3 protein-coding genes (2 of these 3 running past the window's edge) are annotated in these 57671 nt (G+C 69.9%); 1 reads left to right on the top strand and 2 read right to left on the bottom strand.

The features are described from left to right. Positions 1–768, top strand: the 3' portion of a protein-coding gene (locus AAFP35_RS05770) for a DUF222 domain-containing protein (RefSeq protein ID WP_419220600.1). 489 nt of this gene lie to the left of the window's left edge; only the last 768 of its 1257 coding nucleotides appear in the window; its start codon lies off the left edge, out of view; the stop codon is at positions 766–768. Positions 769–1228: 460 nt separating this feature from the next. Here AAFP35_RS05770 and AAFP35_RS05765 read toward each other — a convergent pair whose 3' ends face one another. Together AAFP35_RS05765 and AAFP35_RS05760 are read right to left on the bottom strand one after the other, a co-directional pair. Continuing rightward, entirely contained in the window at positions 1229–54925 is a 53697-nt protein-coding gene (locus tag AAFP35_RS05765) for a non-ribosomal peptide synthase/polyketide synthase (RefSeq protein WP_419220599.1), read from the bottom strand. After that, positions 54922–57671, bottom strand: the 3' portion of a protein-coding gene (locus tag AAFP35_RS05760; protein WP_419220598.1) for an amino acid adenylation domain-containing protein. 5275 nt of this gene lie beyond the right edge of the window; only the last 2750 of its 8025 coding nucleotides appear in the window; its start codon lies beyond the right edge, outside the window; its stop codon occupies positions 54922–54924. Before AAFP35_RS05760 ends, AAFP35_RS05765 begins: the two co-directional genes overlap by 4 nt.

Here is a 57671-nt window from a genome sequence, read left to right as displayed (position 1 = left end):
GGCAATCAGATCGCCGAGGATGAGGGCGGGGTGCCGGCCGCCGAGGACCGCTCGATCAACGACCTGTCGACCGCCCCGACTGCGGATGGTCGGTTGGAGGTGTTCGCCAATCTCGACATCGTCACCGGGGAGAAACTCGTGTCCGCCGTTGAATCCCTTGCACACAAGCGGCCCGAGCCGGATGGCTCGCCTGACACTCGGTCGGCGGGGCAGCGTCGCGCTGACGCGTTGGAGATGATCCTCGATGCCGCGGCCAAGGCCACCAGAACAGGGGATGCCGACATGGTGGTGGCCCCGAAAACACAGGTCAGTGTGACCGTGCCCGCCGATCATCCCGATCGGGCGTCTCTGGAATGGTTGGGGCCGGTCTCCCAGAGCACAGCGCATTTGGTGGCCTGTGATTCCGCGGTCACGGTGTTCGACCTCGACGAGCACGGTGCACCCCTCGGCGTGAGCAACGCAACGAGGTTGTTCACCGCGCAACAACGTAAAGCGTTGATCGTGCGTGACCAATGCTGTGTGAAATGCGGAGCGGCCGCCGGATTCACGCAGTGTCATCACATCATCTATTGGTCACACGGTGGTGCCACCGTCATCGACAACGGTTGCTTGTTGTGCACCTCCTGCCACGCCCAAATCCACGCGTCCGGGTGGGAGATCATCATGGGTGCCGACCGACACCCCTGGTTGATCCCACCGGTCGAGGTCGACCCGACACGCACACCGTTACCGGCCTACAACCGACGCACCATGACCCTCGCCGCCTGACACCGGCTACCTGACACCGACCGTCGGTATTCAAAACCTGTTGCACCCGAACACTCTTCACCACACCTGATCGGCAACCCGGGAACCCCGGGTTGTGCACGACCCTTGACAACTCCACAGTGTGAAATGGGAAACCCCTCGGGTACCCGCAGAGCCAGCGATGGTTCGGCGGGTACCCGACGGTGCCCTTTTCGGGACGGTCGCCGGCCGGCTTCGCCGGAGCCGACGCAGACGCCAGGACGCTCGCACTCTCGTCCCGAGGAACACAAACTGCTTGCGCACCCACCACGACGACGTCGGCAGGCCGCCCCAGAGAACCCGGCCCAGAGAACAGAGCCCCCTCGGGTCTCGATACGGCTCCTCGGCTAGCCCTCGGCGCCTACTCGACCGGCAGTGTGGCATGCCAACGCGAGAGCGCAGAGCCTCGGATCACCTCGGCAGCGACAGCAGTGCGACCGGCTCAGCGACCACCGACATGACGTTCGATCCACGGCCCGATGACCGACAACGCTGCGGGATCGGTCAAACCGAGATGATGGGCGTCCACCTCGAGATTGGTGATCGTTCCGGTGACGAACCGACGCCACGACCGCCACACCACCTGCGGGTCGGATTTGTCGGCGGTCGCGGTCACCACGGCGAGCGGACCGTCGAACACCTCTGGCCGGTAGGTCGAGACCAGACGTTCGGCATCGTCGAAGCTGTCCATCACCCAGCCGACCTGTTCGGCCCCCAGCAAGCCCATCGACGAGATCTGCGCACGGACGATCTCGGCGACCTCGTCGGGGGTCTGAGCCGTCACCTCCTCACCGAGGTCGAACAGATCGCGCCAACCGCCGAGCAGATCGGCCACGACCGCACCGCCGGCAGCCACGTCGTCGACACCGTCCGCGGTGACATGTGCGTCCTCGTCCGCAGTGACATGGGTGTCTTCGTCCGCAGCGTCATCCGGCCCGCCTGTCTCGACGACCTCGACGCCGTCATCGAGCGACGGCACTGCGGCGTCCATGATCCCGAGGAACGCGACCTTCTCCCCTGCCGCCTGCAACTGCGTGGCCATCGCGTGGGCGATGTGGCCGCCGAGCGACCAGCCGAGCAGGTGATAAGGCCCGTTCGGACACACCCGGCGGATCTCGTCGACGTAGCGTCCGGCCAGGTCGGCCACACTGTCGGCCACCGCCTCACCCGACACCACATGCGGGTCCTGCAGCCCGAAGATCGGTCGGTCCTCGATGTGTGGAGCCAGACCACCGTAGAACCATGCCAGACCACCGGCCGGATGGATGCAGAACAACGGAGGCTGATCTCCGTTGCGACGCAACGGGATCAGGACGTCACCCAGCCCGGCGTCGGCGGTGCCGTCGATCCGCGCAGCAACCCCGCGAACCGTGGGATCGCTGAACAGCCAAGCCAATTCGACGTGGGCAGCGTGGGTCCGCAGTCGCGCGACGACCCGCGTCGCCGACAACGAGTTGCCACCGAGGTCGAAGAACCCGTCGGTGGCACCCACCTGGTCGACGTCGAGCACCTCGGCGTACACCTCGGCGACGACACGCTCGGTGTCGGTGGCCGGTGCCACGAAATCGACCGCAGCGATCTCCGGCGCCGGCAGTGCACGCTTGTCCAGCTTCCCGACCGGGGTGAGCGGCATGGCGTCGAGCATCGTGTACGACGACGGGATCATGTGCCGCGGAAGATGTCTCGTCAGATGGACCCTCAGTTCGTCGGCGTCGAGGGGGCGGTGACCCACCACGTACGCGGCCAAGGCGCTGGCCGGGTCACCGATTCCGAGCACCACGGACTGACGGACATCAGGATGACTGTTGAGAGCAGCCTCGATCTCGCCGAGTTCGATACGCAGACCACGAATCTTGACCTGGTCGTCGATCCGTCCCTCGTAGGCGATGGTCAGATCGCCACGGCCGTCGACCGCCCACCGGACGATGTCGCCGGTGCGGTACATCTGTTCGCCTGGCTCGCCGTACGGGAACGCGACGAAACTCGCAGCCGTCAGCCCCGGGCGGGCCAGGTAACCGCGTGCCAGGCCCGGACCGACGATGTAGAGCTCGCCGGGAGTACCCACCGGAACCGGGTGCAGCCGCTCGTCGAGGACGAGCAGTCGCACACCACGGACCGGAACGCCGATGTACACCGGATCGCCCGCCACCATGGGGGCCGTGTACGTCACCGCCACCGTGGCCTCGGTCGGACCGTATCCGTTGATCAGGTCCACTCGCGGCGCCCACACGTCGACCAGGGCCGGGGGCACGCTCTCGGCGCCCGTCACCACCGAGACCAGATCCGGCAGCCCGTCCACCGGAAGTGACGCGAGCACGCTGGTGGGCAGCAATGCGTGGGTGACCCGCTCCGATGCCATGAAACGGTGCAGATCCTCACCACCGACCGCGTCTGCCGAGCGGTAGACCAGCGTGCCGCCGGCGGAGCTGGTCACCAACATCTCGTTGACCGACACGTCGAAACTCGGCGACACGTAGCCGAGCATGCGGGCGTCCTCACGCCAGCGGAGCACCTCTGCCGTGTCGGCGGCGAGGTCGTGCAGGCCGCGATGGGTGACCGCGACGCCCTTGGGGCGACCCGTGGAACCCGACGTGAAGATCACGTACGCAAGGTTGTCGGCGCGCGGCGTACCCCGCCGTTCCACCTCGGTCAGCGGCGCCGTCGACATCGCCACCGAACCGAGATCACCATCGGCGATCTCACCGTCGGCGAGAGCGAACCATCGATGACCGGCATCGGCGCCGACGATGTCGTCCGACACCGTGATTCCCACGGTCGCACCGCAATCGTCGAGCATGGTGCGGACACGTTCGGCCGGATAATCCGGGTCGACCGGCACAAAGGCACCACCGGCACGGGTCACCGCCCAGATCGCGGTCAACAGGTCGGCGGACCGGCCGATGGCGAGAGCGACCGGCACATCCGGCCCGACTCCCGCGGCGGCGAGCACATGCGCCCAGCGGTTGGCGCGCCGGTCCAACTCGGCATAGGTCAGGCGCGCACCGGATGCATCCGTCACGGCCTCGGTCTCCGGCCAGGCCTCGACAGCGCGGTCGAACAGTTCACCCAGCAAGGTCGGCCCGACGCCGTCGCCACCCGCGACCGGGACCAACTGTGCGCGCTCGTCGTCGTCGAGCAGATCCACGTCACCGGCCACCGCATGCGGTGTGGCGGTCATCGTCTCGAGCACCCCGATCAGGCGACGTGTCATCGACGCAACCGTGCCCTCGTCGAACAGGTCGGTGGCGAAGATGACCGCACCGGCCCACGGACCCGCCTCGGTCGTCGTCACCGCGACGGTGAGATCCACCTTCGCCGACACCTCGGGAGCCGAGAGCGGGGTGATCTGCACACCGTCGACCACGCCACCGGACAGCGCTGTCGGCGCGACCTCGGCGATCACCGATTCGTCGAAGGTCAACGACACCTGCGTCAGTGGCGCGAACGCTTCCGACCGCACCGGGTTGAGACGATCCACGATCGCCTCGAACGGCACATCGGCGTTGCCGAACGCGTCGACATCCACGTCGCGCACCGCATCAAGGAGTTCGCGGAACGACGCCGATGCGTCCATCGGGGTCCGCAGCACCAGCGTGTTGACGAACATGCCGACCAACTCGTCGAGCACCCGATGTCCACGCCCAGAGATCGGTGTGCCGATCGCGATGTCGTCGGTCGCCGACAATCGGGCGAGCAGTACGGCCAACGCGGTCTGCACCACCATGAACGGTGTCGCAGACGCCGTCTGCGCCAGTGCGGTCACCCGCTGCGCCAGCCCGGCCGGGATCTCGAAGTGCGACACCGCACCGCGGTGAGACGCGACCGACGGTCGGGCCCGGTCGGCGGGCAGGGCCAGCACATCCGGCAGACCGGCCAGCGTGCGATCCCAGTAGTCGAGTTGACGTCCGATCACCGACTCGGGATCGTCGATCGAGCCGAGTTGCCTGCGCTGCCAGATCGCGTAGTCGGCGAACTGGACGGCGAGCTCCGGGTGCTCGGGCGCCCGGCCGTGACGCCGTGCGGCATACGCTGCGACGACGTCACCGACCAGCGGCGCGAGCGATCCCCCGTCGGCGGCGATGTGGTGCACCACCACGGCCAGCAGCCACTCGTCGTCGGCACTGCGCCACAACCGAACCCGCACGGGCGCCTGCCGGGCCACGTCGAAACCGGTGGTGACGGCGTCCTCGAGCTCACCCTGATCCGACACCACCGCCCAGTCGAGCTGTCCCGCACCGGAACCGATCGGGTGGATCTCCTGGTGTGCGACACCGTCGATCTCCGGGTACGTGGTGCGCAGCACCTCGTGACGCCCGACCACGTCGATGACCGCGGCATGGAGTGCGTCGGCGTCGAGATCGCCCTGCAGGCGCAGCAGGATCGGGATGTTGTAGGTGGCCGACGTCGGATCGAATCGGTTGATGAACCACATCCGCTGCTGCGCCAGCGACAACGGAATCCGGTCGGGGCGCGGGGACACCGGGGTGATCGCGGCGAACTGCTGCCCGGAGCCGGGGTCCAGCCGTGCCGCGAGATCACGCACCGACGGAGCGTCGAACAACTCGCGGACCGGCACCTCGGTGTCGAGCGCTTCGGCGACCCGCGCGGCCACCCGTGTCGCCGACAACGAGTTACCACCGAGATCGAAGAAGCTGTCGAGGACGCCGACCCGATCCACGCCGAGCACCTCGGCGAAGATCTGCGCGATCCGTTCCTCGGTGGCGCCGACCGGTGCGACCATCTCACCGGCCGCCGAGAAGTCGGGTGCCGGCAACGCCCGGCGATCGAGTTTGCCTGCCGTGTTCCGCGGGATGTCGTCGAGCACAGTCCACACCGACGGCCGCATGTACTCCGGCAATGACTGCGCCGCTTCGTGTTTCACGGTGTCCAGATCGATTCCGTCACCGGCCAGATAGGCGACCAGGTGGTCACCACCGTCGGGGGCGGAGGCCACGGTCGCCGCCGCGTGCACCACCCCGGGGGCGGCGGCCAGGACGGCCTCGATCTCCCCGAGTTCGATCCGCTGACCACGGAGCTTGACCTGGAAGTCGGTGCGGCCCAGGTATTCCAGAGCACCGTCGGCGCCGATCCGCACCAGATCGCCGGTGCGGTAGAGCCGGTCGCCGGGCGCCCCGAATGGGTCGGCGACGAACCGTTCGGCGGTCAGCTCCGGGCGTGCGGCGTATCCGCGTGCGAGCTGGACACCCCCGACATAGAGTTCGCCGGGGACCCCCTCGGGAACCGGACGCAGCCGACCGTCGAGGACATGGGCGGTCGAGTTCCACACCGGTATCCCGATCGGCGTGGTGGCGTCGTCCTCGCCGATCGTGTCGATCCGCTGATAGGTGATCTCCACCGCGGCCTCGGTGGGGCCGTACAGGTTGTAGAGGTCCACACCCGGGATCGCCGCCCTGGTGTGCGCTGCGACCGCGGGCGGCAACGCCTCACCCGTCGTGGACAGGATGCGCACACTGTCGAGGGCGGCCAGACGATCCGGACCCGCGAGTTCGAGGAAGACCGACAGCATCGACGGCACGAAATGCACCATGGTCGCGCGATGTTCGGCGATCTGCTCGGCGACGTACACCGGGTCGAGGTGACCGTCCGCCTCGAGCACCAGCATGGTGGCACCCACCATGAGCGGCGCGAACAGTTCCGGCACCGAGCAGTCGAAGGTGTAGGGCGTCTTGAGCACCACGGTGTCGGTGGAGTCGATCGGAAGCTGGTGCAGGCCCCACGCCAACCGGTTGGCGAGTGCCTCGTGGGTGAGCGTCACGCCCTTGGGACGGCCGGTCGAACCGGACGTGAAGATGGTGTAGACGGCGTGGTCGCGGCGCAGCGGGGCGAGACGATCGGCGTCGGTGATCGGTGCGGTGTCCCCGGTCACCGGTGTCGAGGTGTCGACGGTGAGTACGTCGACACCCACCTCGGTGATCGACGACGGTACGTCGGAGTCGACGAGGACCAGGACCGCGTCTGCGGTGTCGATCATGTAGCGCACCCGGTCGGCGGGCGCCGAGGTGTCGATGGGCACGTACTGGCCGCCCGCGGCGATGATCGCGTGGATGGCGACGACCATCTCGATCGACCGCGGCATGCAGACACCGACCGCGACATCGGGTCCGACACCGCGCTCGATGAGATGGCGTGCCGTCGCGGTGACCCGGTCGACGAACTCGACGTAGTCCACGATCCGTCCGCCGAGACGCAGCGCGGGGGCATGCGGCGTGCGTCGGGCCTGTTCGGCGACGACGTCGACGACGAACTCGTCGGCCACGAGAACATCGAGTCCACGTGTGCGTTGGGCGGTCTCGGCCTGTTCGCCGCGCCCCAGGATCTCCGCATCCCCCACCGGACGGTGCGGGTCGGCGGTGAGCGTGGTGAGCAGCCGCACGAAGCGCTCCGCGATCACCCGGACCGTGGAAGCGTCGAAAAGATCTGTGGCGTAACCGATGTCGCCGCGCCATCCGCCGTCGACACCGTCGGTGGATACGCCGATCGACAGGTCGACGCGCGCCGGCGGGGCCTGCGCCTCACCCAGCGGGGTGATCTGCAGCGCATCCGGGTCGTCCGCGGCCATGGCCGCCAACCCGTCTGCCGCACGCACCAGACTCTGGTCAAGACTCAACATCACCTGTGCGAGCGGGGCGAACGCCTCCGAGCGAACCGGATTGAGTTGCTGCACCAGGTATTCGAACGGTACGTCGGCGTTCGCGAGGGCGTCGAGATCGGTGCGACGCACCAGGTCCAGGAGTTCGGTGAAGCTCGCCGCGGCGTCGACATCGGTACGCAGGACCAGGGTGTTGACGAACATGCCGACGAGATCGTCGAGGGCGGCGCGTCCTCGACCCGCCGTAGGGGTGCCGATGGCGATGTCGGTGGTCGCCGACAGCCGCGACAGCAGGACAGCCAGCACCGCGTGCAGCACCATGAAGTCGGTGACACCGTTGTCGGCGGCCACCGCACGCACCCGGGCGACCACCTCGGCGGGGATCGCGTAATCGACGACGCCACCGCGCATGCTCGCCACCTGCGGACGCGGCCGATCGGTGGGTAGTTCAAGGACGTCGGGCAGCCCGGCCAGCTGTGTGGTCCAATGCGCCAGTTGCCGTCCGAGGGTGGACTCGGGATCGTCGGCGTCGCCGAGGACCTCCTTCTGCCACAACGCCACATCCGCGAACTGCACGGGCAGCGGCGCGAAGGCGGGCGCCTGCCCCGCAGTACGGGCGCGGTATGCCAGCACCAGGTCGGTCACCAGCGGCCGCATCGACTCTCCGTCGGCGGCGATGTGGTGGGCGACGATCAGCAGGAGGTGGTCGTCGTCGGCCGCGCCGAAGATGCGTGCCCGCAGTGGCAGATCGGTGGTCACGTCGAAGCCGGCACGAGCCGCCGAGAACAGCTCCTGCTCGGAATCGACGACCGCCCAATCGAATCGACGGTCCGCATCGCCGGGCGCGAGGACGTCCTGGAAGGGCTCGCCCGCGTGCTGCGGGTAGACGGTGCGCAACACCTCGTGCCGGGTGAGGACGTCGACCAGTGCGGCGCGCAGGGCCGAGGGGTCCAGGTCGCCGCGCAGACGCATGGCCAACGGAATGTTGTAGGACCCCGAGTTCTCCTCGAACCGGTTGATGAACCACATCCGTTGCTGCGCATTCGACAGCGGGATGTGCGCCGGGCGGGGTCCGGCACGGAGCGGGGCGACGGCGTGGTCGGCGCGGGTCGTCCGGGCGAGCAGTGATCGTACGGTGGGCGCCTCGAAGAGGTCGCGGACAGCGAGGTCGGCCGACAGCGCCTCGCCGACCTGTGCGACCACGCGCGTCGCCGACAACGAGTTGCCGCCGAGTTCGAAGAAGTCGGTGGTGACCCCGACGTCATCGACACCGAGGACGTCGGCGAACACCTGCGCGACGGTCCGCTCGTCGTCGGTCTCCGGCGCCACGTGACCGTCGGCGTCGATGACCGGTTCGGGCAGCGCCGCCTTGTCGAGCTTGCCCACCGGGGTCAACGGCAATGCGTCCATCACGGTGAACGACGACGGAACCATGAACGCCGGAAGTCGCTGTGCCAGCGCTTCCTTCAGTTCGGCCACATCGACCTCGGCGGTGTGGTGCGCGCCGTCGGGCACGACGTAGGCGGCCAGGGCGGTGGCGACCGAACCACCGACCCCGACGACGACAGCCGATGCGAGCGTCGGGTGTGCGGCCAGGGCCGTCTCGATCTCGCCGAGCTCGATACGCAGGCCGCGCAACTTGATCTGATCGTCGCTGCGTCCCGAATACTCGACGACCAGTTCGCCGGTGTCGTCGTGGCGCCACCGCACCACGTCGCCGGTTCGGTACATGCGCTCGCCGCTCGCGCCGTACGGGTTGGCGACGAAACGTTCGGAGGTCAGGCCCGGCCGGTCCAGGTAACCACGCGAGAGCGCGTGGCCGGCCACGTAGAGTTCGCCGGTCACACCGACCGGCACCGGGCGCAGCCTGCCGTCGAGGACGAGCAGGGACACGCCGGCCAGCGGCGGACCGAGCCGCACCGGGCGATCGGCCCGCATCGACGTGGAGAGTGTGACACCGATGGTGGTCTCGGTCGGGCCGTACAGATTGTGCACCGCGACGTGCGGCGACCAGCTGTCGACGAGCGCCTGCGGCACCGCTTCACCGCCGGCCATCACGGCCGACAGTGCCGGTAGCTCGTGCGGTTCCAGGGTTGCCAGCACCGTCGGGGTGAGGAACGTGTGGGTGACCTGATGGTCGGCCATGAAGGCCTGCAGGGCGTCACCACCGACCGCGTCCGCCGGTCGATAGACGACGGCGCCGCCGGCACGGGTGGCGAGCAGATACTCCAGCACGGATGCGTCGAAGCTCGGTGAGGCGAACCCGAGCACCACCGGCGGGTGTCGGTCGTCGACCCCGAGCCGGTCCATCTCCGCGGCGGCGAAGTTGGCCAGACCCGAATGGGTGACGGTCACCCCCTTGGGGCGTCCGGTGGATCCGGAGGTGTAGATCACGTAGGCGACGTTGTCGGTCCGCACGATGTCGCGCTCCGCCGCACCGAGTTCGGCTCCCGAGAGATCCGCGATCGCGGCCTCGATGGCGTTGTCGTCCAACCGCAACCAGCCGACGGTGTCGTCGGGCAGTGCATCGACACGGCCGACGGTGAGTCCGATACCTGCCCCGGAGTCGGCGACCATGTCCGCCACGCGGGCGGGCGGATAGTCGGGGTCGATGGGGACGTAGCCGGCGCCGGTCTTGGCGACCGCCCAGATCGCGGTGAGCAGTTGCGCCGATCTGCCGATGGCCAGCGCCACCAACGATTCGGCACCGATCCCCTGCGCGCGCAGCCAGCGGGCGAGGCGGTTGGACCGTTCGTCGAGCGCACGGTAGGTCAGGGCGTGTCCGTCGGCGTCGCGGACCGCGATCCGCTCGGGCACACGCCGCGCGACATCGTCGAACAGGTCACGCAGGATCACCGGGGCACAACCGGTGCCACCCGACACCGGCGTCAGCCCGACGGCCTCGGTGTCGTCGAGGAGTTCGACGTCGCCGAGCGCCATCGACGGCGTGAGCGTGACCGCCTCGAGCTGGCGCACGAAGCGTCGCATCATGGTCTCGATGGTGACCACGTCGAACAGGTCGGTCGCATAGGTCACCGTTCCCGACCAGTCCCCTGCCCCGGTCGCGATGGTGATCGTCAGATCCGTCTTCGCCGATGTGACACCGGGATCCAGCGCGCTGACGACGAGATCGCCGACGCGGGCGTGCCCGAGCGCACCCGCGTGGTCGGCGGGAGTCTGATCCACCGACAGCAGGGTCTGGGCGAGCGGGGCGAATGCCTGCGACCGCGTCGGGTCGAGTTCCTCGACAACCTGCTCGAATGGGAGGTCGGCGTGCGCGAAGGCGTCGAGGTCGGTGGTGCGGACCTCGTCGAGGAGATCGACGAAGCGCATCGACGGATCGACGGTGGAGCGCAACACCAGGGTGTTGACGAACATGCCGACGAGATCGTCGAGCACCGCGGCACCGCGGCCGGCTATCGGGGTGCCGATCGCGACGTCGTCGGTGGCGGCGAGCCGGGCGAGGATGGCGGCGAGCGCGGCGTGCAGCACCATGAACTCGGTGGCGCCGTGGTCATGCGCGAGACGGGTGATGGCCCTGGCGGTCTCGGACGGTATGCGGAAATCCGTTGCGGCACCGCGCTGCGACGCCACTCTCGGGCGGGGTCGATCGGTCGGCAGATCCAGGACGTCGGGCAGCCCGGCCAGTCGGGTACGCCAGTAGTCGGCCTGCTCGACCAGTGCAGATCCGGGGGCGTCGGCGGTACCGAGCGTGTGCTGCTGCCAGGTCGCGAAGTCCGCGAACTGCACCGGAAGTGACGACCAGGTGGGCTGGTGGCCGCCCGATCGGGCGGCGTAGGCGGTCATCAGGTCGCGCGCCAGCACCTGTACCGATGCGCCGTCGGCGGCGATGTGATGTACGACCACGACGAGCAGATGCGCGTCGCCCTCGGGTGCGATGCCGACCCGGATCGGCCAGTCGACCGTGACGTCGAAGCCCTCGGTCACCAACGCCGATGCGGTGTCGGCACCGCCGAGCTCGAACCACGGCACGGCGTCGAGCACGTCGTGCATCGGCGAGATCGACTGGTAGGGCGCTCCGGCGGCGACCGGGAACGTGGTGCGCAGGATCTCGTGTCGATCGACCACGTCGACGAGTGCCTGCCGGAGGGCGCCGACGTCGAGTGGTCCCTCGAGGCGCAGCGCGGCCGGGATGTTGTAGACCGACGAGGTCGGGTCGTAGCGGTTGATGAACCACATCCGCTGCTGCGCAAACGACAGCGGCGGATGCTCGGGCCGCGGCACCGACCCGATCGCGATCGTCTCGCCACGGCTGCCGGGCACGATGCGGCGCACCAGATCCCGCACCGACGGAGCGTCGAACAGATCCCGCACCGCAACCTCGGTGCCGAGTGCGTCGCCGACCCGGGCGACCACCCTGGTCGCCGACAACGAGTTACCGCCGAGATCGAAGAAGCTGTCGGCCACCGACACCCGCTCGACACCGAGGATGTCGGCGACGATCGAGGCCACCTGCTCTTCGGTCGCGTTCTGCGGGGCGACGTACTCGCCGCTGCCGAACTCGGGGTCGGGCAGCGCCCGCCGGTCGAGTTTGCCCGCCGAGTTCAACGGGATCTCGTCGAGCACCATCCAGACGGTGGGACGCATGTACTCGGGGAGCGCGGTGGCCACGACGCTGCGCACCACGTCGGCGTCGACCGGGGCGTCGGCACCGGCGAGGTAGGCGACCAGGTGCTCGCCACCGGTCGGCGCGCTCACCACGGTCGCGGCCGCGTGCACCACACCCGGCGCCGATGCCAACACCGCCTCGATCTCACCGAGCTCGATGCGCTGACCGCGCAACTTCACCTGGAAGTCGGTGCGGCCGAGGTACTCCAGCGTGCCGTGGGCATCGCGGCGCACCAGGTCACCGGTCCGGTAGAGCCGCGTCCCGGCCGCCCCGAACGGGTCTGCGACGAACCGTTCGGCGGTGAGGTCGGGTCGGTCGGCGTAGCCGCGTGCGAGTTGCACACCGCCGAGGTAGAGCTCGCCGGGCACGCCCGGCGGCACCGGCCGCAACCGGTCGTCGAGGACGTGGGCGGTGGAGTTCCACATCGGCGCGCCGATGGCGACCGACGCCGCGTCGTCGGACACCTCGTCGATGCGCTGATAGGTGATCTCGACGGCGGCTTCGGTCGGTCCGTACAGGTTGTAGAACTGCGCCTGCGGCAACGCTTCTCGCGTGGCCGCGGCCACCGCGGGCGGCAACGCCTCGCCGGTCGTGGACACGTACTTGACCTCCGACAGGCGGGCGAGGCGCTCCGGTCCGGCAACATCGAGGAACACCGACAGCACCGAGGGCACGAAGTGCACCATCGTCGCCCTGTGGTCGGCGATCAGGTCTGCCATGTAGACGGGGTCGGCGTGCCCGCCGGGGCGGGCGACGAGGAGTCGGGAGCCGACGACGAACGGCGCGAACAGTTCGGGTACCGAACAGTCGAAGGTGTACGGCGTCTTCTGCACCACCAGATCCGCGGCGTCGAGCGGGAATCGGTCCAGACCCCACCACAGCCGGTTCACCACGGCCGCGTGCGGCAACGTGACGCCCTTGGGCCGCCCGGTCGAGCCGGACGTGAAGATGGTGTAGACGGCGTTGTCGGGACGCAGCGGGGCGTTGCGCACGGCGTCGGTGATCGGCGCGACGTCGGTGTCGGCAGGTTGCGTCGTGTCCACGGTCACCACGGGCAGATCGCGATCGGCGGCGGCATCGCGCACCCCGGCACCGGCGGCACCGGCGGCGACGAGCACCGCAACCGCATCGGCGGTCGCGAGCATGTGGTCGGCGCGATCCCCGGGCACGTCGAGGTCGATCGGCACGTAGTGGCCGCCGGCGGCGACGACCGCGTGGATCGCCACCATCATCTCGGGTGACCTCGGGATACACACGGCGACAGCCACATCCGGACCCACGCCCATGGCGATCAGGTCGTGGCCGAGGGCTGCGACGCGCGCACCGAACTCGCGATAGGTGATCTCGCGTCCGTCGTCGAAGACGAGCGCCACCGAATCCGGGGTCGCGCTGACCGACCGGCTGACCAGGTCGGCGACCGTCTCGGATTCCAGGTCGATGCCAGGGCCGCGCGACGCGGCGGTGACCGCGGTCCGGTCGACATCGGAGAGCAGGTCGATGTCGGCCAGGCGCGTGTCCGGACCGGACGCGATGGCCGCGAGGATCGTGACGAGCGAGCGCGCCAGCGCGTGTACCTCGTCGTCGCCGAAGGCACTCGGCAGATATTTGAGGTTGAGGGCCAGATCGTCGTCGGACGGGGTGCTGAACAGATTCAGCGGGTAGTGCGTGGCGTCGGCGACGTCGATGCCGACGATGTCCAGGCCGGCGTCGCGGCTCCCGTCCGCCAGGGCATCCGAGTCGATCGGGTAGGACTCGAAGATCGTCAGGGTGTCGAACCCGAGACCGTCCACCGCTGCGGCGATGTCGGGCAGCCCGATGTGCTGGTGATCGAGAAGTCGGGTCTTGGCCGCTTGCAGCTCGGCCACCGTCTCCCCGACGCTGCGCTCGGGTTCGCAGGTGACGGCGACCGGCAGGGTGTTGATGAACAGGCCGACGGCGGCGTCGATGCCCTCGAGTTCCGGTGGTCGCCCGGAGACCGTTTCGCCGAAGGTGACGGTGCGCTGACCGGTGATGCGCGACAACAGGATCGCCCAGGCCAGCTGGACGAGCGTACTCAGTGTGGTGCCCTGCGCCTGCGCGATGGACCGCAGACCGGCGGTGATCTCGTCACCGGCCGCCACCGCATGCTGGCGTGGCATCTCGTCGCGGGTGGCAACGGCACCGGACCCGATCCGCGTCGGACCCTCGATCGCCGCGAGTTCGGCAGCCCACGCGCGCACCGCTGCATCGCGATCCTGGCGGTGCAGCCACCGCAGGAACTCGTCGAACTGCGGTGTGCCGTGGTGGTCGGCATCCTCGTCGTCGGCACCGAGGATGTACTGACCGATGAGGTCGGCCAGCACGATCGGACCCGACCATCCGTCGAAGATCAGGTGATGGTTGGTGACCACGAGGGCCGCAGTCGGTTCGCCGGATGCCCCCGGCAGGTGCACGAACACGAAGCGGATGAGTGGCGGTGCGGCCAGGTCGAACGGCGTGATCCGTTCGGCGGTGGCCAGTTCGGCGAGCGTCGCACGGGCCTGTTCGGGTGTGCGGTCGCGGAGGTCGACCACGCGCCACGGCAGGTCGATGTGCGGGGCGACCACCGTGACGACCGCACCCTGGGTGGTCTGCACGAACGCCGAGCGGAGCACCGCGTGACGGTGCAGGAGACGTTCGGCGGCTCCACGCAGGTGCGCCTCGTCGACGTCGTTGGCCAACTGCAGCGTCGCCTGGGCCACGTAGACGTCGACGGCGGCGTCGGCCGCTGTGGCAGCACCGCGATGCCGCGCGGCCTCCACGAACAATCCGTGCTGGAGCGGTGTCAACGGCCAGACGTCGGATGCCGGGTGGAGCGCGGCGAGTTCGTCGAGGTCGTCCTGGGTGACGTCCGCGCCGGGGACATCCGACGGTGTGCGCCCGACATCGGCGACCGCGTCCACATGGACGACGAGGTCGCCGAGTACCGCACGCCACTCCCGCACGATGTCGGCGACGTCGGTGTCGTCGAGCAGGTGGCGACCGTAACCGAATGCGGCGTTCACATGTCGGCCGTCGTCCGCTGTGCCGACATGGACCTGCACGGTCAACGCGGGCGCGGCCATCTCGCCGCTGACCGTGCTCGGCAGGACGGGGGCGTCCTGCGCGAAGGCGAAGCCCGACGGGGCGGCGTCGGCTCGGTCGCCGCGGTCGGCGACGTTGCCGAAGTAGTTGAACAGGATCGGGGGCAGTGCGTGATCACGCAACGGCGCGTCCGGACCGAAGCGCAACGGACCGAATCCGATGCCGTGGTCCGGGAGTTCGGCAAAGGACTCCTTGACCGCCTTCACGGTGGCGACCGCGTCCGCCGCGGACGCGGTGTGTTGCGCGCTGGCCGGCGGGGTGACCGCGACGGGCACCAGACCGGTGAACCAGCCGACCGTGCGCGACAGGTCCGCGCCCGGTGCGATCTCCTCATGTCGCCCATGGCTTTCGGTGAGGATGGTGACGCGATCGTCTATCGCGCCGTCCTCGTCGTCGCGGTGCCGCTGCCGCCAGCGGGACACGGCGACGGCCAAGGCCCCCACCAGCACGTCGTTCGCACCGGTGCGGAACGCCGCGGGCACGCGACCGAGGATCGCCTCGGAGGTGTCGGCACCCACGGAGGTCTCGACCGTGACGACCTCGTGCTGCCGATCCCGTTCGGCGTCGATGCGGCGCACCAGCGGGTCGGTCTCCGCGGGCAGTCGACGTCGCCAGAACTCGACGTCGTCCTCCGACGATGCACGGGCACCCTCGAGAACCGCCGCCCACCGGCGCACCGAGGTCGCCTCGGCCGCCAAACGGAGGGGTTCGGCATGGCTGAGCTGCGCCCACGCCGTGGTGAGTTCCAACAGCAGGATCGACCACGACACGGCGTCGACGGCGATGTGGTGAATGGCGACCAGCAGGCGTCCACCACCGGCGTCGGAGCGGATCGCGACGGCCTCGACCAGGTGACCGCGAGCGGGGTCGAGCCTGCCGAGCGCAACTGCGTGTTCGGCGACGACGAGGTCGGCGAACGCGGATGTGTCGACACCGGCGTCGGTACGGACCGTTCGCACTGCCGTGTCCGCGTCGAAATCGTTACCCGCCAGCATGGTCCACTCGGCACCGACACGGGTGAGGGACGCGGTCAGCATCGGGTGGTTGGCGACCACCGCGCCGAACACGGTCCGCAGATCATCCGGGGAGAGGTCGTCGGGCAGGTCGAGCAACGCAGCCTGGGAGAAATCGGCGAAATCTGCGGGTTGCGTTGATCGTTCGATCATCGACCAGACGGCAGGCGTCAGCGCGACCGCACCGACACCGCCACCCTCGAACTCGGCGAGATGTTCGGTGGCGCGGCCGGTGACCGCGCGGGCGATGCGGCGCACCGTGGTGTGTTCGAAGATGTCGCGCGGACTGACCTCGAGCCCACCGGCGCGCAGCAGTGACGACAGCTGGATGGACACGATGCTGTCGCCGCCGAGCGCGAAGAACGACTCGGTGACCGATACCCGCGGCAGCCCCAGGACGCCGGCGAAGACCGCTGCGATCCGGTGCTCGGTCTCGGTCTCCGGTTCGACGTGACCGGTTTCCGGGGTGCCGAATCTCGGCGCCGGCAGCGCGCGCCGGTCGATCTTGCCTGCTGCGGTGAGCGGCATCTCGTCGAGCACGACCCACAGAGTGGGCCGCATGTACTCGGGAAGTGCTGCGGCGGCGATGGATTCGGCCGCAGCGTCGTCGGCGGTTCCGGCGAGGTAGCCGACCAGGTGGCGTCCTCCGCCCGGCGCGGTCGCGACCGCCGCGGCGGCGTGGCGCACATCCGGCGCCGATCCGAGTACCGCCTCGATCTCACCGAGCTCGAGGCGCTGTCCGCGCAGCTTCACCTGGAAGTCGTTGCGGCCCAGGTACTCCAGTTCACCGCCGTGGCTCCACCGAACCCGGTCACCGGTCCGGTAGAGACGGGCACCGGACGGTCCCGCGACGAACCGCTCCGCGGTCAGGTCGGCTCGGGACTGATAGCCACGGGCCAGTTGTGCCCCACCGAGATAGAGCTCACCGGGCACACCGGTGGGCACGGGATGCAGTCGATCGTCGAGGACGAGGGCGATCGTGTTGGCGACCGGACGGCCGATGGGCACGCTCTGCTCACCCGGGAGCACCTCGTGACGGGTGACGATGACGGTCGTCTCGGTGGGTCCGTACTGGTTGTGCAGCCGGGCCGACGGCAACGCCTCGAGGGTGCGCTGCGCGAGGTCGGGCGCGAGTGCCTCGCCTCCGGTGAGCACGTGGCGGATGCTGCCGAGAGCGGCGGCGTCGTCGAGCGCGTCGAGGAATGCGGCGAGCATCGACGGCACGAAGTGGACGAGGCTGACACGGTGCCGGGCGACGAGGTCGGCGATGTGTCGGGGTTCGCGATGTCCGCCGTCGTCGGCCACCACCATGCGCGCGCCGGTGACCGGCGGCAGGAACAGTTCGCGGATGGATGCGTCGAAGGAGACCGGGGTCTTGTGCAACACACCGTCTCCCACGCCGACGCCGAAGGTGTCGGCGTCGACCATGATGCGGTTGCGCACCGCGCGGTGCGACACGGTGACACCCTTGGGACGGCCGGTCGATCCGGATGTGAACAGCGTGTACGCGCCGTGTTCGGGGTGAAGCGGCGCGGTGCGTTCGTCGTCGGTGATCGGTGCGAATCCGGTGTCCGGCGCCACTGCCTCCGACAGGTCGATGATGAGACGTTCCACGTACTCGGGTAGACCGGTGACCTGGTCGGCGCTGAGCGCGATCTGCGCGCCGGCGCTCGACACGAGGTAGGCGATGCGATCGGCAGGCAGGTCGGGTTCGATCGGCACGACGCGACCGCCTGCGCAGACGACGGCGTGGACGGCCACGATCATCTCCACCGACCTGGGTAGGCACACGGCGACCGCGATGTCCGGGCCGACCCCCAGCCCGATCAGGGTGCGCGCGGTCGACGTGACCCGCGCGGCCCATTCGCGGTAGGTCAGCGAGCGATCGGTGGTCTCGATGGCCACGAGGTCGGGATGGGCTGCCGCAGTGGCGAACATCTGGTCCGGCAGCGTCGCGATCGGCCACTCGGCGTGACCGCCGTCGCCGAGGCGCGTCACGGTGGTGACCTCGTCGGCGTCGAGCAACGCGATGTCGCCGACCGCGGTCGGGTCGCCTGCGGCGATCACGGTCAGGGCGCGCACCAGTGCGTCGGCGATCCGCGTCACGGTCGCCGCGTCGAACAGGTCGGTGGCGTAGGCGATACGGCCGACCATGTCGGTCCCCGAATCGCGCACACCCACACTGAGATCGAACTTCGCGGCTTCCGACGTGGACGATTGCGCCTCGACGACGAGACCGTCGATCTCCACCGGCGAGGCGGTGGGTTCGGCCTGTTCGAAGACGAGCATGGTCTGCGCGACGGGCTCGAACGACTGCGACCGCACCGGGTCGAGGGCCTCGACGACCTGTTCGAAGGGGGCGTCGGCATGACCGAACGCGTCGAGGTCGGCGTGACGGACCTCGGCGAGCAGCGCCTCGACGTCTGCTGCCGGATCGACACGGGTGCGCAGCGCGAGCGTGTTGACGAACATGCCGACGAGGTCGTCGAGAGACTGCGATCCGCGGCCGGCGACGGCGGTGGCGACGACGATGTCGGTGGTCCCCGACAAGCGGGCCAACAATGCCGCCAGCGCCGCATGCATCACCATGAACGGTGTCACGTCATGGGCTCGGGCGGTCGCGGCCACCGCGGCCCGCAGCTCGGCGGAGACGGTGAAGGTGACCTCGGCGCCGCGGCGACTGGGGACGTCCGGTCGTCGACGGTCGGTCGGCAGGTCGAGGACATCGGGGATGCCGTCGAGAACCGTGGTCCAGTGCCGGATCTGTTCGGCCACCGGGGATTCCGGGTCACCGGGATCGCCGAGCCGGGCACGTTGCCAGATCGCGTGGTCGGCGTACTGGAAGGGCAACGCCGTCTGCTCGAGCTGCTCTCCCCCGGTGCGCGCCTGATAGGCAAGCACGAGATCGCGGGCGACGACAGGTGCCGATTCGCCGTCGGATGCGATGTGATGGATGACCATCACCAGCAGGTGTTCGGCCGCGTCGGGTGTACCGGTCTCGGCCACCCGGATCCGGATGGGAAGCTCGTCGGCGACGTCGAAACCGCGGTGCAGGATCTCCTCGGCGGCCTCCACATCGGTCACCGCCCAATCGATCTCGACGTCGTCGCGGACCACCTGATGGGGAGTGCCGTGTTCGTCGGCCGGGTAGACGGTGCGCAACACCTCGTGCCGGGCGACGAGATCGGTCACCGCGGCGTGCAGTGCGGACAGGTCGACGTCACCGCGCAGGCGCAGCACCACCGGGATGTTGTAGGCGGGCGATGCCGGATCGAACTGGTTGATGAACCACATCCGCTGCTGCGCGAACGACAGCGGGATCCGGTCGGGCCGGGGCTGCGGGCCGGGCGGGGTCATCGCCATTCCGGTGCCGTCGGCGCCGGCGAGGACGGCGGCGAGCCCCCGCACGGTCGGCGCGTCGAACAGGGCGCGGACCGTGACGTCGACGCCGAGTGTCTCGGCGACCCGGGCGGTCACACGGGTTGCCGACAACGAGTTGCCGCCGAGTTCGAAGAAGCTGTCGGTGACCGAGATCCGGTCGAGCCCGAGAACGGCGGCGAACACCGTCGCCACGACGTGTTCGGTGTCGGTGTCCGGTGCCACGTAGTCACCGGCGGTGAACTCGGGCTGCGGGAGTGCGCGGCGGTCGATCTTGCCCGCGGAGCTCAACGGCATGTCGTCGAGGACCATCCACACCGACGGCCGCATGTACTCGGGAAGTGAGCGCGCCGCTGCGGCTTTCACGGTCTCGACATCGAGGTCGACGTCCGGTGCGGCGGCAACGTAGGCGACGAGATGATCGCCGCCGTCCGGACCGGCCACCACGGTGGCAGCCGCGTGCAACACTCCCTCGGCCGCGGCGACTGCGGCCTCGATCTCGCCGAGTTCGATCCGCTGCCCTCGCAGCTTCACCTGGAAGTCGGTGCGCCCCAGGTATTCCAGATCGCCGGAATCGGTGAAACGCACCAGGTCGCCGGTCCGGTACAGACGCTCGCCGGGTGCGCCCAGCGGGTCGGCGACGAAGCGGTCGGCGGTGAGGTCGGTGCGGGCCGCATACCCGCGGGCGAGCTGTACGCCACCCAGGTAGAGCTCGCCGGGCACCCCGGCCGGAACCGGATGCAGTCGGGCGTCGAGCACCCGGGTGACGGTGTTGCACACCGGCCGACCGATCGGCACCACCTCGTCGCCGAGGCGCACCTCGTGGGCGGTCACGTCGACGGCCGCCTCGGTCGGTCCGTACAGGTTGTGCAGGGCCACACCGGGCAGAGTTTCCAGTACGGTCCGGGCGACCGTCGGGGTCAGTGCCTCACCCGAGGTGAACAGCTGACGCATCGTGGTGAGTCCGGCCAGCTCGTCGGAACCGATGACCTCGGTGAACGTCGACAGCATCGACGGGACGAAGTGCGCGGTGGTCACCTGCGCATCACGCAACAGCGCCGCCAGGTACCGCGGATCCCGGTGCCCGTCCGGCTCGGCGATCACCAGACGCGCCCCGACGATCAACGGCCAGAACAACTCCCACACCGAGACGTCGAACGTGGCCGGGGTCTTCTGGACCACCGTGTCGTCGGCGTCGAGCCGATACTGCTCCTGCATCCAGGCCAGACGATTGCGGATGGCGGCATGGGTCACCACCACTCCCTTGGGGCGACCGGTGGAGCCCGAGGTGAACAACGTGTACGCCGGGTGGCCCTCGCGCAGCGGCGCGACCCGTTCGGCGTCGGTCACCGACGACACCGTCTCGTGGACCGTCGACGACGCATCGACGACCACCTGCGCCCGGTCGGCGACCGCGTCGGGGACCGGACCGGTGCCGACGAGCACCGTGGTCGCCGTGGCGGTGTCGAGGATGTACGCAACGCGATCGGCGGGCGCGTCCGGGTCGATCGGCACGTAATGACCACCGGCGGCGACCACCGCGTGGACGGCGACGAGCAGTTCGATCGATCTCGGCAGGCACACGCCGACGGCGACGTCCGGGCCGACCCCTGCGGCGATGAGTTCTCGGGCGAGGGTCGCGACGCGGGCGCCGAACTCCCGGTAGGTCACCGATCGCGCGCCGGATTCCAGCGCGACCGCGTCCGGCGTCGCGACGATCTGTGTGCCCACCCGATCCGGCAGCAATGCCGGGTCGACGGTCACCCGAGCACCGGTCGACCACTCCTGCACCGGCGCAACGTCGCCGGCGAACACGTCGACATCGCCGATCGGCGCCGACGGGTCGTCGAGCAGTGCGGCGAGGAGACCGACGAACGCGTCGGCGACACCGGCAACGCGGTCGTCGTCGAAGAGATCGGTGGCGTAGGTGATGGTGACCGGCCACGGCTGCGCTCCGGTGGACGGCGCCGCGAAGTCGAAGCTGAGGTCGACACGTGCGATCGGGTCACCGCGGTCGGCGACCGGCTCGACGGTGAGCCCGCCCAATTCCGTTGCGCCCGACACAGAGCTCGCCAGGTTCAACCACACCTGGGTCAAGGGGGCGAACGCTTCGGAGCGGACCGGGTCGAGTCGTTCCACGAGCTGCTCGAAGGGCACGTCGGCATTGCCGAACGCGTCGAGGTCGGTGGCCCGCACGTGACGCAGCAGGTCGTCGAATCCGTCCGCACCGTCCACTCGCGTCCGTAGCACCAGGGTGTTCACGAACATGCCGACGAGCGGATCCACCTCGGCCCGTCCGCGCCCGGCGACCGGGGCACCGATGGCGATGTCGTCGGTACCCGACAGCCGCGCCAGCAGTGCGGCGAGCGCGGCGTGCACCACCATGAACGGCGTGACCCCATGTGCTGCAGCATGTTCGGTGAGTGCGCCGGTCAGCTCGGCGGGGAGCTCGAACTCGTGCCGGGCACCGCGCATCGACGCGACCGCGGGCCGGGGCCGGTCGGTGGGCAGACGTAACACGTCCGGGAGGTTCGCCAGGGTGTCCATCCAGTGGCCCAGTTGCGAGCCGAGGATCGACTCGGCGTCGTCGGCCGAACCGAGGACGCGCTGTTGCCACAGGGCGACGTCGGCGAACTGCACCGGCAACGGCGTGAAGTCGGGCGTCGCACCGCGTCGCCGCGCCGCATAGGCCACCGCGAGGTCGCTGATCAGCGGCCCGAACGATTCGCCGTCCCCGGAGATGTGATGCACGACGACGACCAGGATGTGGGCGTCGGAGCCCTCGGCGACCAGACGCACCCGCAGCGGCGGCGCCGCGGTCACGTCGAAACCGGTGTCCACCGCATCGGTCAGCGTGGCGAGATCGTCGACGACGGCCCAATCGAGTCGGGCGCGGGCCGTGTCGGCGTCGAGGATCTCCTGGTGTGGCACCCCACCGCTCTCCGGGTAGCGGGTGCGCAGGATCTCCTGGCGCTCGACGACATCACCGAACGCCGCACGCAGGGCGTCGACGTCGAGCGCACCGGACAGCCGGACGGCCAACCGGATGTTGTAGGCCGCCGACGCCGGGTCGAACCGGTTGATGAACCACATGCGCTGCTGCGCATGGGACAACGGGATGATGGTGGGTCGCGGCACGGCGATCAACGGGGCTACCGCGTGGGTGCCGTCGGCCCCGACGCGCCGTGCGAGATCCCGGACGGTGGGCGCCTCGAAGAGTTCCCGCACTCCCACGTCGGCGCCGAGTGCCGTGCCGACCCGCGCCGTCACCCGGGTCGCCGACAACGAGTTACCGCCCAGATCGAAGAAGCTGTCGGTGACCGACACCGCCTCGACGCCGAGAACCTCGGCGAAGATGTCGGCGATGGTCACCTCGGTCGGGGTGGACGGCGCCACATGTTCACCGCCGGCGAAGTCCGGCGCGGGCAGTGCACGTCGATCCAGCTTGCCGGTGCTGCCGAGCGGGACCTCGTCGAGCACCGTCCACACGGTCGGGCGCATGTACTCGGGCAGTGCGCCGGCCACCGCGGACCGCACGTCGTCGAGGATCAGGCTGTCCCCCGGGCCGGCCGCCAGGTACGCGACCAGGTGCTCGGCGCCGGTCGGTGTGGTCGCGACGGTGGCGGCGGCGTGGACGACCCCGGGTGCCGCCGACAGCACCGACTCGATCTCCCCGAGCTCGATGCGCTGGCCGCGCAGTTTCACCTGGAAATCGGTGCGGCCCAGGTATTCCAGCTCACCGGAGGGTGCGTCGGGGCCGGTTCCGACGTTCTTCCACCGCACGAGGTCGCCGGTGCGGTACAGCCGACCGCCGGGGGTGCCGAACGGGTCGGCGACGAATCGCTCGGCGCTCAGATCCGGTCGGGCGGCGTAGCCGCGCGCGATCTGGACGCCACCGAGGTACAACTCACCGGCGATGCCGGGCGCAACCGGGCGCAGCCGCTCGTCGAGCACCCACAGCGTGGTGTTGGCGATCGGCGCACCGATGGGCACCACCGCAGCGCTGCCGTCCGCGTCGTCGACCGTGTGCGCGGAGACCTCGACGGCGGCCTCGGTGGGCCCGTACAGATTGTGCAGCGACGCCTGCGGTAGACGCCGCGCCGCGGCAGCGGCCAGTGCGGGCGGTAGCGCCTCACCGGCGATGTACACCCGCCGCAGGGCGGTCATCGCAGCGATCTGTTCGTCGTCGACCACGTCGAGGAACGCGGCGAGCATCGACGGGACGAAGTCGACGGCGCAGATCCCGGTCGTGGCGATCAGCTCGGCGAGGTATGCCGGGTCGGCGTGCCCGCCGGGGCGCGCGACCGCCACACGGGCTCCGACCATGAAGGGCGCGAACAGTTCCGGGACGGAGACGTCGAAGGTGTAGGGCGTCTTGAGGATGGTGGTGTCCCCGGCGTGCGGGCCGAAGGTGTCCAGTCCCCAGCGCAATCGGTTGGCGACCGAGCGGTGGCTGACGGTGACGCCCTTGGGGCGACCGGTCGAACCGGAGGTGAAGATCGTGTAGGCGGCGTGGTCGAGATGCAGCGGCGCGATCCGGTCGGCGTCGGTGATCGGGGCCGCGACGTGGGCACGTGTGCGTGCATCCACCACGATCGTCGCCACGTTCGCGTCGACGATCGACGTCGGGGGTCCGTCCACACCGACGAGAACGATTCCGGCGCCGGAAGTCTCGAGCATGTACCGCACCCGCTCGGCGGGGGCCGCGGTGTCGATCGGCACATACTGTCCACCGGCGACGACGACCGCGTGCACCGCGACGAGCATCTCGACCGAGCGGGGCACGCAGACGCCGACCGCGACGTCGGGGCCCACCCCGCGGCCGATCAGTGTGCGTGCCACTGCGTTCACGGCCCCGGAGAACTCCGCGTAGTCGAGGGACCGGTCGCCGTCGACGATCGCGACCGCGTGCGGTGTGCGTGCGGCCTGCGCGGACAGGGCGGTGCCGACGAGGTCGGTGGCCGGGGCGATCTGCGGGCCGGTACTCCACCGGTCGACGACCTCCCGAGACTCCGGCGCGAGCAGGTCGATGTCGCCGATGTGCACGGATTCGTCGGTGGTGAGCGCCGACAGGATCTGCCGGAACGCGGCGGCGAGATCGTCGATCTGGTTCTCCGAGAACGCATCCGGAAGGTACTTCAGGTGCAGGGAGATCTCGGCACCGGCCTCGCGCGCAGGTGCGGCGATCAGGTTGAGCGGATAGTGCGTGGCGTCCCCCGTGCGCACACCGGTGATCCGCAGATCGTCGGTCTCGCCCGCCTCGGCGATGGAGTCGGCGTCGACCGGGTAGGACTCGTACACCGTCAGGGTGTCGAACAAGGTGTGCTGCCCGGCGCTCGCGGCGATGTCGGCGAGGCCGGAGTGCTGATGATCGAGCAACCGGGTCTTGGTGTCCTGCAGTGCGCGCAACGCGTCGTCGACGCTCTGCTGCGGTTCGAGCGTCACCACCACCGGCAACGTGTTGATGAACAGGCCCACCATGGCATCGACCCCGGCGATCCCCGCCGGACGTCCCGACACCGTCTCGCCGAAGGTGACGGTGCGCTCACCGGTCAACCGCGACAGCAGTACCGCCCAACCGAATTGGAGCAGGGTTGCGGTGGTGACACCGACGCGCCGCGCCGCACGACCGATGGCAGCACCGAGTTCCGGGTCGATCGGGATGTCGCGGTCGGTGGGCCGCGCCTCGTCGGTCGCCACACGACCGGGTGCGACCAGTGTGGGTCCGTCGAGCGGCGCGAGTGTCTCGGCCCACACCGCGCGGGCCTCGTCCTCGTCGCGGTCGACCAGCCATTGCAGGAAGGTTCCGAAATCACCGTCGGCGACCGAGGTCATCGGCGCCCCGCCGACATAGGTGGCGAACAGGTCGCCGATCACCAGTGGACTCGACCAGCCGTCCACCAGCAGGTGATGGGTGGTGACCACCAGGCTCGCTTCCGGACCCTGGCCCACATCGGGCAGGAGCACCAGGGCGAAACGGATCAGGCCGGGTGTCGCCAGATCGAACGGTTGGCGCATCTGGTCGGCGACGATGGCGTCCAGTCGCTCGCGTGCGGCCCCGGTGGTGCCGAGGTCGGTGGCGCCGGCGGCGTCGAGATCACGGAGGTCGATCGTCGTCCAATCCGGTTGCACGCGTGGCGGGATGACGGCGACGGCGGCACCGGTGGACGTCCGTGCGTAGCCCGACCGCAACACGCGGTGGTGGTCGAGAAGCGTCGCAGCCGCGCGCTGCATCCGGTCCACGTCGAGTTCTCCGGCCAGGTCGATGACCGCCTGGGTGACGTACACGTCGACCTGACTCCGTGCGCCGGTGTCGTCGCGGCTGCTGCCGAGTTCGGCCTGGAACACGAGGCCCTGCTGGAGCGGCGTGAGCGGCCAGATGTCGGCGCCCGGATACCGGTCGCGCAGATCGTCGATCTCGCCTTGGTCGAGTGTGCCGCCGATCAGGTCCGACGGCGACGGCCCGGGATCGCCGACCGCCGCGGTCGCCGCGACGATCTCCCCCAGTTCGCGCTGCCATCGTCCGGCGATGTCGGTGACCTCGCCGGCGGTGAAAGCGGCGCCGTCGTAAGCGAAGTCGGCATGTAGTCGGCGTCGGCCGTCGACCACCGTGGTGCGCACGTCGACCGACAGCGCGTTGGGCGACCCCATCGCGCCCTCGAGGCTCGACGGGAGTGTGACATCGTCGCCACCGGGCCAGAAGCCGGAGTCCGCGGTGTCGGTGGCCTCCGTGCTGCGGTGCGCGTCGGCGGCGACCGCACCGAAGTAGTTGAATCCGACGGCGGGCAACGGACGTCGACGCAGTTCGGCCAGATCGGCCTGCTCGCGATCGGTCAGCCGACCGGCCGCGTCGGTGAGGTGGCGCAGCAGACCGAACCCGATGCCGTGGTCGGGTCGCCGGACGAGTTCTTCCTTGACCGCCTTGACGGTGCGCAACCCGTCGTGGTCGTCGCCCACCGAGATTCGTATCGGTGACAGGGTGGTGAACCAGCCCACGGTCCGGTTGAGGTCGGCGTGATGCGGATGGTCGCCACGCTCGACGATCTCGGCACGGCGCCCGTGACCTTCGAGGCCGATGACGACCGGGTCGTCGGCGTCGGCACCCTGTGCCACCGACCATCCGTGCAGGGCTCTCGCCAGCGCGGCCAGCAGAACGTCTTGGGTGCCTGCCCGGAACGCTTCCGGCACCGCGGTGAGGACCGCCTCGGTGACCGCCGGGTCGACGACCTCGCTCACCGAACCGTTGTCGCGCCCCGTGTTGTCGCGCCCTGTGTCGTCGCCTGCGTCGGCGCCGCGGGTGCCCAGCCAAGTGTGCGCGGGGACACGGTCGAGCCAGTACGGCAATTCGTCTGTGCGGTCGGCGGCCTCGTCGAGCAGTGCCTGCGCCCACCGGCGCATCGAGGTGCCCTCCGGCTGCGGCATCGGTTCCTGTTCGGCGGACAGCTGCGACCACATGGTGGCCAGGTCCACCACGATGGTGGACCACGAGACCGCATCCACCGCGATGTGGTGCACGACGATCAGCAGGCGGGCACCGGCAACCGCCACCGTCGGCGGTGGTGCATCGCCACCGCTGCCGGGGACGAGCACCACGGCGCGGACGAGATGGCCGGTGGCAGGGTCGAGTTCGGTCAGCGCCCGCGCGTGTGCGGCCTCGACGGCTCGCGCGAACTCCGGGGTACCCGCCTCGGCGGGCACCTGGTCGAAGCGCACCAGTTCGTCGGCGGCGACCGGATGTCCGGCCTCGAAGGTCCAGGTCCCGTCGACATCGCGCAGGCGGGCCGACATCATCGGATGGGCGGCGAGCAACGCGTCGAGCATCCGGGTCAGGTCGACGCGGGTGAGGCCGACCGGGAGGGTCAACAGGTTGGCCTGGGAGAAATCGGCGAAGTCCTCCGGGCGCGCGGATCGGTCGAGCATCCACGCCACGATGGGCGTGAGCGCCAGTTCCCCGGTGGCACCGCCGGGCAGCTCGGGCAACGGCTCCAGCGCGCCGCCGACCGCACCCGCGGCAGCGGCCATCGCGCGAATGGTCTTGTGTTCGAAGATGTCCCGCGGTGTGAGTCCCAGTCCGGCCGACTTCGCCGCCGAGGCGAGCTGGATCGACATGATGCTGTCGCCGCCGAGGGAGAAGAACGAGTCGTCGGCACCCACGCGCTCCACGCCGAGCAGGCCCGCGACGATCGCGGCCAGATGCCGTTCGGCGTCGGTGGACGGCGGGGTGAACTCGGTGTCGGTCACGAAGTCCGGCGCCGGCAGCGCGGTGCGGTCGAGCTTGCCCGCGGGGGTCAACGGCAGCGAGTCGAGCACCAGGAACTGTGCGGGTACCATGTGCGCGGCCAGTTGGTCGGCCGCGGCACGGCTCACCACGGCCAGGTCGGGCGCGATCTCGCCGACACCCACCAGATACGAGGCCAGCCGGGTCCGTCCGGTGCTGTCGGCAACGCCGAGCGTGACCGCCGCCGACACCTCCGGCAGTGCGCCGAGGACGGCGTCGATCTCACCGAGTTCCACGCGCTGACCGTTGATCTTCACCTGATGGTCGGCGCGCCCGGCGAACTCGATGTCACCGACGGCGTTGCGGCGGACCAGGTCACCGGTGGCGTAGAGCCGCGACCCCGCCGCACCGAGCGGGTCGGCGACGAACCGGGTGGCGGTCAGACCTGCGCGACCGAGGTAGCCGCGGGCGAGACCGTCGGCAGCGAGATACAGCTCACCGACCACACCGTGCGGCACCGGGTTGAGCCGGTCGTCGAGCACGTAGGCGGTGAATCCGCGGATCGGTCGACCGATGGTCACCGGTCGGTCGGGCAGCGACCGGGCGGCAGTGGCCCAGATGGTGGTCTCCGACGGACCGTAGAAGTTGAACAGCGTTCGCCCCGGCTCGACGGCCCACCGTGCCACCAACTCCGGCGGGCATGCCTCACCGCCGGTTGCGAGGTGTTTCAGTGCCGTCAGGCCGGTCGGGTCCACGGTGCCGAGCACCGTCGGGGTGATGATCGCGTCGGTCACCCGGTGGCGGGCGAGCAGATCGGCGAGCTCGGCGCCGCCATAGATCTCGGCAGGCGAGATCACCAGGGTGTGACCGGAACCGATCGCCCAGATCATCTCGAACAGTGACGCGTCGAAGCTCGGGGACGCCACGTGCAGCACCCGGGTCGCCGAACCCGAGGACACTTCTCGTTGGGCCTGCACGAGGTCGGAAAGGCCGCGGTGGGTCACGCCGACCGCCTTCGGCCGACCAGTGGATCCCGAGGTGTAGATCAGGTACGCGAGGTTGTCGAGCCCCAGCGGCCCTCGCCACTCGGTCTCGGCGATCGGTGCCGACGATACGCTTACGGTCAGCTCGGCCTGGGCCGGCTCGTCGAGAACCAGCCAGTCGACGCCGCTGCGGTCACCGAGCGCCGTGCGGTCGGCGGCGGTCGTGACCACCAGCTCGGCACCGGAGTCGTCGAGCATGTACTGGATACGCTCGGCCGGATACGTGGGATCGACCGGCAGGTACACGCCGGCCGCCTTGACGACCGCCCAGGTGGCGATGACCGACTCGAGGGACCGCGAGATGCCCACCGCGACAACGACGTCGGGACCGACACCGTGGGCGATCAGCACGCGTGCGAGACGGTTGGTGGCCGCCTCGAACTCGGCGTAGGTCAACGACTCGTCGCCGGTGCCCGCGATCAGCGCGGGGTGTCCGGGATCCAGGGTGCGCTCGGCGAGGATCTCCGGCAGGGTGCGTCCACCGCCGAATGCGTCGTCGAAGCGTGCTGCCGCGGCGACGAGTTCGGCTCGTACGGCATCGAGTTCGCGACGCTGGGCATCGCTGAGGAGGTCGATGTCGCCGACGACGGCGTCGCGATCATCGGTGAGCACCGACAGCACCCGCAGCCACGTGTCCGCGAACGAACGGACCGTCGATTCGTCGAACAACGCCGTGGCATAGAGGAACTCGGCCGTCATGGCGGCATCGTCGTCGGTTCCCGCCTCGACGACACCCATCGTGAGGTCGAACTTGGCGTCGCGTTCGACGAGGTCGAGCGACTCCACCTGCAGTCCCGCCCCGGTGAAGATCTGCCGGTCGGCGGGGTCGGCCGCCGAGTAGGTGAAGGCGATCTGGGTGAGCGGTGCGTGCGCCGAGGACCGTTCCGGCGCGAGGGCGTCCACGAGTTGCTCGAAGACGACATCGGAATGCGCGAAGGCGTCGAGGTCGACGGCACGGATCTCGGCCAGGAAGTCGTCGACGGTCGACGACGGATCCACCGTGGACCGCAAGACCAGGGTGTTGACGAACATGCCGATGAGATCGTCGAGAACGGCCTGGCCGCGGCCGGCGACCGGGGTGCCGATGACCACGTCACGGGTCGACGCGAGACGAGACACGGTGAGTGCCAAGGCCGCATGGCACACCATGAAGGCGGTCAGGCCGGTCTCGGCAGCCGTCCGGTGCACGGCCGCAGCGAGATCGGCCGGTACGTCGACGCTCAGATGTTCTCCGTCGGCGTCGAGCACGGCCGGGCGCGGACGGTCCATCGGTAGATCGGTGACCGCGGGCAGGTCGTCGAGGACGCTGCGCCAGTGGGCGAACTGTCGTCCGATCGGCGACGTCGGGTCGTCGCTGCGGCCGAGCACCTCGTGCTGCCAGAGGGCGTAGTCGGCGTACTGCACATCGAGAGGCGCGGCGCCGGTTGTCGGCTCGGCGGCACCGGTGCGCACGAGGTAGGCGCGCACCAGGTCACCGGCGAGCACTCGGGCGGACTCACCGTCGAAGGCGATGTGGTGACAGACCAGGACGACATCGGTGGCATCGATGTCGGCGTCGGTCACACGGCGCAGGCGGCCTCGGACCGGCAGTTCGCTGCCCACGTCGAAACCGCGGTCGAGGATGGTGTGCAGGTCCTCGGCGGCATCGGTGCTCGTCCAGTCGAGTCGGGCGAGCGCGTCGTCGACGTCGAGGACGAGCTGGGTCGGGCGCCCGTCCACGGTCGGGTACACGGTGCGCAGCACTTCGTGCCGGGCGACGACGTCGCCGAGTGCGCCGAGCAGCGCGGCGGTGTCGATCGGGGAACCGTCCGCGGACCGCAACCGCAGACCGAGCGGGATGTTGTATGCCGCAGACGCCGTGTCGAATTGGTTGATGAACCACATGCGCTGCTGCGCGAACGACAGCGGCACCGCATCCGGGCGTGGCCGCGCGACGATCGGGGCCGCGGCGCCGGTCCCGGGCCGGACACGTTCGGCGAGCGCGCGAACCGTCGGCGCGTCGAAGAGGTCGCGGACCGACACCTCCGCGTCGAGGGCGCGTCCCACCCGCGCCGACACCCGGGTCGCCGACAGCGAGTTGCCGCCGAGATCGAAGAAACTCTCGGTGGCCGAGACGCTCTCGAGGCCGAGGACCTCGCCGACGATGTCGGCGATGGTCTGTTCGGTTCCCGGGTTCGGTGCGACGAAGGTGCCGCCGCCGAAGCTCGGCGCGGGCAGTGCGCGCCGGTTCAGCTTGCCTGCGCTGGTCAACTCGACACTCTCGAGTGGCATCCAGACGGTGGGCCGCATGTACTCGGGCAGCAGTCGCGCCGCCACGGCGGCGATCTCGTCGACGTCGAGTGGCTGCCTGCGGTCGGACTCGCCGGACCCAGCCAGGTAGGCGACGAGGTGCTCGCCGCCGTCGCCGCTGGTGGCCACGGTGACCGCCGCGTGGACGACGCCCGGAGCGGACACCAGAACAGCTTCGATCTCGCCGAGCTCGATCCGCTGACCGCGCAGCTTCACCTGGAAGTCACTGCGGCCCAGATACTCCAGGGACCCTTCCCGGTCGAAACGCACCACATCGCCGGTGCGGTACATCCGCTGCCCCGATCGTCCGAACGGGTCGGCGACGAAGCGATCGGCGGTCAGATCCGGACGTGCCGCATAGCCGCGCGCGAGCTGGACGCCGCTCAGATAGAGCTCACCTGCCACCCCGGGCGGAACCGGATGCAGACGGGCGTCGAGCACATGGACCGCGGTGTTCCACACCGGTCGGCCGATCGGCACCACCGCGTCACCGGCCAGCACCTCGTGCGCGGTCACATCCACCGCGGCCTCGGTCGGGCCGTAGAGGTTGATCAGACGTGCGGCAGGCAGTCCGTCGAGCGCCGCGGCCGCGACCGACGGCGCCAGCGCCTCGCCGGAGGTGAACACCCGCCGCACCGACGTCAGCTCTGCCAATCGGTCGGGACCGACGACGTCGGTGAACGCGGCCAACATCGACGGGACGAAATGAGTCGTCGTCACGCGCATCTCGCGCAGCAGGCCGGCCAGATAGGCGGGATCGCGGTGACCGTCCGGCCGTGCCACCACCAGGCGTGCACCGACCATCAACGGCCAGAACAGTTCCCAGACGGACACGTCGAACGTCACCGGCGTCTTCTGCACGACGACATCGGACGAGGTGAGACGATATCCGTCCTGCATCCACGCCAGTCGGTTCGCGATGGCGGCATGCGAGACCACCACACCCTTGGGACGTCCGGTCGAACCCGAGGTGAACAGCGTGTACGCGGCATGCTCGGCACGCAGCGGGGTCACGCGGTCGGCGTCGGTGACCGTGGGCCGGTCGGCGGTCACCGGCGCGTCGAGATCCAACACGACAGTGGTACAACCCGATTCGGCCACGGCGGCGTCGAGTTCGGCCGACGCGGCGTGATGTGCCCCGATGACGACCCATCGGACGCCGCCGGTGCGCAGCATGTGGATGATCCGTTCCGGCGGGGCGTCGACGTCGAGCGGGACGTATTGACCACCGGCCGCGACCACCGCGTGGATGGCCACCACCATGTCCACCGACCGCGGGATACCCACCGCGACAGCACTATCGGGTCCGACGCCACGGGCGATGAGATCGTGGGCCAGCTCGGTGACCCGCGCCCCGAAGTCCCGGTAGGTCAGATCCCGGTCCGCGTCGACCAGTGCCGGCGCGTTCGGCCGCGCCGCCACCGCCGCGGCGACCGCGTCCGGAAGCAGGGTGACGTCGGTGTCCACCTCGAGCCCATGCGACCAGGCCCGCACGCGGGCGCGGCCTGCGGCATCCACCAGGGGCACGTCGCCGACCACGGTCGACGGCTCGTCGACGACGGCACGCAGCAGGGCGACGTACCAGTCACCGATCCGGGTGGCGGTGTCGTGGTCGAACAGGTCGAGCGCGTAGACGATCGAGCCGTCGAGTGCGGTCAGCCTCCCGTCGTCGTCGCGGTCGGCCGACAGCCCCACGGTGAGGTCGAAACGCGCTGCCGGGGCACCCGGATCGGCCGGTTCGATCCGCAGATCGGGTAGGTCGATGTGTGCGGGGCGGTGCTGTTCGAGGGTGAACATCACCTGTGCCAACGGCGCGAACGCCTCCGAGCGGGTCGGGGCGAGACGCTCGACGAGATACTCGAACGGCACGTCGGCGTGGTCGAAGGCGTCGAGGTCCACCGCCCGGGTGGCCTCCAGCAGTTCGGTGAACGTGGCACCCGGGTCGACGTCGCTGCGCAGGACCAGGGTGTTGACGAACATGCCGATGACGTCGTCGAGTTCGGCCTGTCCGCGACCGGCGACCGGTGTCGCGACGGCGATGTCGGTGGTGGCCGCCAGGCGCGACAGCAACGCGGCCAGTGTCGCATGCAGAACCATGAACGGGGTGGCTCCGTGCCGGCGCGCGAGGTCGTCGACTCCTGCCACCAGGTCGTCGGGCACCGCGAAATCGGCCAGTCCCCCGCGCCGGGAGGCCACCGAGGGGCGCGGCCGGTCGGTCGGCAGGTCGATCACGTCGGGTAGATCGGCCAGGCGGCCCACCCAGTGGTCGACCTGTTGTCCGACAACACTGTCCGGGTCGTCGGCCGAACCCAGCACCCGACGTTGCCAGATCGCGACGTCGGCGTACTGGACGGACAGCTCGGCCCACTCGGGCGCGCTTCCGCCGCTGCGCGCCCGGTAGGCGGTCACGATGTCACGGAGCAACGGCGCCAGCGACTCGCCGTCGGCGGCGATGTGGTGGATGCTCACCACGAGAAGGTGTGTGTCGGTACCGGTTTCGGTCAACGCCGCCCGGATGGGCAGATCGACGGTCACGTCGAACGGCCGGGACGCGACGTCGACGGCGGCAGCGGCACCGGCCGGCCGACTCCACCACGTGGGGTCAGCGGCGACGACGCCGGGCGCCAGGATCTCTTGGCGGGCCGCACCGTCGTCGTCGGCCGGGAAGATGGTGCGCAGACTCTCGTGCCGTCCGATCACGTCGACCAGCGCCGCGTGCAGTGCATCGGCGTCGAGGCGTCCGCTGAGCGTGAGCGCGAACGGGATGTTGTAGGCAGGCGAGGTCGGATCGAATCGGTTGAGGAACCACATCCGCTGCTGGGCCGCCGACAACGGGATCCGTTCCGGACGTGGGCCTGCCGTCACCGGCTCGACGGTGGCGACGGCCAGCTCGCCGATCCGGGCGGCCAGGGTCCGAGGACTCGGTGCGTCGAACAGGTCGCGGACACCGACCGCGACCCCCAGGGCGTCGGCGATCCGTGCGGTCACCCGGGTGGCCGACAGGGAGTTGCCGCCGAGGTCGAAGAAGCCGTCGACGGCGGACACGTCGTCCACACCGAGCACATCGGCGAACACCGCCGCGATCTGCTGCTCGGCGCCTGTCGTCGGCTCGACGTACTCCCCCGCACCGAACTCGGGTTCGGGCAGCGCCCGTCGATCGATCTTCCCGGCCGATCCCAACGGCATCTCGTCGAGCACCGACCACACGGTCGGACGCATGTACTCCGGAAGCGCATGTGCCGCGGCGTCGGTGACCGCGCCGAGATCGACATTCGGACCTGCGACGTGACCGACGAGCACCTGATCGCCGCCCGGGGCCACCGCCACCGTGACGACCGACGACACCACCGAGGGCACCGCCGTCAGCACTGCCTCGATCTCCCCGAGCTCGATCCGCTGGCCGCGCAGTTTGACCTGGAAGTCGGTGCGGCCCAGGTATTCCAGGGCACCGGGCGACGTTGTGTCCGGCCCGCTCCCGGCGGTGTGACGCACGAGGTCGCCGGTGCGGTAGAGCCGTGCACCGGGCTCGCCGAACGGGTCGGCGACGAACCGCTCGGCGGTCAGGTCGGGACGCGATGTGTACTCGCGCGCCACCTGGACACCACCGAGATAGAGCTCGCCCGCGACGCCGGGCGGCACCGGGCGCAGTCGATCGTCGAGGACGTGAGCGCTGGTGTTCTGGACCGGCAGTCCGATCGGCACCGTCGTGTCGTCGGCGTGCACCTCGTGGAACGTCACGTCGACGGCCGCCTCGGTGGGGCCGTACAGGTTGTGCAGCCGCGCATTCGGCAGGCTGCGCACGGTTGTGCCCGCCACCGCGGGGGTCAGTGCCTCGCCGGAGGTGAACACGTGTCGCACGGAGGTCAGGGCGGCAAGGCCATCGGTTCCGACCACATCGACGAAAGCGGACAGCATCGACGGCACGAAATGCACCGCGGTGATGCTCTCCCCGGCGATCAGATCCGCCAGGTAGGCCGGGTCCCGGTGACCGTCGGGTGCCGCGATCACCAGACGAGCACCGGTGGACAAGGGCCAGAACAACTCCCACACCGACACGTCGAAGGTGACCGGCGTCTTCTGCACCACGGCATCCGACTCGTCGAGCGGATACTGCGCCTGCATCCAGGCCAACCGGTTGGCGATCGCCGCGTGCGAGATCGTCACGCCCTTCGGCCTGCCGGTCGACCCGGAGGTGAACAGCGTGTACGCCGGGTTCCCGGGTCGCAGCGGTCTCACCCGGTCGGCGTCGGTGACCGGACGGATCGACTCGTCCACCGGCTCCTCGGCGTCGACCACGGCGACCGACGCCGCGTGGTCGGCGACGGCGGCGGGCACGTCGTGACCGGACAGGACGAGCGTGACGCCCGCGGTATCGAGCATGTACGTGATGCGGTCGCCCGGCGCATCCGGATCCAGCGGAACGTAACGACCGCCCGCGGCGATCACCGCGTGGATCGCGACGAGGAGCTCCACCGAGCGGGGCAGACACACGCCGACCGCGGTCTCGGGTCCGACACCCGCGGCGATGAGATCCCGTGCGACGGTGTGCACCCGGGCACCGAACTCGCGGTAGGTCAGTGTGCGGTCGCCGAACACCAGGGCGGTGGCCGTCGGGGTCCGGTCGATCTGCTCGACGAGCCCTCGTGCCGGATCCGGCATCGTCACGTCCACGCGATCGCCCTGCGCCCACCCGGCGACGAGCGCGCGGTCGGCCTCGGAGATCAGGTCGACGGCTGCGAGGACCGCGTCGGGGCTCTCGACCAGCGCGGTCAGGACCGCGCCCACGTGCTGTGCGACCCGTGTGACGGCCGACGTGTCGAACAGGCTCGGCAGGTACTTGTACTGCAGACTCATGCCGTCGTCACGGGGACCGACGATGAGGTTCAGCGGGTAGTGGGTCGAGTCGGCGAAATCGACCGAGGTGATCTGGAGCCCGGCGGCCCGGCTGCCGGTGGCCAGGCCTTCGGCGTCCACCGGATAGGACTCGTAGACCGTGAGGGTGTCGAACAGGACCGGGTCGCCGGTCAGGCCGGTGATCTCGGCGAGACCGAGGTGCTGATGGTCGAGGAGTCGGGTCTTGTTCTCCTGCAACGTCTCCGCGACGAACGCGAGTGTCTGCTCCGGCGCACAGTCCACCACCACCGGCAGGGTGTTGATGAACAGACCGACCGCGGACTCGACACCGGGGAGATCGGCCGGGCGACCCGACACGGTCTCACCGAATGTCACCGCGCGTCGACCGGTCAGTCGCGACAGGGTCAGGGCCCACGCGACCTGAATCGACGTCGACACGGTGACGCCGTGCTCGCGCGAGAAGCGGTGCAGTCCGGCGACGATGTCGGCGTCGAGGTCCACGGTGTGGGTCGACGGTGTCTCGGCGACCACCCCGCTCGCGTGGGGCGCCACCAGTGTCGGCCCGTCGACCGGGCGCAACGTGTCGCGCCAGGCGTCGGTGGCCGCGACGCGGTCGCGATCGGCGAGCCAGTCGAGGAAATCCCGGTAATCGGTGGTGACCGTGTCCGTTTCGACGGCGGGTTCGGCACCCAGGTACGCGGCGAACAGGTCGGCGATCACCAGCGGCCCCGACCAGCCGTCCAGCAGGATGTGGTGGTGGGTGATCACCAGCCGGTGGGTGCCGTCGGGCATGGCGAGCACGACGAAGCGTATGGCACCGGGCTCGGCGAGATCGAAGCGCGTGACGCGTTCGCCGGCGACGACGTCGGCGGCCCGCCGCTGTGCGCCGTCGAGGTCATCACCGGTCAGATCGATGTTCTCCCACCGAGGTTCGACGAGTGGTGGGACAACGGTCACCGCGGTACCGGCCGTGGTCCGGACGAAACCGGACCGCAGCACGCGGTGACGGCGGAACAACTCGGCGGCCGCCTCCCGCATCCGGTCGGTGTCGATGCCGTCGGCGATCTCGATGACGGCCTGCACCGCGTACACGTCGAGGTCGCCCGGACGGGTCGCGAGTTCGGATTGGAACAGCAGGCCCTGCTGTAGCGGGGACAGCGGCCACAGGTCGGCGCCCGGATACCGATGTTCGAGCTCGTCGATCTCGGACTGGGTGAGTCCGGTCTGGGTGACGTCGGATTCGGACAGGCCGGGATCGCCGTCCGCGTCGAGCCCCGCGACGATCGCGGCGAGGGACTGCCCCCAACGCTGCGCGATGGCCGCCACCTCGGTCTCGTCGAGAACCCCGGCGGGTGCACCGAAATCGGCGCGCAGCACTCGTTCGGCGTCCACCGTCACCGTCGAGACGTTGACGGTCAGTGCCGCCAAGGCCACCATCGCACCACGCGCCGAAGGTGGGAGGATCGGCGCGCCGGGCGCGGGCAGGAATCCGCCGGCCGCGGTGGCGCCCTCGGCCGGGTCTGCGGCCGCCGTACCGAAGTAGTTGAACGCGACGGCAGGCAGTGGACGATCGGCGAGGGGCGAGTCGTCACGCAGGTAGCGCAGCGGGCCGAACGCGATCCCGTTGTCGGGCATCGCCGCGCGTGCATCCTTCACCCGTTTGAGCACCGCGGCCGGATCTGCGTCCACCGAGATCGTCAGCGGCGCAATGCTGGTGAACCAGCCCACGGTCCGCGACAGGTCGGCCGTCGCCGGCGCGGCCACCTGCTCTTCGCGTCCGTGTCCCTCGACGAGGATGGAGATGAGGGCGCCGCCCTCCCCGCTGCCCCCATCTTCTTCATCGGCCACGGCGATCGCGAGCGCGGCGAGCAGCACGTTGTCGGCACCGGTGCGGAAGGCGTCGGGCACCCGGGTCAGCACCGCCTCGGTGAGGGCTGCGGGAAGTTCCCGGGTCACCGTCTCGACCGTCGACTGCCGGTCGCGGGACCGGTCGAATCCTCGGCCCGGTGACCTGGTCTGCACCGGCAGATGCGCCTCCCAGAGCGCTGATTCGTCGGTGCGGTCGGCGAGTTCGGCCACCACGTCGGACCAGCGGCGCATCGACGTTCCGGTCGGCTGCAGCGCGATCGGCTGCCCGGCGCTGCGCTGGGCGGACGCGGTCACCAGGTCAGTGATGACCGCCGACCAGGAGACGGCGTCGACGGCGATGTGGTGGATGGACAGCACCAGACGGCCGTCGCCGGAGGGTGTGCGCAGTGCGGTCGCCGCCAGCACCGCCCCGGCGGCCGGATCGAGGCGCGTCAGCGTCTGCGTGTGCGCGTCTCGGATCGCTGCGGTGAACTCCGCGGTGTGTGCGGCCACATCGACGTCACGGCTGTGTACCGCGTTCTCGACATCGAAGGTGTTGCCCGCCAAGAACTCCCAGCCTGTGTCGTCGGGCGTACGGGTCAGCCGGACGGTCAGCATCGGATGGTGGCTGACGACCCCGGAGATGACGGCACGCAGGTCGGCGTCGCTGACGTCGGTCGGCAGGGTGAGGACGACGGATTGCGAGAAGTCGGCGAAGTCCGACGCATCGTCGGCGTGTTCGAGCATCCAGTGCACGGCTGGGGTGAGCGTCACCGGGCCGCTCCCCTCGCCCGGATACTCGGCCAGCGCCACGACGTCGTCGCCCGCCGACGCGGCGGCCAGCGCGCGAACCGTTCGCAACTCGAAGATGTCCCGAGGGCTCACCGCGTGTCCGGCCGCGCGCAGCGCGGACGCCAGCCGGATGGACATGATCGAGTCACCGCCGAGGGCGAAGAACGATTCGGTGACCGAGACCCGGGACAGGCCGAGGACGCCCGCGACGATGTCGGCGACGACCCGCTCGGCGTCATCGGCGGGTGGCACGTGGTCGGCCTCGAGTCGGTCGAAGTCCGGCGCAGGCAGGGCGCGCCGATCCAGCTTGCCCGAGGAACCCACCGGGATGTCGTCGAGCAGCATCCACACGGTCGGACGCATGTACTCCGGAAGTGCTCGGGTGACCGCATCTTCGGCGTCCGCCGTCGAGTCCGGTCCGGCCAGGTAGGCGACCAGATGTTCGGCACCGTGCGCCGACCGGACGACGGTGACCGCGGCGTGCACGACACCGTCGACGCCGGTCAGCACCGCCTCGATCTCGCCGAGTTCGATGCGCTGACCCCGTAGTTTCACCTGGAAGTCGGTGCGGCCCAGGTACTCCAGTTCGCCGCCGCTGTTCCAGCGGACCAGATCTCCGGTGCGGTACAACCGATCACCGCGGGCGCCGTACGGGTCCGCGACGAAGCGCTCCGCGGTCAGATCGGCGCGCGCCGCGTATCCGCGGGCGATCTGCACGCCACCGAGGTACAGCTCGCCGGGCACCCCCACCGGGGCCGGACGGAGTCGGTCGTCGAGCACCCACGTACCGGTGTTCTGGACGGGCCGACCGATCGGCACCACGTCGTCGACGATGTCGAGATCGGCGTAGGCGACCTCGACGGCCGCCTCGGTGGGACCGAAAAGATCATGTAATGCAGCCCACGGCAACGACTCCCGGGTCGCGCGCGCCACCGCGGGCGGCAAGGCCTCACCGGAGGCGTACACGTGACGCAACGAGGTGAGTCCGGCGAGTGTCTCCCGGTCGACCACGTCGAGGAACACCGACAGCATCGACGGCACGAAATGCACGGTGGTCACTCGCTGCGCGGCGATCACCTCGGCGAGGTACGCCGGATCCGTGTGCCCACCGGGACGTGCGATGAGCATGCGTGCGCCCGCCGAGATCGGCGCGAACAGTTCGGGTACCGAGACGTCGAAGGTGTACGGCGTCTTGAGGATCACCGTGTCCGAGGCGTCGAGCGGATAGGTACGCAACCCCCAGTCGAGCCGGTTGAGCACCGCGCGATGCGAGACGGTCACCCCCTTGGGGCGGCCGGTGGAACCCGAGGTGAAGATCGTGTAGGCGGCGTGGACGGGTCGCAGTGGTGCGATGCGATCGGCGTCGGTGATCGGGGCGGGATCGAGGTCGACCGGCGCCGCGGCGTCGACGAGGAGTACCTCGGCCTCGGCGGTGTGGACCGAGTCCTGCGCCTCGGGGACGGTCAGCACCAGCCCGGCGCCCGACGTCTGGAGCATGTGGCGCACCCGGTCTGCGGGGGCCTCGGTGTCGATCGGGACGTACTGGCCGCCTGCAGCGATCACCGCGTGCACTGCGACGACCATCTCGACCGACCGCGGGATACACACGCCCACTGCGACGTCCGGTCCGACCCCGAGTCCGATCAGATGCCGTGCGAGGACCGTGACGCGCGCACCGAACTCCGCGACATCGACGGTGCGATCGGCGAACACGAGTGCCGGGTCGGCGGGCGATCGGCGGACACGGTCGGCGAGGAGGGTGTCGAGCGTGACGTCGGGGACGGCCACCTCGGCCCCGGTCGACATCGTGCGCAACCCCGCGAGTTCCGTCTCGGTCAGCAGCGGGTGGTCGCCGACGGGCGTTCCCGGTGCCCGGGTCACCGCGTCGAGTACCGCGACGAAGCGGTCGGCGAACCGACGTACCGTGTTCGCGTCGAACAGGTCGGTGGCATAGACGATCGAACCGCGCCATCCGTCGGTCCCACCGGTCGACAGGTCGACGGTGAGATCGACCTTCGCCGACGGCGACCCCGGATCCACCGGTCGCACCGTGAGCCCGGGCAATTCGATGTGCGGCGTCGGGTTCTGATCCATCGACAGGAGCACCTGTGACAGCGGCGCGTAGGCCTGGGACCGTGTCGGGTTGAGTTCCTCCACGAGGTGCTCGAAGGGGACGTCGGCGTTCCCGTACGCGTCGAGATCGGTGCGGCGGACGTCGTCGACGAGATCGGCGAACGTGCGCGCCGTATCGACGTCGGTGCGCAGCACCAGGGTGTTGACGAACATGCCGACGAGTGGGTCGACGTCGGCGGAACCGCGACCGGCGATCGGTGTGCTGATGGCGATGTCGGTGGTTCCCGACATTCTTGCGAGCACCACGGCGAGCGCGGCGTGCACCACCATGAACGCGGTGACCCCCCGTGTGGCGGCCAGGTCGTTGACCGCGGCCGCGATCTCGGCGGGCACGGTGAGATCCACCGTGTCGCCGCGCAGCGATGCGACGGCCGGGCGTGGCCGGTCCGCGGGTAGTTCGAGGACGTCCGGGAGTTCTGCGAGTTGCGTCGTCCAGTAGCGCGTCTGTTGGGCCAGAAGCGATTCGGAATCGTCGGGGTCGCCGAGGACCGCACGCTGCCACAGTGCGACGTCGGCGAACTGGACGGACAACGGCTGCCAGTGCGGCGCATGGCCTGCACTACGCGCCCGATAGGCGGTCAGCACGTCGGTCAGCAGCGGCGCCATCGATTCGCCGTCGGCGGCGATGTGATGCACGACGATCGCCAGGGTGTGCCGCGGCTCGCTTCCGCTCACCCGGCCGAGGACCACGCGCACCGGGATCTCGGTCGCGATGTCGAATCCGGTCGTGACAGCAGCCGCCACCGTTTGGTCGATCGTGGCTGTGTCGCCTGCGATCTCGGTCCACGGCACGGCGATCCCGGCGAGCGGGTGGATGATCTGTTCGGCGGTCCCGGACTCGTCGGAGACGGTGCTGCGCAGCACTTCGTGTCGATCGACGACATCGTCGATCGCGGCGCGCAGGGCATCGACGTCGAGGGCGCCGCGCAGGTCCAGCACCAACGGGATGTTGTAGGCGGCGGACTCCGGGTCGAATCGGTTGAGGAACCAGATGCGTTGCTGCGCAAACGACAGTGGGAGTCGTCCGGGGCGGGGCAGGTCGCCGGGCCGGACAGTCGACCGTCCGTCGTGCGACGTCGTTGCCGCCAGCCGGGCGAGATCGCGTGCCGTCGGGTGATCGAAGATCTCCCGGACCGCGATGCGAGCCCCGAACCGGTCTGACAGCCGCGCGGCCAGTCGCGTCGCCGACAACGAGTTCCCGCCGAGATCGAAGAACGAGGCGACCACGCTGACCGACTCGACACCGAGGACATCGGCGACGACGGCGACGACGCTGGCCTCGTCGGCCGTTGCCGGGGCGACGTGTTCGTCGGCGGCATCGATCTGCGGGATCGGCAGCGCGCGGCGGTCGAGTTTGCCGCTGGTGGTCAGCGGCAACTCGTCGAGGACCTCGATGGCCGATGGCACCATGTGTCGGGCGAGCCGCGCGGCGGCCGCCGCCGACAGCGTCTCGACATCCACCGTCGCGCCCGCATCGGGCACCACGTATCCGACGAGCCGCGTGGAACCGGCCGGTCCGGCGACACCGATCGTGACGGCCGAGGCCACCCCCGGCTGCCCGACCAGCACCGCGTCGACCTCGCCGAGTTCGACCCGCTGCCCATTGATCTTGACCTGATGGTCGGCGCGGCCGGCGAAGGTGAGTCGGTGATCGGCCGTCCATCGGACGAGGTCGCCGGTCCGGTACAGCCGGCTGCCCGCGGGCCCGAAGGGGTCGGCCACGAACGAGGCCGCCGACAGCCCCGGCCGACGCAGGTACCCCAGAGCCAAGGCGTCGCCTGCCAGATACAGCTCGCCGGTGGCGCCGACCGGGACCGGATGCAGTCGTTCGTCGAGCACCACCACCGCGAAGCCGGTGACCGGTCCGCCGATGGTCACCGATTCGCCGGGCAGCACCCGACCCGCGGTGGCCCACACGGTGGTCTCGGTCGGACCGTAGAGGTTGACCATCTCGCGCCCGGGGGCCCACGCGGTCACCACCTCGGGGCCGCATGCCTCACCGGCGGTCGCCAGGTGCCGGAGTGTGGTGATCTCGGTCGGGTCCATCGTCGCCAGCACCTGTGGGGTGATGACCGCATCGGTGACGCAGCCGTCGACGAGCACCTCGACCAGGTCGTCGCCGCCGAAGACGTCGGCCGGTGAGATCACCAGTGTGACACCGAGACCGATCGCCCACACCATCTCGAAGAAGGCGGCGTCGAAGCTCGGCGAGGCGACGTGCAGGACCCGTGTGTCGTCGGCGACGCCGGACACCGAACGCTGGGCGGCAAGCAGATTCGCGATCCCGCGATGGCCGACCGCCACCGCCTTGGGTCGCCCGGTCGAGCCGGACGTGTAGATCAGGTAGGCGATGTCGTCTAGTCGCGGTGCCCGCGTGCGGTCGGCGTCGGTGATCGGTCCCGGATCCGTGTGCACCAGCCGTTCGGCGATCTCCGGGGAGTCGATCTCGAGCCAGGTGGTGCCCGCCCACCGATCATGTCCGGTGGTCGTGGTGGTGAGCCCGAACGCGACGTCGGAGTCGGCGAGCATGTAGCCGATCCGGTCGTCGGGCAGGGTGGGATCGATCGGCAGGTAGGCGGCGCCGGTGGCCAGCACCGACCACACCGCGCAGACCGACTCGATCGAGCGGCGCACGGCCACCGCCACCACATCGCCCGGACCGATGCCCTCCGCGATCAGCAGGCGGGCCAGTGGCGCTGTGCGTGCGGCGAACTCGTCATGGGTGACGGTGTCCTCGCCGAGTACCAGTGCCGGCCGCGCACCGTCGACAACACGATCGGCGAGGATCTCGGTGATCGTCTGCGGGGCGACGGCAGGTGCACCGCGGCGCGGGGCCAGCTCCGCACGCTCGGAGTCGCTGGCGAGCACGATGTCTCCGACGGCCTGCTCCGGGTCGTCGACGAACCCGTGCAGCAGGGCGCCGAACATCTGCGCCAGTCGGTCGATCTCGTCGTCCGAGAAGACATCCGGGAGGTACTTGAAGGTCAGCGCGATGTCGTCGGACGACGGTGCGGCCGCGAGATTGAGCGGATAGTGCGTCGCATCGCTCAGCGAGACGTCGGTGATCTCGACGCCCGCCGCCAGGCTGCCCGCGGTGACGGCATCGGCATCCACCGGATAGGACTCGTACACCGTCAGTGTGTCGAACAGCGTCTGGTGGCCGGCCGCCGCGGAGATGTCGGCGAGACTGAGGTGTTGGTGATCGAGCAACCGCGCCTTGCGGTTCTGCAGATCGGCCAGGCCCGAGCGGACCGACGCGGACGCGACGACGTCGACGCGGACGGGCAGCGTGTTGATGAACAGGCCGACCATGCGTTCGACGTCCGCGACCTCCGGTGGTCGGCCGGCGACCGTCTCGCCGAAGGTGACCGTCGTGCGTCCGGTGAGCCGCGCCAGGAGCACGCCCCAGGCGTACTGCAACACGGTGGGCACGGTGGTGTCGGTGGCGCGGGCCAGATCGGCGATCGCGGCTGCCACCTGTGGCCCGGTCGACGTCGACCGGTCACGGGGCGGTTCGGTGATGTGCGTGTTGTCGACGTCCAGGGTGCGGCCGGGCGCGACCAGGGTCGGTCCGTCGACATCGGCGAGCGCCTCGGTCCAGGCGTCGAGGCCGGCCTGGTCGTCACGACCGTCGAGCCAGTGCAGGAAGTCCTCGAAATCGCCGCTCGCGAGGTCGGCGACATTCGACCCGCTCGCGCCGCTCCCGGCGTCGGACGTATTCGACCCGCTCGCGCCGCTCCCGGCGTCGAGATCGATGCCCCCGTAGTGGGCGAACAGTTCGGCGAACACCATCGGGGTGGACCAGCCGTCGAGGAGCAGGTGATGGTTGGTCACGACGAGTCGGCCGGTGCCGCCGGGCAGGCCGATCCACCGCAACCGCAGCAGCGGTGGATCGCTCAGATCGAACGGGGTGACCCGATCGACCCGCGCGAGTTCGGCTGCCGTCCGGTCTGCCTCGGCTGCCGAGAGGTCGCTGAGATCGACGTCGTCCCAGCGGATCTCGACATGGTCGGCGATCACGGCGACCGGCGTACCCGCGGTGGTGCGTAGGTAGGCGCTGCGCAACACCCGCTGCTCGTCGAGCAGGCGTTGAGCCGCGTCACGCAACGCCGTCACGTCGACCCGGCCGCGGATGGACACCACACCCTGGGTGACGTAGACGTCGAGATCGTCGTCGGCACCGGCGAGTTCGGCTTGGTAGAACAGGCCCCGCTGCAACGGGGTGAGCGGCCACAGGTCGGCACCCCGATGGCGTTCGACGAGCTCGTCGATCTCGTGCTGGGTGAGCCCCGTACCCGCCACATCCGACGGACTCGGCCCCGGGTCCCCGAGACGATCCACCGACTCGACGATGTCGGTCAGCGCCTCGACGAAGCCGGCCGCCAGGGCATCGAGGGTCGCGTCGTCGAGAACTGCTGCGGGCGCCGCGAACTCGGCATCGAGCAGGCGACCCTCGCCGGTGGCGACGGTGTTGATGTTGACCGCCAGCTCGGCCAGGGCCGCCATCGTCCCGGCCCGGGTTCCCGGCAGGGCAGGCGCATCGACGTCGGGAGCGAAGGCGACGTCCTCCCCCACTGCATTCTTCCGCGCCGTGGGCTCGCCGGGACGTGCCGCGGTGCCGCCGCCGAGGAAGTTGAACGTGATCGGCGGAAGGGGTCGGTGCGCGAGGTCGCCGTCGCGCAGATACCGCAGCGCACCGAAGGCGATTCCGTCGTCGGGGCGTTCCGCGACGGCTTCCTTCGTCGCCTTGACCGTGCCGACCACCGGCGCCGTCGGATCGATCTCCACGGTGACCGGGGAGACGCTGGTGAACCAGCCGACGCTGCGGGACAGATCTGCGTGCGCATGTCCGGACACGATGTGTTCGGTCCGGCCATGGCCTTCCACCAGGATCGACACCGGCACCGCACGCCCACGCCGCCGGGCGACCGACAGGGCGAGCGCCGCCAGCATGATGTCGTCGGCACCGGCGCGAAACGACGAGGCGATGCGGCCGAGGACGGCGTCGGTGACCGGTGCCGGGACCCGGATGTGGTGGGACCGCACGGTGCTCTGCCGGTCACGGTCGCGGTCGAGCGGTGCACCCAGCCGCGTCGGGTGCTCGGGCAGATGGCGGAGCCACAGGCCGGTCTCGTCGACCCGGCTGTCCGCCAGTTCGCCGAGGACCGTTGCCCACCGTCGCATCGAGTTCCCGTTGGGCGACAGGCTGATCGGTTCGCCGGCGGCATGCTGTGCCCAGGCGACGGCGAGGTCGGTGACGACGGTGCGCCACGAGACGGCGTCGACGGCGAGGTGGTGGATCGCGAGGACCAGTCGGCCGGTCTGGCCGGAGCCGCCACGGACCGCGACCGCGGCGACCATGCGGGCCGCCGACGGATCCAGACGCTCCAGGGCGGCCTCGTGGGCGGCGGCGATGCGTGCCGCGTCGACCGGTGTCTCGGGGTCGGACCACATCGCGACCGCGTCGGCCACGTCGAACGGTTCACCGGCGGCCATCGACCACTCGCCGTGCTGGCGGCGCAGTCGGGCGGACAGCATCGGATGATGGCCGATCACCGCGTCGACCACCGTCATCAGGTCGGCATCGGAGACATCGTCGGGCAGGGTGAGCACGATGGCCTGCGAATAGTCGGCGATGTCGGCCGGGTGATCGGCGTGCTCGAGCATCCACCGCACGGTCGGGGTCAGGGCCACCGCACCGGCGGCCCCACCCGGGAGTTCGTCGAGGGTCTGTCGGTCGGCGGTCGCGGCCACGCGGGCCAGCGCCCGAACAGTCTTGTGTTCGAAGATGTCCCGGGGCCCGAGCGCCCATCCGGCAGCACGCAACAGCGACGACAGCTGGATGGACATGATCGAGTCGCCGCCGAGGGCGAAGAACGAGTCGGTGACACTCACCCGATCGACGCCGAGCACACCGGCGACCACGGACGCGATCTGACGTTCGGTGTCCGAGGCGGGCTCCACCCGCTCCTCTGTGGTGGTGCCGAAATCCGGCGCCGGGAGCGCACGTCGGTCGAGTTTGCCCGCGCTGTTGAGCGGCAGGTCGTCGAGCACCGTCCAGATGGTGGGCCGCATGTACTGCGGCAGTGCGTCGGCAACCGCGTGCCGGGCGGCCGCGACGTCCACCGTGGCCGACGGCGCCAGGTAGGCGACCAGATGCTGGGCGCCGCCGGGTGCGCTCACCACCGTGGCTGCCGCATGGACGACGCCGGAGACACCGGACAGAACCGACTCGACCTCCCCCAACTCGATGCGCTGGCCGCGCAGCTTGACCTGGAAGTCGGTGCGGCCCAGGTATTCCAGCTCCCCGAGTCGGTTGGTACGCACCAGGTCTCCGGTGCGGTAGAGCCGCTCGCCGGGTGCGCCGTGCGGATTGGCGACGAAACGGTCGGCGGTCAGATCGGGTCGGGCGGCGTATCCGCGCGCCACCTGGACACCGCCGAGATAGAGCTCCCCGGGCACCCCCACCGGGACCACACGCAGGCGGGCGTCGAGGACGAGGGTCTGGGTGTTCCACGTCGGTCGTCCGATCGGCACCACGTCGCCGACCGTGTCGAGTTCCTGGTGGGCGACCTCGACGGCGGCCTCGGTGGGCCCGAACAAATCGTGCAGCTGTGCGTGGGCGAACCGGGCGCGGGTCGCGGCGGCCACGGTGGGCGCCAGCGCCTCACCCGAGCAGAAGATGAATCGCAGATCCGGGGCGGTCGTGGCATCGTCGATCACGTCGAGGAACACCGACAACATCGACGGCACGAAATGCACCGACGTCACCTGGTGTTCGGCGAGCGCCCGCGCCAGATAGGCGGGATCGGTGTGGCCCCCGTGACGGGCCACGAACATCCGCGCGCCGGCCATCAGCGGGGCGAACAGCTCCGGCACCGACACGTCGAATGTGTACGGCGTCTTGAGGATCACCGTGTCGTCGGGACCCAGCGGGAAGGTGGCCAGCCCCCACCGGAGGCGGTTGAGCACAGCGCGGTGGCTGACCGTGACGCCCTTGGGCCTGCCGGTCGAGCCCGAGGTGAAGATCGTGTATGCGGCATGGTCGGGCTCCAGCGCTGCCGTGCGCTCGGCGTCGGTGACGGGCCCCGACGTCGAGGTGTCCGGCACCGGCGTCGTCGTGTCGACGACCACCCGCGGCACCGTCAGTCCGTCGGGCAGCGTCTCGGTGTGCCACGCGGACACCAGAACCGCCACGGCTCCGGAGGTCTCGACCATGTAGTGGGCCCGGCCGGCCGGTGCCTCGACGTCGATGGGCACGTACTGTCCACCCGCGGCGAGAACGGCATGGATGGCGACCACCATCTCCACCGACCGCGGCATACACACCGCCACGGCCACTTCGGGCCCGACCCCACGTCCGATCAACAGCCGTGCCAGGTGATCGACGCGTGCGGCGAACTCCGCGTGCTCGACCACCCGATCATCGGTGAGCAGCGCGGTCGCGGCCGGATTCGCGCTCGCGGCGGCAAGGGCATCGGGTAGCACCTGCGCCGGCAGCTCCACCCTGGGGCCGAATGAATCCGTCACCCGCGCAGCCGCATCCGTGGTGTCGAGAATCGAGAAATCGCCGACCGCGCGGTCGGCAGTGGTCACGGTCTGCGCGACCGCGGTCATCAGCCGGACGAACGAATCGGCGATCCGTTCGGCGCTGTCGTGATCGAAAAGATCTGCGGCATAGACGATCTTGCCGGACAGGGCGCCCTCTGCGGTGTGCGTGACACCCACGGTGAGGTCGAACTTGGCCGCATCGACCTCGGGGTCGACGACCTCGATGTCCACGTCGCCGAGGGAGAGCTGCGAGAGTGCGCTCTGGTCGACGACGAGCAGCACCTGTGCCAGTGGTTCGAACGACTCGGACCGCACCGGGTCGAGGGCCTCCACCACCTGCTCGAACGGGGCGTCGGAATGGGCGAACGCATCGAGATCCACACCCCGGACCTGCGCCAACAGTTCGGCGAACGGCGCATCGAGGTCAACGCCGGTCCGCAACACCAGGGTGTTGACGAACATGCCGACGAGATCGTCGAGCACTCGTTGTCCACGGCCGGCGACGGGGGTGGCGATGGTGATGTCGGAGGTCGCGGACAAGCGTGCCAGCAACGCCGCCAACACCGCGTGTACCACCATGAACATCGTGGTCGAGTGCTCGCGCGCGAGTCGTTCGAGCCGGTCTCGGACCTCGGCGTCCACCGTGTAGTCCGCCGACCCGCTGCGCATCGACGCGATCGCGGGCCGTGGCCGGTCGACGGGCAGTTCGAGCACGTCGGGCACACCGGCGAGCCGTTCGGTCCAGAAGTTCAGCTGGGCGGCGAGCCCGGAATCCGGATCGTCGGCGTCACCGAGCAGATCTCGTTGCCACAGTGCGTAATCCGCGTAGTGCACCGGCAGCGGCGACCACGTCGGGGCACTGCCGTCGGCGCGGGCCGCATACGCCTGGGCGAGATCGCGGGCGAGGACCGGACCGGACTCGCCGTCGGCGGCGATGTGGTGGGCCACCACCACGAGCAGGTGTTCGTCGGGGCCGGTGACCGTCAGTCGTGCCCGGATGGGCAGGTCCCGGGTGACGTCGAACCCCTGCGTGAGCAACTCGCGGGAGTCGGCCTCGCCGACCACCGCCCAGTCGAGCATCGAGGCCGCGACCTGCGCGGTGACGATCTGCTGGCGCGGGGTGCCGCCGGGTCCCGACGGGAAGACGGTCCGCAAGACCTCGTGCCGCACCACCACATCGGCGAATGCCGCGGCCATCGCATCAGGGTCGAGCGGTCCACGCAGTCGGAGGAGCACCGGGATGTTGTAGGCCGGTGAGCTGACGTCGAATTGGTTGATGAACCACATGCGCTGCTGCGCGAACGACAGCGGAAGCGGTTCCGGTCGCGGACGGGCCCGCAGTGCAGTGCCGTCGCTGGTGCGCGACTCCCCGAGGGTGGCGGCGAGGGCACGGGCACTCGGTGCGTCGAACATCGTGCGCACCGGCACGTCGGCGTCGGTGGCCTCGGCCACCCGCGCGGCCACCCGCATCGCCGACAGCGAGTTTCCGCCCAGGTCGAAGAAGCTGTCGGTCACCGACACACGCTCCACACCGAGTACCTCGGCGAACACCTGCGCCACCGCTGCTTCGGCCTCGGTCTCGGGAGCGACATACCGGCCTGCCGTGAACTGCGGTTCGGGCAGGCCGCGACGATCCAGCTTGCCCGCGGAATTGAGCGGGATGTCGTCGAGGACCATCCATACGGTGGGTCGCATGTATTCCGGAAGGGACTGCGCCACCGACTCTTTCACCGGTTCGAGGTCTACCGGATCGCCCGGTCGACCGGCCAGGTAGGCGACCAGGTGATCACCGCCGGTGGGCGCGGTGGCGACCGTTGTCGCGGCGTGCACCACCCCGGGCGCAGACGCCAACGCCGACTCGATCTCACCGAGTTCGATCCGCTGGCCGCGCAGTTTCACCTGGAAGTCGGTGCGGCCCAGGTAGTCCAACGTTCCGTCGGCGAGCCTGCGGACCAGGTCGCCGGTGCGGTACAGACGTGCGCCCGGTCCGCCGAACGGGTCGGCGACGAACCGTTCTGCGGTGAGTTCCGGGCGGGCCGCGTACCCGCGGGCGAGTTGGATTCCACCGACGTAGAGTTCACCGGGTGCACCGGCCGGAACCGGATGCAATCGGCCGTCGAGGACGTATGCGGTCGAATTCCACACCGGCACACCGATCGCCACCGAACCGGCATCCTGCGCCACCGAGTCGATGCGTTGATGGGTGATCTCCACGGCGGCCTCGGTGGGGCCGTAGAGGTTGTAGAACGCCACGTCGGGCAGCCACTGTCTGGTCTGGGCGGCGACGGCCGGGGGCAGTGCCTCTCCCGTCGTCGAGACGATCCGCAGCGAATCGAGGGCCCGCACCCCGTCGGCGCCGACCACGTCGAGGAAGACCGACAGCATCGACGGCACGAAGTGCACCATTGTGGCACGGTGCGTGGCGATCTGCTCGGCCACGTACAGCGGATCGAGATGTCCGTCTGCGGTGAGCACGATCAACCGTGCGCCGACCATCAGCGGGGCGAAGATCTCGGCGACCGAACAGTCGAAGGTGTACGGCGTCTTGAGGACGACCGCGTCGCGAGCGTCGATGGGCAGTTCGTCCAGACCCCAGCGCAGCCGGTTGATCACCGCCTCGTGGGTGAGCGTGACACCCTTGGGGCGCCCGGTGGAACCGGAGGTGAAGATCGTGTAGACCGCATGGTCGGGTCGCAGGGCGGCGACACGGTCGGCGTCGGTGATCGGCGCGACGTGCTCACGCGGCGGCTCCGCGCAGGTGACCATCCGGGTGGCCACGGCGAGTTCGGCGATCGCGTCCGGCGGTCCATCGGGTCCCACGAGAACCGTGCCGACTCCGGCGGTCTCGAGCATGTGCTGGACGCGATCGGCGGGCGCGGCCACGTCGATCGGCACGTACTGTCCGCCGGCCGCCACGATCGCATGGATCGCCACCATCATCTCCGGCGAACGCGGGATACACACGCCGACAGCGGTTTCCGGACCGACGCCGGATTCGACGAGTTGGCGGCCCAGCGCATTCACATGGCCGGCGAGGTCCCGGTAGGACATCGTCTGCCCACCGAACACCAGCGCGGTCGCCTCCGGGGTGGCCGCAGCCTGATCGGCCAGCGCATCCGCAACCGTCTCGACCCGGACGTCGACCGTCTCCCCGGACGAATACGACAGTCCCCGTTGCTGTTCGACATCCGACATGATCGGGATGTCGCCGACGGGCCGGTCGGGGTCTGCGATCAGCGCACCGAGTACGCGTCTGAACATCGCGGCGAGCTCGACGACGGTGTCCTGGTCGTACAGGTCGGTGGCGTATTCGATGACACCGGACAGTCCGTGCCCGACGTGTTCGCGGAGTCCGGCCCCCTCGATGAACGTGATCGCGAGGTCATGGTCGGTCAGGTCCCGGTACTGTTCGACGAGTTGTGCGGTGACCCCGGGCAGGTCGAAGCGGGCGTCCTGCGCATCCTGCAGCAGCAACAGCACCTGGAAGATCGGCGCATGTGCGGTGCTGCGTGTCGGTTGGAGCCGCTCGACGACCATGTCGAAGGGGACGTCGGCATTGCCGAGCGCCTCGAGATCGCGGTCGCGCACCGAGGCCACGAGGTCGGCGAACCCGACACCCGGATCGACCGGGGTGCGCAGCACCACGGTGTTCATGAACATGCCGACGAGCCGGTCGAGTGCCGGCTCGCCACGCCCGGCGTAGGGAGTGCCAACCACGACGTCGCGATCGCCGGACAGTCGGTGCGCCACCACGGTCCAGGCAGCGTGCAACACCATGAACGACGACACGTTGTGGGTTCGCGCGAATCGACCCAGCGCGTCGACCATCTGGGGTTCGACGTCGAAGGTGACGGCGTCGGCGCGATTGCTCTGCACCGGCGGGCGCGGCCGATCGGTGGGCAGACCGTTCACCTCGGGCGCTCCCGCGAGCGTCTGCTGCCAGAAGTCGAGCTGACGGGCGGCCAGCGAGTCGGCATCGTCGGGATCACCGAGGAGTTGCTGCTGCCAGAGCGTGTGGTCGACGTACTGGACGTCGAGGTCGGGCCACTCGGGACGATCATCGCCCCGACGCGCCGTGTACGCCGTCATCAGGTCGGTGGCCAGCGGGGTCAGTGAACCGCCGTCGCTGATCACGTGGTGGGTGACGAGGACGAACACGTGATCGCCGTCGGGGGTCTCGAACAGCCGGGCCCGCAGCGGCGGGGCAGATTCCAGATCGAAACCGCTGCCCACGACCTCGGTCACGGCCCCGTCGAGGTCGTGAACCGGTGTCGGCGGGCTGATCTCGAGGTCGGGCCGATGGGTGCCGGCGTCGAGCACCACCTGCTCGGGCACTCCGTCGGTGGCCGGGAATCGGGTGCGCAAGACCTCGTGCCGACCGATCACGTCGCGCAGCGCGGCATCGAGCGCCGTCGGATCGAGGTCGCCGCGGAACCGCAGTACCAGCGGGATGTTGTACACGTGGCTGCCGGGATCGAGTTCGGCGAGGAACCAGATCCGTCGCTGCGCGTGCGCGAGCGGGATCGTCTCCGGGCGCGACATCGCCACGAGTTCGGGGCGATGTGTTCGCTGGCGGTCGGCGATGCGGGCGGCCAGGTCACGTACCGTCGGCGCCTCGAAGATGTCACGCACCGTCACCCGGATGTCCAACTCATCCGAGCAACGGGTCGAGATCTGGGCTGCCACAAGAGAATTGCCACCCAGCTCGAACAGCGACTCGGTGACACCGACGCGATCGGAGTCGAGCACGCTCTCGAACACCGCTGCGATGTGACGCTCGGTCTCGTCGCGCGGTGGTTCGTACTCTCCGGTGCGGACCGGTTCCGGGACTGGCAACGCGGCCCGGTCGAGTTTGCCGTTCACGTTGAGCGGCAACTCGTCGAGCACCATGACGACGTCGGGCACCATGTAGTCGGGTACCCGTGCCGCGGCCGCTGCCCGGATCTGCGCGGTGTCGGGATCCGACTCGCGCACAACGACGTAGCCGACCAGTTGCTCGGGCTGATCGGCGCGCTGCTTGATGGCCGCGGCGGCCGCCTGCACGCCGTCCGCGGTGAGCAGGGCGGCCTCGACCTCGCCGAGTTCGATCCGGAACCCGCGGAGTTTCACCTGGGCGTCGCTGCGCCCCAGGTATTCCAGGCTGTCGTCGCGCGGGATCACCACGTCGCCGGTGCGGTACATCCGTTCGCCGGGCCGGAACGGGTCGGCCACGAATCGGGTCGTCGTCAGGTCGGCGCGACCGCGATAGCCACGGGTGACCTGCGGTCCGCCGACGTAGAGTTCGCCTGCCACCCCGTCGGGTACGCGCGCGAGGCGACGGTCGAGGACGTACAGGTCGGTGCCCGGGGTGGCTGCACCGATGTCGGATCCGACGGCGTCCTCCACCGACTCGGCCGCCAGGGGGCGCCGCGTGACATACACGGTCGTCTCGGTGGGCCCGTACATGTTGTGCAGGGCCGGGCCGGGCGTGCCGTCGCCGTCGCGGTCGGCGTGCCACCGACGCACCTGTTCGAAATCGAGTGCCTCACCGGCGAACAGCAGGTGACGCACCGACGCGGCGATCCGCCCGGCAGCGGGGGGTCGGACGGCGGCGGCGAGTTGATAGAACGCCGACGGCGTCAGGTTCGCCACGGTCACCTGTTCGCGTTCGAGCGCGGCCACGAAGTCGATGGGTGATCGGGTGGTGTAGTAGTCGAGGACCACCACGCGGCCGCCGAAGGCGAGTGCGGTCCAGATCTCCCCGACGGACACGTCGAACGCGTACGACTGGAACATCGACCAGACGTCGTCGGAGGTGAAGTCGTAGGTCTGCGCCAGCGCCGACAACAGGGCCACCACGTTGGCGTGGGTCACCGTGACGCCCTTGGGCTGTCCCGTGGATCCCGACGTGTACATCACGTACGCCGGATGGTCGGCGGCGATCCGACGCGGCAGGCGGTCGTGTCCGTCGACGCGTTCGATCCGATCGAGGGTGCTCAGGGGTACGCCCAGATCGCCCCACGCCTCGACGATCTCGTCGTCGGTGAGCACGAGCACGGGCTGCGCGCCGTCGATGATGGTGTGCAACCGTTCGATCGGGTGCGAACGGTCCAGCGGCAGGTAGGCGGCACCGGACTTGACCACCCCGAGCAGGGCGACGAGCAGGGCCGCGGTCCGCGGCAGCGCGACACCCACGAGTGCCTCCGGACCCGCACCTGCCGCGACGAGCCCCGCGGCCACCCGATCCGAGCGTTCGTCGAGTTCCCGGTAGGTCATCGAGCCACCCACCTCGTCGACGACCGCGGTCCGGTCCGCGAACCGATGCGCCGATGAACGGAACAGACCCACGAGCGAGCACCAGTCGTCGGTTCCGGCCAGCTCCGCCGCCTCGACCTTGATCGCCTCGACGGCGCGGGCGACCTCGGCCGCAACCTCCGCGGGCGCCAGAGCGTCGGTGCGCAGCAATCCGGTGATGGTTCCGACGATGGCCGCCGTGGCGTCGAGTCCCCGGGCGACGAGTGCGCCCGCCGAGGCGGAGGCGCGTTCGTACAGGTCGGCGTAGGTGATCGGACCGCTCGCCGTGGTGAGTGCCGTCCGTCGTGGCGCCACGTCGGCGGCGACGCCGATCAGCTGCAGGGTGTCGGGCCGCCTCCCCCACACCGCTGGAATGGAGAACGAGCCCGTGTCGCTCGCGGTCACGCCCGTCCGACGCCTTCCGCCGACGACAGGACAGAGGTGAGGACCTCGTGAGCACGATGACGGACCTGCGCCACGACCCGATCGAGGACGTCCGGTGCGGCCGCGTCCTGTTCCGGGATCATCGTCATCAGGGCCATCGTGAGGGCGGCATCGCGATCCGCGTCCGGCATGGCCATCGACATGGTCGTGGTCATCGCGTCGAGATCGGCGAAACCGAGTTCGAATCCGTCGCGGGCGAACGCGACGGACACCGGGTCGGCCTGCGCTGCATGGGTGACGAGATCCGGCAAGGCAACCGAGGACGATTCCTCGGCGGCTTCGGGTTCCGTGATGTCGGGGCCGGTGGTCGGGTCGAGCACGATGTCACCCACGATACACATCGGATCGTCGACGACGGCCGCCAAGACGGCGAGATACCAGCGGGCGATCCGGGCCACCGTCGCCTCGTCGAAGAGGTCGGTGTCGAAGAGGAACTGACCTCGGACCGCACCGCGCGCGCCGGCCCCCGCGGGATCGTCGGGAAACAGCGTCAACTGGAGATCGACCTTCGCCGCCGTCAGCTGCTCGTCTTCCGGCGAGACCCGCAGACCGTCGAGTTCCAGCGTCGGGAACTCGATGTTCTGGAATGCGAACATGACCTGGAACAGCGGGTTGAACGAGGTCGGCACCGCGGGCAGCACGCGCGAGACGATCTCGTCGAACGGCACGTCGCTGTGGGCGATGTCGGCCAGGTCGTCCTGGCGGACACGGTCGAGCACCGCGGCGAAATCCTCGGCCACCGACAAGCGTGTGCGCAGCGCCAGCGTGTTGACGAACATCCCCACCACGTCGTCGAGGGCAGCGTCGTCGCGTCCCGCGTACGGCGTGCCGACGACCACGTCATCGGTGTCGGAGATGCGTGCGAGCAGCACCGCGAGCGCGGCGTGCGTCACCATGAACAGCGTGGTGTTGTGCACCCGCGCCAGCGTCTCGAGCGCGTGGGCGAGGTCGGCACCGATCTCGAAGTCGACCGTCGAACCGACGAATCCGGGGGTACGCGGACGCGGACGGTCGGTGGGCAACACGATCTGCTCGGGCGCTCCGCGCAGTCGCTGCGCCCAGTAGTCGAGCTGGTGTTCGGCCTCGGTGACACCCTCGGCGTCCTCGGTGGCCAGTCGATCCTGCAACCACAACGTGAAGTCGGCGTACTGGACCGGCAGCGGGCGCCACGCAGGCGCGCTGCCCGCGCACCGGGCCGAATACGCGGCCATCAGGTCGCGGGCCAACGGGGCCATGGACGCGCCGTCGGCGCTGATGTGGTGGACGACGAAGACCAGCACATGATCGTCGGGAGACACCCGCAACAGGCGGGTACGCACCGGCGATCCGGACACGATGTCGAATCCCTCGCCGGTCACCGTCTCGATGGCGTCGGCGAGGTCACCGTCGACGTCGACGATCTCCAGTTCGGCCGATCGGCACGCCACGTCGGCGGGCACGATGACCTGTCGCGGCGCCGAGCCGACCATCGGGTAGGTGGTCCGCAGCGCCTCGTGTCGCCCGATCAGGTCGGCCATCGCGTCCGCGAGGGCCGCGTGATCGAGTCGTCCGGTGAGTCGAAGTGCCAGCGCGACATTGTAATTGGCTGAATCCGGATCTGCCCGGTTGACCAGCCACATACCCCGCTGCAGACCCGACACAGGCACCATCGCCGCGCGCGTTCGCGGGGTGAGCGGCGGTGTCACCCGTCCGAGTCCGGCCACGCGCCCGGCGATCGCCGCCACCGTCGGCATCTCGAACAGTTCCTTGACCGGGATCCGGCGATCGAGCAGTTCGCCGAGCCGGGCGGCGACCTTGGTCGCGGTCAGCGAGTTGCCGCCGAGCTCGAACAGACTGTCGTGCACGCTGACCCGGGAGACGGCGAGCACCTCGGCGAACACGTCGGCGACGACGGTCTCCATCTCACTGCGCGGTGCGATGAACTCCTTGGTCACGCTGAAGTCCACCGGCGGCAGCGCCGACCGGTCGATCTTGCCCACCGCGGTCACCGCGAAGGCGTCCACGATCACGACGGTGTGCGGCACCATGTAGGCGGGCAGACGGGCCGCGGCGTGGGCAACGATCGCCTCGGGCGATGCCTGCACCGGATCCGACACGGTGACGTAGGCGACGAGTACCGAGTCGCCCACCGGGCCGGGCACGCCGAGACTCAGGGCGTTGGTCACCGCGGGATGGTCCATCAGCACGCCGTCGACCTCACCGGGCTCGATCCGCTGGCCGCGGATCTTGAGCTGGAAATCGTTGCGGCCGTGATAGATCAGTTCGCCCTGCGCCGTGCGCGTGACGCGGTCACCGGTGCGGTACATGCGCCCTCCCGGCTCGAACGGGTTCGCGGTGAACCGGGTGGCGGACAGGTCGGCGCGACCGTGGTAGCCACGGGCCAGCTGCAGTCCGGTCAGGTAGAGCTCGCCGGGTACGCCAGTCGGCACCGGTCGCAGCATGCGATCGAGGACCAGGGCACCCACGCCGGGCACCGGCGAGCCGACGGTGACGGTGTCGTCGGCGCGCAACGGACCTGCGGCCGTGGCCCAGATGGTGGCTTCCGTCGGGCCGTACAGGTTGAAGAACGCGCGCCCGGCACCGGCCCAGCGGCGCACCAGCTCCGGCGGGCATGCCTCCCCCACGCTGGTGACCGTCGAGAGTCCCGGCACCGCAGCGGGTTCCAGCGTGCTCAGGGCCGACGGCGTCATGACCGCGTGGGTGGCCC

This window comes from Gordonia sp. CPCC 206044, from assembly GCF_048537895.1.
Lineage (GTDB): Bacteria > Actinomycetota > Actinomycetes > Mycobacteriales > Mycobacteriaceae > Gordonia.
The sequence above is the reverse complement of the archived record's forward strand: the minus strand, read 5'-3'. Positions and strand labels throughout refer to the sequence as shown.